37 protein-coding genes (2 of these 37 only partly in view) are annotated in these 57,671 nt (G+C 68.7%); 36 read left to right on the top strand and 1 reads right to left on the bottom strand.

Annotation, left to right across the window (positions count from 1 at the left end; translation table 11 throughout):
• The 36 genes from flhB to RAB71_RS10425 all read left to right on the top strand — a co-directional run.
• Nucleotides 1-793, top strand: the 3' portion of a protein-coding gene (flhB, locus tag RAB71_RS10600) for a flagellar biosynthesis protein FlhB (RefSeq protein ID WP_010343872.1). 338 nt of this gene lie to the left of the window's left edge; 793 of the gene's 1,131 nt are visible here — the last part of the coding sequence; its start codon lies off the left edge, out of view; it ends in the stop codon at nt 791-793.
• 17 nt (nt 794-810) lie between these two features.
• Nucleotides 811-2,871: a flagellar biosynthesis protein FlhA gene (gene flhA / locus RAB71_RS10595; RefSeq protein WP_029562220.1), complete on the top strand. Its 2,061-nt coding sequence runs from the start codon at nt 811-813 to the stop codon at nt 2,869-2,871.
• Nucleotides 2,872-3,041: 170 nt separating this feature from the next.
• On the top strand, nt 3,042-4,679 hold the full coding sequence (gene flhF / locus RAB71_RS10590; protein WP_104609520.1) for a flagellar biosynthesis protein FlhF: 1,638 nt from the start codon (nt 3,042-3,044) through the stop codon (nt 4,677-4,679).
• A complete protein-coding gene (locus RAB71_RS10585) occupies nt 4,666-5,550 on the top strand; it encodes a P-loop NTPase (RefSeq protein ID WP_010341540.1) in 885 nt (294 codons plus the stop codon). The genes flhF and RAB71_RS10585 overlap by 14 nt, the downstream gene beginning before the upstream one ends.
• Entirely contained in the window at nt 5,547-6,296 is a 750-nt protein-coding gene (locus tag RAB71_RS10580) for an RNA polymerase sigma factor FliA (protein WP_010341541.1), read from the top strand. Before RAB71_RS10585 ends, RAB71_RS10580 begins: the two co-directional genes overlap by 4 nt.
• Before the next feature lie 19 nt (nt 6,297-6,315).
• Nucleotides 6,316-6,708, top strand: a complete 393-nt coding sequence (gene cheY, locus RAB71_RS10575; RefSeq protein WP_010341542.1) for a chemotaxis response regulator CheY — start codon at nt 6,316-6,318, stop codon at nt 6,706-6,708.
• Nucleotides 6,709-7,320, top strand: coding sequence for a protein phosphatase CheZ (locus tag RAB71_RS10570; RefSeq protein ID WP_010341543.1), 612 nt, complete (start codon nt 6,709-6,711; stop codon nt 7,318-7,320).
• A 4-nt stretch (nt 7,321-7,324) separates the two neighbouring features.
• A complete protein-coding gene (locus RAB71_RS10565; RefSeq protein WP_104609521.1) occupies nt 7,325-9,079 on the top strand; it encodes a chemotaxis protein CheA in 1,755 nt (584 codons plus the stop codon).
• Between the two features lie 325 nt (nt 9,080-9,404).
• Entirely contained in the window at nt 9,405-10,145 is a 741-nt protein-coding gene (locus tag RAB71_RS10560; protein WP_010341770.1) for a flagellar motor protein, read from the top strand.
• A 7-nt stretch (nt 10,146-10,152) separates the two neighbouring features.
• Nucleotides 10,153-11,100 carry a flagellar motor protein MotD gene (motD, locus tag RAB71_RS10555; protein ID WP_104609522.1) on the top strand — a complete coding sequence of 316 codons (948 nt, stop codon included), beginning with the start codon at nt 10,153-10,155 and terminating at the stop codon, nt 11,098-11,100.
• Entirely contained in the window at nt 11,100-11,882 is a 783-nt protein-coding gene (locus tag RAB71_RS10550) for a ParA family protein (RefSeq protein WP_010341773.1), read from the top strand. Before motD ends, RAB71_RS10550 begins: the two co-directional genes overlap by 1 nt.
• On the top strand, nt 11,879-13,252 hold the full coding sequence (locus RAB71_RS10545) for a chemotaxis protein CheW (protein WP_010341776.1): 1,374 nt from the start codon (nt 11,879-11,881) through the stop codon (nt 13,250-13,252). Before RAB71_RS10550 ends, RAB71_RS10545 begins: the two co-directional genes overlap by 4 nt.
• A 109-nt stretch (nt 13,253-13,361) precedes the next feature.
• A complete protein-coding gene (locus RAB71_RS10540; RefSeq protein WP_010341777.1) occupies nt 13,362-13,670 on the top strand; it encodes a lipid asymmetry maintenance protein MlaB in 309 nt (102 codons plus the stop codon).
• On the top strand, nt 13,667-14,032 hold the full coding sequence (locus RAB71_RS10535) for a response regulator (protein ID WP_010341778.1): 366 nt from the start codon (nt 13,667-13,669) through the stop codon (nt 14,030-14,032). Before RAB71_RS10540 ends, RAB71_RS10535 begins: the two co-directional genes overlap by 4 nt.
• Before the next feature lie 31 nt (nt 14,033-14,063).
• Nucleotides 14,064-16,067, top strand: a complete 2,004-nt coding sequence (locus RAB71_RS10530) for a chemotaxis protein CheA (protein ID WP_104609523.1) — start codon at nt 14,064-14,066, stop codon at nt 16,065-16,067.
• Between the two features lie 489 nt (nt 16,068-16,556).
• Nucleotides 16,557-18,722, top strand: coding sequence for a methyl-accepting chemotaxis protein (locus RAB71_RS10525; RefSeq protein ID WP_010343287.1), 2,166 nt, complete (start codon nt 16,557-16,559; stop codon nt 18,720-18,722).
• Nucleotides 18,723-19,617: 895 nt separating this feature from the next.
• Entirely contained in the window at nt 19,618-21,891 is a 2,274-nt protein-coding gene (locus RAB71_RS10520) for a methyl-accepting chemotaxis protein (protein WP_082042390.1), read from the top strand.
• A gap of 457 nt (nt 21,892-22,348) precedes the next feature.
• Entirely contained in the window at nt 22,349-24,601 is a 2,253-nt protein-coding gene (locus RAB71_RS10515) for a methyl-accepting chemotaxis protein (protein WP_041499746.1), read from the top strand.
• Between the two features lie 319 nt (nt 24,602-24,920).
• The gene (locus RAB71_RS10510) at nt 24,921-27,569 is read left to right on the top strand and encodes a methyl-accepting chemotaxis protein (protein ID WP_104609524.1); all 2,649 of its coding nucleotides are present in this window, start codon (nt 24,921-24,923) and stop codon (nt 27,567-27,569) included.
• A 231-nt stretch (nt 27,570-27,800) separates the two neighbouring features.
• Nucleotides 27,801-28,562: a transporter gene (locus RAB71_RS10505; protein WP_010343294.1), complete on the top strand. Its 762-nt coding sequence runs from the start codon at nt 27,801-27,803 to the stop codon at nt 28,560-28,562.
• Between the two features lie 13 nt (nt 28,563-28,575).
• Nucleotides 28,576-30,945, top strand: coding sequence for a methyl-accepting chemotaxis protein (locus RAB71_RS10500; protein WP_029562130.1), 2,370 nt, complete (start codon nt 28,576-28,578; stop codon nt 30,943-30,945).
• Nucleotides 30,946-31,195: 250 nt separating this feature from the next.
• Nucleotides 31,196-33,445, top strand: a complete 2,250-nt coding sequence (locus RAB71_RS10495; RefSeq protein WP_010343296.1) for a methyl-accepting chemotaxis protein — start codon at nt 31,196-31,198, stop codon at nt 33,443-33,445.
• Between the two features lie 348 nt (nt 33,446-33,793).
• Complete coding sequence (locus RAB71_RS10490; protein ID WP_104609525.1) at nt 33,794-36,037, top strand: methyl-accepting chemotaxis protein; 2,244 nt, start codon at nt 33,794-33,796, stop codon at nt 36,035-36,037.
• Nucleotides 36,038-36,704: 667 nt separating this feature from the next.
• Nucleotides 36,705-39,203: a methyl-accepting chemotaxis protein gene (locus RAB71_RS10485; protein WP_010343300.1), complete on the top strand. Its 2,499-nt coding sequence runs from the start codon at nt 36,705-36,707 to the stop codon at nt 39,201-39,203.
• A gap of 276 nt (nt 39,204-39,479) precedes the next feature.
• Nucleotides 39,480-39,983 carry a hypothetical protein gene (locus tag RAB71_RS10480; protein WP_234006563.1) on the top strand — a complete coding sequence of 168 codons (504 nt, stop codon included), beginning with the start codon at nt 39,480-39,482 and terminating at the stop codon, nt 39,981-39,983.
• Nucleotides 39,980-42,187: a methyl-accepting chemotaxis protein gene (locus RAB71_RS10475; RefSeq protein ID WP_010343302.1), complete on the top strand. Its 2,208-nt coding sequence runs from the start codon at nt 39,980-39,982 to the stop codon at nt 42,185-42,187. Before RAB71_RS10480 ends, RAB71_RS10475 begins: the two co-directional genes overlap by 4 nt.
• Nucleotides 42,188-42,246: 59 nt before the next feature.
• Nucleotides 42,247-43,029, top strand: coding sequence for a flagellar brake protein (locus tag RAB71_RS10470; protein WP_029562131.1), 783 nt, complete (start codon nt 42,247-42,249; stop codon nt 43,027-43,029).
• A 121-nt stretch (nt 43,030-43,150) separates the two neighbouring features.
• Nucleotides 43,151-43,645: a chemotaxis protein CheW gene (locus RAB71_RS10465; protein ID WP_010343304.1), complete on the top strand. Its 495-nt coding sequence runs from the start codon at nt 43,151-43,153 to the stop codon at nt 43,643-43,645.
• Nucleotides 43,646-43,838: 193 nt separating this feature from the next.
• Nucleotides 43,839-44,201: a hypothetical protein gene (locus tag RAB71_RS10460; RefSeq protein WP_010343305.1), complete on the top strand. Its 363-nt coding sequence runs from the start codon at nt 43,839-43,841 to the stop codon at nt 44,199-44,201.
• 100 nt (nt 44,202-44,301) lie between these two features.
• Nucleotides 44,302-46,683: a methyl-accepting chemotaxis protein gene (locus RAB71_RS10455; protein ID WP_041500152.1), complete on the top strand. Its 2,382-nt coding sequence runs from the start codon at nt 44,302-44,304 to the stop codon at nt 46,681-46,683.
• 168 nt (nt 46,684-46,851) lie between these two features.
• Nucleotides 46,852-49,077 (top strand): methyl-accepting chemotaxis protein, encoded by a 2,226-nt coding sequence (locus RAB71_RS10450; RefSeq protein WP_010343310.1) that lies wholly within the window; start codon nt 46,852-46,854, stop codon nt 49,075-49,077.
• Between the two features lie 440 nt (nt 49,078-49,517).
• Nucleotides 49,518-51,734: a methyl-accepting chemotaxis protein gene (locus RAB71_RS10445; RefSeq protein ID WP_041500149.1), complete on the top strand. Its 2,217-nt coding sequence runs from the start codon at nt 49,518-49,520 to the stop codon at nt 51,732-51,734.
• 97 nt (nt 51,735-51,831) lie between these two features.
• On the top strand, nt 51,832-52,698 hold the full coding sequence (locus RAB71_RS10440) for a CheR family methyltransferase (RefSeq protein WP_010343315.1): 867 nt from the start codon (nt 51,832-51,834) through the stop codon (nt 52,696-52,698).
• Entirely contained in the window at nt 52,695-53,297 is a 603-nt protein-coding gene (gene cheD / locus RAB71_RS10435; protein WP_010343316.1) for a chemoreceptor glutamine deamidase CheD, read from the top strand. Before RAB71_RS10440 ends, cheD begins: the two co-directional genes overlap by 4 nt.
• A complete protein-coding gene (locus RAB71_RS10430) occupies nt 53,294-54,367 on the top strand; it encodes a chemotaxis response regulator protein-glutamate methylesterase (protein WP_041500147.1) in 1,074 nt (357 codons plus the stop codon). The genes cheD and RAB71_RS10430 overlap by 4 nt, the downstream gene beginning before the upstream one ends.
• Before the next feature lie 4 nt (nt 54,368-54,371).
• On the top strand, nt 54,372-56,969 hold the full coding sequence (locus RAB71_RS10425) for an EAL domain-containing protein (protein WP_010343319.1): 2,598 nt from the start codon (nt 54,372-54,374) through the stop codon (nt 56,967-56,969).
• Nucleotides 56,970-57,105: 136 nt separating this feature from the next.
• On the opposite strand, the gene acnB is transcribed toward RAB71_RS10425, so the two are convergent.
• Nucleotides 57,106-57,671, bottom strand: the end of a protein-coding gene (acnB, locus tag RAB71_RS10420; RefSeq protein ID WP_010343320.1) for a bifunctional aconitate hydratase 2/2-methylisocitrate dehydratase. 2,026 nt of this gene lie beyond the right edge of the window; 566 of the gene's 2,592 nt are visible here — the last part of the coding sequence; its start codon lies off the right edge, out of view; the stop codon is at nt 57,106-57,108.

Below are 57,671 nucleotides of genomic sequence, written 5' to 3'. Positions count from 1 at the left end.
CACCCTGCGCTTCTCCGGCCAGGCGCTGATCCCCAAGTTCGACCGGCTCAACCCGATGAACGGGCTCAGCCGCATGTACGGCGCCGAGACCATCGTCGAGCTGCTCAAGTCGATCCTGCGCATGGGCTTCGTCGGCGGCGCCGCGATGCTGTGCCTGTGGGGCAGCACCGACTTCCTGCGCAGCCTGCTGCTGCAGCCGCTGGAACAGGCCATCGGCCACGGCCTGGGCTTCACCCTGCGGCTGCTGCTGTACACCGCCGGCGCGCTGGCGCTGCTGGCCGCGATCGATGCGCCCTATCAGAAATGGAATTACATCCGCAAATTGAAGATGACCCGGGAGGAAGTGCGCCGGGAAATGAAGGAAAGCGACGGCAGCCCCGAGGTCAAGGGCCGCATCCGCCAGATGCAGATGCAGATGTCGCAGCGGCGGATGATGGAAGCCGTGCCCAAGGCCGACGTGGTGGTGGTCAACCCCACCCACTACGCGGTGGCGCTGAAGTACGAGAGCGGGCGCATGCGCGCCCCCACCGTGGTCGCCAAGGGCGTGGACGAGATCGCCTTCCGCATCCGCGAGGTCGGCGAGCAGCACCGCGTGGCGGTGATCTCGGCGCCGCCTTTGGCACGCGCCTTGTATAGGGAAGGCCAACTCGGCAAGGAAATTCCCGTGAGACTGTATTCCGCGGTGGCGCAGGTCCTCTCGTACGTCTACCAGCTGCGCGCCTGGCGCAGCGGGCCGATGCCGCCGTTGCCGCCGTTGGAAGTGGATGAATTCGCCCCGGGGAGCCAGCCATGAGCCAGCCTGCCGCGCAGATGAACACGCGCAAGTTGATGGACATGATCAAGCACGGGCTCGGCGCCCCGGTGATCGTGTTGCTGATGCTGGCGATGGTGGTGGTGCCGCTGGCCGCCCCGGTGCTGGACGCCCTGTTCACCTTCAACATCGCCATCTCGCTGATGGTGCTGCTGGCGGTGGTGTACGTGAAGCGGCCACTGGAATTCAGCATCTTCCCGATCGTGCTGCTGATGACCACGATGCTGCGCCTGGCGCTGAACGTGGCCTCCACCCGCGTGATCCTGATCAACGGCCAGGGCGGCCACGGCGCGGCCGGCAAGGTGATCGAGGCCTTCGGCGAATTCGTGATCGGCGGCAACTATGCGGTCGGCATCGTGGTGTTCGCGATCCTCACCATCATCAACTTCGTGGTCATCACCAAGGGCGCCGGGCGCGTGTCGGAAGTGACCGCGCGCTTCATCCTCGACGCCATGCCCGGCAAGCAGATGGCGATCGACGCCGACCTCAACGCCGGCCTGCTGACCCGCGAGGAAGCCAAGGCCCGCCGCGAGGAAGTGCGCGAGGAAGCGGACTTCTACGGCTCGATGGACGGCGCCAGCAAGTTCATCCGCGGCGACGCCATCGCCGGCATCCTGATCCTGTTCATCAACCTGATCGGCGGCATGGCGGTCGGCGTGCTGCAGCACGGCATGCCGGTGGCCCAGGCCGCCTCCACCTATACCCTGCTGTCGATCGGCGATGGCCTGGTCGCGCAGCTGCCGGCACTGCTGGTGTCCTCGGCGGTGGCGATGCTGGTCACCCGTGCCTCGCGTTCGCAGGACATGGGTGCCTCGATGATGGGCCAGGTGTTCGGCCAGCATAAGGCGCTGGCGGTGGCCGCGGCGATCCTGGGCCTGGTCGGCCTGATCCCGGGCATGCCCAACGTCGCTTTCTTGACGCTGGCGCTGATCCTGGGCGTGCTGGCGTGGAAGATGTGGAAGCGCAGCCTGCAGCCGACCCCGGCCGCCGCCGAGGCGGCGCCGCAGGCCGCAGCGGCCGCCCAGGCCAACGCCGAACTGGGCTGGGACGAACTGCGCCCGATCGACCCGCTGGGCCTGGAAGTGGGCTACCGGCTGATCCCGCTGGTGGACAAGGCCCAGGGCGGCGAGCTGATGGCGCGGATCAAGGGCGTGCGCCGCAAGCTGACCCAGGACATCGGCTTCCTGGTGCCGCCGGTGCACATCCGCGACAACCTGGAACTGCCGGCCAACGCCTACCGCCTGCTGGTGCATGGCGTGCCGGTGGCCACCGCCGACATCCACCCGGACCGCGAACTGGCGCTGGACCCGGGCGGTGCGCTCGGCAAGATCGACGGCATTGCCGGCAAGGACCCGGCGTTCGGCCTGGATGCGATCTGGATCCAGCCGCACCTGCGCGCCCAGGCCGAGACCATGGGCTACACCGTGGTCGACCCAGCCACGGTGATCGCCACCCACCTCTCGCACCTGATCCGCGAGCACGCCCCGGAACTGCTCGGCCACGAGGAAGTGCAGCAGCTGCTGGCGACCCTGGCCAAGAGCGCGCCCAAGCTGGTCGAGGACCTCACCCCCAAGGCGTTGCCGCTGTCGGTGGTGGTGCGGGTGCTGCAGAACCTGCTCATCGAGAAGATCCCGGTGCGGCAGCTGCGCAAGATCGTCGAGGCCCTGGTCGAGCACGCCCCGCAGAGTCAGGAACCCGGCGCGCTCACCGCCGCCGTGCGCAACGCCCTGGGCCGGTTCATCGTCCAGGAGATCGCCGGCATGGCCCCGGAACTGCCGGTGTTCACCCTGGCCCCGCAATTGGAACGTGTCTTGCAGGACTCTACCCAGGGCAACGGCGCGGCGCTGGAACCCGGACTGGCCGAGCGCTTGCACCAAAGTCTGGCGGACTGCGTGAGCAAGCAGGAGGCGCGCAACGAACCGGCAGTGGTGCTGGTCCCGGCGCAGGTCCGCGCCGCCCTCGCCCGCCTGGTCCGCCACAGCGTCCCCGCGCTGTCGGTCCTGTCCTACAGCGAAGTGCCGGAGGACAAGCGGCTGAAGCTGGTGGGCACGATCAGTTGAGATGACGGGAATCGGGAACAGGGAATGGGGAATCGCACCCTTGCCCCGGCAGCGGAGAGAGCAATGAACACGATCACGAAAAACCAGACACGACACCGCGGCCCGCCACGTATCGGCACCGATCACGCATCCATTCCCCATTCCCCATTCACCATTCCCGGCTCCCACCCATGAAGATCAAACGCTTTGTCGCCCCCGACATGCGCACCGCCTTCCGGATGGTGCGCGACGAGCACGGGCCGGATGCGGTGATCCTGTCCAATCGGCGTACCGACGAGGGCATCGAGATCGTCGCCGCCAGCAACTACGACGAGGCCCTGGTGCAGCGGGCGCTGGATGCGGTGCGCCCGGACGAGGCGCCGCGCGCCGCCGCCGCGCAGGCACCGGCCGCTCCCGCTCCGCGCGCTGCACGGAGCGACAACGCCGCCGCCAGCCCGGCGATGGCGATGATGGCCGCGATCAGCGAGCGCCGCGGCAGTGCCGCGCCGGCCGCTGCCGCCGCACGGCCGCTGACCCAGCCGGCGGCGCTGGCCGCCTCGGCGATGCCCGCCGCGGCCGCCCCGGCTGCCGCCGCACGCCAGCCCGCCCCGGCCAAGGCCGCGGCACCGGTCACCGGCCGCGCCGACTTCAGCATCCCCGAGGACGTGTTCCGCAACGCCCCGATCAGCGTGCCCCTGCCCAGCCCGTTCGCCGCCGCCACCCCGGCCCCGGCCGCCGAGGCCATGCCGGCCTGGCGCGACGACGTCGCCGCGGTGGCGCTGACCCCGCTGGCGAGCCCGAGCACGGCTCCGGCCCCGGCCCCGGCCGCGCCGAGCGTGGCCAAGGCCGACGCGCCGGCCGCTGCCGGAATCCCGGCGGCCGCCACGCTGGCGGCGGTGCCGACCTTCCCCGCCCCGCAGAACGACGAACAATTGACGCAGCTGCGCGACGAACTGGCGCTGATGCGGCAGATGATCGAGCGTGAGATGAACCGCCTCACCGACGAGCGCCTGCGCGGTTCGCCGGTCCGCGCCCAGGCGCTGGAGCTGATGGACGACTACGGCTTCGACAGCGGCATCACCCGCGACGTGGTCATGCAGATCCCCGCCGACCTGGAGCTGCACCGTGGCCGCGGGCTGATGCTGGGCCTGCTGTCCAAGCGCCTGCCGATCGCCCCGCTGGACCCGCTCGAGGAAGGCGGCGTGATCGCCCTGATCGGGCCCACCGGCGCCGGCAAGACCACGACCATCGCCAAGCTGGCCTCGCGCTTCCTGGAGCGCCATGCCGCCCGCGACGTGGCCCTGGTCACCACCGACACCATCCGCGTGGGCGGCCGCGAACAGCTGCACAGCTACGGCCGCCAGCTCGGCATCGCCGTGCACGAGGCCGACAGCGACGCCGCGCTGCAGCAGCTGCTGGAGCGCCTGGCCGACTACAAGCTGGTGCTGATCGACACCGCCGGCATGGGCCAGCGCGACCGCGCCCTGGCTGCCCAGCTGCACTGGCTGCGCGCCTCGCGGGTGGTCCGATCCTTGCTGGTACTCCCCGCCAACGCCCATTTCTCCGACCTGGACGAGGTGGTGCGCCGGTTCGCCGGCGCCGACCCACAGGGGGTCATCATGACCAAGTTGGACGAAACCGGGCGGTTCGGCAGTGCCTTGTCGGTGGTCGTGGACCACCGCCTCCCCATCACCTGGGTGACCGATGGACAGCGTGTGCCGGACGACCTGCACCGCGCCAACGCCGCCAGCCTGGTATTGCGCCTTGAAGATTTGCGGCGCGCTGCCGATAAGCCCTGTACTCCGGAGCAGACCCATGCCGTCGCGTGACTACGTCAATCTGACCAATGCCTTCCCCCTGTCGGCGACGCGCAGCGAACCGCTGGGTCCGGTGCGCACCATCGCCGTGACCGGCGGCAAGGGCGGCGTGGGCAAGACCAACATCTCGGTGAACCTGTCCATGGCGCTGGCCGACATGGGCAAGCGCACCCTGCTGCTGGACGCCGACCTGGGCCTGGCCAACGTCGACGTGCTGCTGGGCCTGACCCCCAAGTTCACCGTGGCCGACCTGGTGGCCGGGCGCTGCACCCTGGAAGAGGTGCTGATCGACATGCCCAACGGGCTGATGGTGGTGCCCGCCGCCTCCGGCCGCCGCTACATGGCCGAGCTTCCGCCGGCCCAGCACGTGGGGCTGGTCAACGTGTTCTCCGAGTTGCAGCGCGAGCTGGACGTGATGATCGTCGACACCGCCGCCGGCATCACCGACAGCGTGCTGACCTTCTGCCAGGCCGCGCAGGACGCGGTGGTGGTGGTCTGCGACGAGCCGGCCTCGATCACCGACGCCTACGCCTTGATCAAGGTCCTCTCGCGCGAGCGCGGCGTGGACCGGGTGCAGATCGTCGCCAACATGGTCCGCGACCTCAACGAAGGCCGCCTGCTGTACGACAAGCTCAGCCGGGTCTGCGAGAAGTTCCTGGGCGACGTGTCGCTGAACTACCTGGGCTGCGTGCCGCAGGACGACTGGCTGCGCCTGTCGGTGCAGCGCCAGCAGCCGGTGGTCAAGGCCTACCCGTCCAGCCCGTCGGCGCAGGCGATCTCCGAGATCGCCCGGCGCACCGCGCGCTGGCAGGCGCCGACCGCCCCGCGCGGCAACGTCGAGTTCTTCGTCGAACGCATCATCCAGCGCGGGGTGGCCGCATGAACGCCGCCGCCCACTACCGCGCCGTCCAGCGCAACAGCGCCAACGACTACATCACCCAGCACTCGGACCTGGTCCGGCGCATCGCCCACCACCTGGCGGCGCGGCTGCCGGCCAGCGTCGAGATCGACGATCTGATCCAGGCCGGCATGATCGGCCTGATCGAGGCCTCGCGCAGCTACGACGCCGAACAGGGCGCCTCGTTCGAGACCTACGCCTCGATCCGCATCCGCGGTGCGATGATCGACGAGATCCGCCGTGGCGACTGGGTGCCGCGCTCGGTGCACCGCCGCGCCCGCGACGCCGCCTCGGCGATCCGCAAGATCGAACAGAGCACCGGCCGCGCCGCCGCCGCCAACGAAGTGGCCGCGGCAATGGACATGCCGCTTCCCGAATACCTGCGTTTGATGGAAGATGCCGCCCGCGGACAGGTGCTGAGCCTGGAGTCGCGCATCGAGGACCATGGCGAACTGGATACCATCGCCAAGGGCGGACCCAATCCGCAGCAGATGCTCGAGCGCAGCGAATTCGGCCGCGAGCTGGGCAAGGCCATCGCGCAGTTGCCCGAACGCGAGCAGTTGGTGCTGTCGCTGTACTACGAGCAGGAATTGAACCTCAAGGAAATCGGCGCGGTGCTCGGGGTCAGCGAGTCGCGCGTGTGTCAGATCCATGGCCAGGCCACGGTACGGTTGCGCGGACGCCTGAAGGCGTTCGAGGTCGCCGATGCCGGTCTGGAAGACGAAGAATAGGAACCCTTAGGAGTCAGTGGTGAACAAGAACATGCGGATTTTGATCGTGGACGATTTCTCGACGATGCGACGCATCGTCAAGAATCTGCTCGGCGATCTGGGCTTCACCAATACCGCCGAGGCCGAAGACGGCAACAGCGCCCTGGCCGCGCTGCGCTCGGCGCCGTTCGAGTTCGTGGTCACCGACTGGAACATGCCGGGCATGACCGGCATCGATCTGCTGCGCAACATCCGCGCCGACGACAAGCTCAAGCACCTGCCGGTGCTGATGGTCACCGCCGAGGCGAAGCGCGAGCAGATCATCGAGGCCGCACAGTGCGGCGTGAACGGCTACATCATCAAGCCGTTCACCGCGCAGACGCTGCAGGAGAAGCTGGGCAAGATCTTCGAACGCCTGGGAGCGACCGCCTAAATGGAAGCCACCGCCGAACGTACCGCCCTGATCGAACGCCTGCAAGGCGCGCTGGACGCGCTGGAAAACGGCGACGAGGCCGGCTGGCGCAGGGAGATCGACACCCTCGCCGCCTGGCGCACGCGGCCGATGATGCAGGGCCTGAGCCGGCTCGCGCGCGATCTGGGGCAGGCGCTCGGCGAACTGCCGGTGGTGCCCAGCGAGGCCGGCGAGCTGGACGACGCCTGCTCGCGCCTGGACCACGTGGTGGAGATGACCGAACAGGCCAGCCACCGCACCCTGGACCTGGCCGAGGAATGCCGTGCGCTGGCCGACCAGCTCGCCGCCGGCGGCCTCAGCGGCGACCAGAGCGAGATCCTCGACAAGATCCGCCACAACCTCACCGAAATGGCCCTGGCGCAGAGCTTCCAGGACCTGACCGGGCAGATCATCCGCCGCGTCGCCGGCATCGTGCGCCGCGTGCACGAGGGCTTCGGCGCGCTGGGTCTGCCGCCGAAGGAAGAAAACAAGAAGGCCGACGGCAGCCTGGCCGGCCCGGCCCTGCCCGGCCTGGACCGCCACGGCGTGTCGCAGCACGACGCCGACGACCTGCTCTCGGGCCTGGGACTGTAACGCTATGAGCGCCGTACCCGACGACATCGCTGCCGACTTCATCATCGAGGCCCAGGAAATCCTGGACCGGCTCGGCGAGCAGTTGGTGTCGCTGGAGCAGGCGCCCGAGGACAGCGGCCAGCTCAACGCCGTGTTCCGCGGCTTCCACACGCTCAAGGGCGGCGCCGGCTTCCTGGCGATCAACGCCATGGTCGAGCTGTGCCACGCCGCGGAGGAAACCCTGGGCATGGCCCGCGCCGGCCAGGCCACCCTGCAGGCGCGGCACTTCGACGCCGCGCAGCAGTCGCTGGACTACCTGCAGTCGATGCTCGACGCCTTCGGCAGCGGCCAGGAGCCGCCGCGCGCGCCGCCCGAGCTGATCGCGCAGTTCGACGCGCACGGCGACGCCGCGCCGGCGCCGGCACCGGCCAAGAGCGCCGCGCCGGCACCCGCCGCCAAGGCGCCCGCGGCCGCCGCGGGCGATGCGGACCTGATCAGCGACGACGAATTCGAGGCGCTGCTGGACCAGTTGCACGGCGATGCGCCGCCGGCAGCCACGCCGCAGGCGCTGCAGCCGGCGCCGCGTGCGCCCAGCGCCGCGCCCAAGGCCGCGGCCGCCCCGGCCAAGGCCGCCGAGCCCGAGCACACCGTGCGCGTGGACACCAAGCGCCTGGACGCGATCGTCAACCTGATCGGCGAACTGGTGCTCTCGCGCAACCGTCTCAAGACCCTGCGCGTGCGCCTGCGCGACGAGGAACTGGACCGCGCGGTCAGCAGCCTGGACATCGCCACCGCGCGCCTGCAGTCGGCGGTGATGCGCACGCGCATGCAGCCGGTCGGCAAGGTGTTCTCGCGCTTCCCCAAGGTGGCGCGCGACGTTGCCCGCTCGCTCAACAAGGAAGTGGAGCTGGAGCTCATCGGCGCCGACACCGAACTGGACCGCAACCTGGTCGAGGCGCTGGCCGATCCGCTGGTGCACCTGGTGCGCAACGCGATCGACCACGGCATCGAAGCCCCGGCGCTGCGCGAAGCCACCGGCAAGCCGCGCGGCGGCCATGTGCGCCTGTCGGCGCAGCAGGAAGGCGACTACGTCAGCATCGAGGTGCAGGACGACGGCGCCGGCATCGACCCGGAACGGCTGCGCGCCAAGGCCCGCGAGAAGGGCCTGATCGACCCCGAGGCCGCGGCCCGCCTGACCACCGAGGAATGTCTGCACCTGGTGTTCCTGCCCGGCTTCTCGACCAAGTCCGAGGTCACCGACATCTCCGGCCGCGGTGTCGGCATGGACGTGGTGCAGTCGCGCATCCGCGAGCTCAGCGGGCAGATCCAGATCCAGTCGGAACTGGGCCGCGGCAGCCGCTTCCTGATCCGCGTGCCGCTGACCCTGGCGATCCTGCCGACCCTGCTGGTGCAGGCCGGCGACACCGTCTATGCGCTGCCGCTGGCGCGCGTGGTGGAAGTGCTGCACGCCCCGCGCCGCTCGCTGGGCTGGTTCGACGGCCGCGCCGTGCTCGACCGGCAGTCGCACACCCTGCCGCTGGTGGACCTGCGCCAGTGGCTCAACATCGACGCCCCGCAACTGCCGCTGCTCACCGTGGTGGTGCTGCAGGCCGGCGAATCGCGCATGGGCCTGGTGGTGGACCAGGTCCGCGGCCGCGAGGAAGTGGTGATCAAGCCGCTGCCGCGCTCCCTGCGCGGCCTGCCCGGCTACGCCGGCGCCACCCTCATCGGCGACGGCCGCCTGGCGCTGATCCTGGATGTGGATGGCTTGAAGGCTTGAGGAGCCGGGAATGGGGAATGGGGATTGGGGAATCGTCAAAGCGGCTTCCCTGGCGCCTCGTTTTCCCTGATTCCGCCGTAGGAGCGGCTTCAGCCGCGACGCGGTGAGGCTGGGATTGGCGATAGCGCGCGCAGCGCAGTGCCAATTGCCGAGACGATCCGAACGATTGTGCTTAGGCAACGCGCCAAGGTCCGCGCGTCGCGGCTGAAGCCGCTCCTACGACACACCGACCAACCCTCCGCCCTCGCGCTCTTGCCAATCCCAAATCCCGATTCCCGAATCCCGCCCCCATCAAGTCCCCTGGCCCCTGGCCGATACCTCCTGCATGGACAAGCTCAGTCTCATCGGCCTGCTGTTGGCGATTCTGTCGCTCATCGGCGGCAGCATCCTCAAGGGCGCCGGCATTTCGGCGCTGTGGTCGCCGGCTGCGTTCGTGATCGTGATCGTCGGCACCGTCGCCGCGATCCTGGTGCATACCCCGCCGTCGGTGTTCCGCCGTGCCTTCCAGATCGCCAAGTGGATCCTGTGGCCGCCGCCGAGCGATCGCCAGGCGCTGCTCAAGCAGATCGTGGAATGGAGCAACATCGCGCGCCGCCAGGGCCTGCTCGGCCTGGAGAACCAGGTGCCGCAGCAGCAGGACCCGTTCGTGCGCAAGGGCCTGCAGATGCTGGTGGACGGCGTGGAGCCGGAAGCCATCCGGCACATGCTGGAGATCGACCTGGAAGGCCAGGAACATTGCGACCTGGCCGCGGCCAAGGTGTTCGAGGGCATGGGCATCTACGCCCCGACCCTGGGCATCATCGGCGCGGTGCTGGGGCTGATCGCGGTGATGAAGAATCTGGCCGACCCGAGCAAGCTCGGCCATGGCATCGCCGCCGCGTTCACCGCCACCATCTACGGCATCGCCTCGGCCAACCTGCTGTTCCTGCCGATGGCCGCCAAGCTCAAGAGCGTGATCAAGCACAGCTGCGGCGAGCGCGAAATGATCATCGAAGGGTTGATCGCCATCGCCCAGGGCGAGAACCCGCGCAACATCGAATCGAAACTGGCCGGTTTCTTGCATTGAGTTGCCAATGGCCCGCAAGCACTCCCACGACGAGCACGCCAACCACGAGGCATGGGCCATCCCCTATGCCGACCTGATGACGTTGCTGCTCGCCTTCTTCGTGGTGATGTACGCGCTGTCCACGATCAACGAAGCCAAGTACCGGGTCATGGCCGATGCGATGAGCGCGGCGTTCGGCGGCACCCCGACGACCCTGCGTCCGGTGCAGGTCGGCGACCACGCACTGCAGGGCCAGGGCGGCGAGCGGCCGACCCCGATCAAGTCCAGCCCGGCGCTGACCCTGCCCGACCCCAATCGCCTGCCCTCCGGCACCGCGCAGCGCGGCGACGACCTGCGCGATGCGCAGCAGCTGCGCCGCGCGCAACGCCAGCTCGACAGCATCGCCGACCGCCTCGGCGCCGCGCTGGCGCCGCTGATCCAGAAGAAGCTGATCACCGTGCGCCGCGCCGGGCTGTGGATCGAAGTGGAGATCAACAGCGACATCCTGTTCGGCTCCGGCTCGGCCGCGCTCGACCAGAGCGCACGCGCCACCCTGGCGGAACTGGCGCAGGTGCTGTCCGGCGTGCCCAACGGGGTGCGCGTGGAGGGCTATACCGACAACACCCCGATCGCCACCGCGCAGTTCCCGTCGAACTGGGAACTGTCGGCGGCGCGCGCGGCCAGCGTGGTCCACCTGTTCGCCGACCAGGGCCTGCAACCCTCGCGGCTGTCGATGATCGGCTACGGCCAGTTCCGCCCGCGCGCCAGCAACGACACCCCGGCCGGCCGCAACGCCAACCGCCGCGTGGTGCTGGTGATCCTGGCCGATTCCGGCGACAGCAGCGATCCGACGCCGTCGGCCCCCGACCGTCTCAGCGCCGGCGCCGCGCCGGCCACCCCGACACCCCCCGCCGCGGCGGCCCCCGGCAGCGCCGGCGGGCCCCGCGCAGTACCTGCCATTGAAGGAGTCAACTGATGCGCATCTGGGCGATCGCCAACCAGAAAGGTGGCGTGGGCAAGACCACCACCACGCTGGCCCTGGGCCGTGGGCTGGCCATGCTCGGGCACCGCGTGCTGATGCTCGATCTCGATCCGCACGCCTCGCTGACCCGGGCCTTCGACGTGCCGCAGGAACCGCAGCCGCCGGGCGTGCTGGATCTGTTCGGGACGCCGCCGGGCGAACTCGCCGCGCTGGCCCGCGACACCGCGGTCGAGCGCCTGAGCTTCGTCTGCGGGCAGACCGCGCTGGCCACCCTGGAACGGCGCAGCGCCAACCAGCCCGGGCTGGGCCTGGCGCTGCAGCAGGCCATGGCCCGCCACGCCGGTCAGCACGACTACATCCTGCTCGACTGCCCGCCGACCCTGGGCCTGCTGATGATCAACGCGCTGGCCGCGGCCGACCGCGTGATCATCCCGACCCAGGCCGAGCCGCTGGCCCTGCACGGCCTGGCCAGCATGGTCCGCACCGTGGACATGGTCGAGCGCTCGCGCCGCCGCCCCCTGCCCGCCTCGATCCTGCCGACCCTGTTCGACAAGCGCACCCGCGCCGGCAACGAGACCCTGCGGCAGATGCAGGACAGCTACGGCGAGCGGGTCTGGGAAGACGCCATCCCGGTCGACACCAAGATCTGCAACGTCAAGGCGCTGACGGTGGCCGGCGTGCCCGGCGACTACCCCGGCCGCGGCCTGGCCGCCTACCGCCGCGCGCTGGAATGGCTGGTGGCCAGCGATGCGGCGCCGATGGAGCAAGCCGCATGAGCACTCCCGGCATCATCGACGATTATCTGGAAGGCCTGCTCCACGACGTGATCGCCGAGGAGCAGAAGGCCGTGCCGCCGAGCCCCGCGCCGGTCGCGGTCGCCGACGTGCAGGCGCAAACCGAGACGCCCGCGCCGGCCCCGGCCGCGGCCGGTCCGACGCCCGAGCAGATCGCGGCGGCGGTCCTGGCCGAAGCCGATTCGGACCCGGCCCTGGCCGGCATCATGTCGCAGCAAGCGCTGGCACCCGCGCCGGCCGGCCCGACGCCCGAACAGATCGCTGCCGCGGTCCTGGCCGAAGCCGATTCCGATCCGGCCCTGGCCGGCATCATGTCGCAGCAGGCGCTGGCACCCGCCCCGGCCGGCCCGACGCCCGAACAGATCGCTGCCGCGGTCCTGGCCGAAGCCGATTCCGACCCGGCCCTGGCCGGCATCATGTCGCAGCAGGCGCTCGCACCCGCCCCGACCGGCCCGACGCCCGAAGAAATCGCCGCCGCGGTCCTGGCCGAAGCCGATTCCGATCCCGCCCTGGCCGGCATCATGTCGCAGCAAGCGCTCGCACCCGCCCCGACCGGCCCGACGCCCGAACAGATCGCCGCCGCCGTCCTGGCCGAAGCCGATTCCGATCCGGCGCTGGCCGGCATCATGTCGCAGGACGCGCCCGCGCCTGTCGCGTTGACCCCGGCCCAGCAGGCCGAACGCCAGGCCGACCTGGACGCGGTCGCGGCGATGGAGCGGCAGCGTGCCGCCGTGCCGCGCGACCTGGCCGCCGAAGACGATGCCGCCGCCGCGCGCGCAGTCAAGCGCCCGCCGATGGCGGTGCCGCCGGAACGCCGCGCCGAGGCCAACCGCGCCCAGGCCGCCGGCGCCAAGCTGCCGCCGAACCTGCAGTCCTTCATGGCCCCGAGCGTGCCGCACGGCTCGGCCATCGCCCCCGACCGTCTGTCCGAGCGCCGCACCCGCTGGCTGCGCCTGCGCTGCGGCGAGCAGGCCTACGCGCTGGAGCTGCTGAAGGTGCAGGAAGTGGTGCTGCCGGTGCCGCTGCTGGCGCTGCGCGGCACCCCGCCGGCCATGCTCGGCATCATGAACCTGCGTGGCCAGGTGGTGCCGGTGCTCGACCTCGGCGTGCATCTGGGCGCGGCCCCGATCGAGATGGACATGCAGACCCGGGTGGTGGTGCTGGAAGAGAACGGCGAGACCCTCGGCCTGCGCGTGTCGGCCGTGGAAGACGTGGCCAGCCTCAGCGACCAGCAGATCGAGCCGCCGGACAACGCGCGCATCTGCCGCATTTCCAACCATCTGTTCCGCGGCGTGGCGCGGCTGGCGCAGCAGCCGATGATCCTGCTCGACGCCGAGCAACTGCTGCACTGACCCGGGCCGGCGGGCGGCAACTGCGAACGGTGCCGCACTTTCCAACCGCCGCTAAAGCTTTTCAGGCCACGGCCGTTATCTGCCATAGAACCATTGGTGCGGAGTAGTGATGAGCACAGTCCCCCTTGGCGAAGATCTCGGTATCGAGACCAGCGCCGACCTGAAACAACGCCTGACCGCGTTCCTTGCGTCGGACGACGTGCTGCGGCTGGACGCCGGCGAGGTCCGCCGCATCCATACCGCGTCGGTCCAGGTGCTGTGCGCATTCGTCGATGCCCGCCGCAAGGACGGCAAGCGCACCGAATTCGAGGCCTGCAACGCGACCTTCCGCGACGCGGCCCGCCTGCTAGGGGTCAGCGAATCGCTGGGCCTTCCTGCAACCCCTGACAATCTGAAATCTGTGGAGAACGCGGCATGAGCGCACGTATCTTGGTTGTGGACGATTCGGCGTCGATGCGCCAGATGGTCTCCTTCGCCCTCACCTCGGCCGGCTTTGCCGTCGAAGAAGCCGAAGACGGCGCGGTCGCACTGGGCCGTGCCAAGGGCCAGCGCTTCAACGCGGTGGTCACCGACGTCAACATGCCGAACATGGACGGCATCACCCTGATCCGCGAACTGCGGCAGCTGCCGGACTACAAGTTCACCCCGATGCTGATGCTGACCACCGAGTCGGCGGCGGAAAAGAAATCCGAGGGCAAGGCAGCCGGCGCCACCGGCTGGCTGGTCAAGCCGTTCAATCCCGAACAGCTGATCGCCACCGTCCAGAAAGTCCTGGGCTGATCCCTTCCCTCCTTTTCCGGATTCCCGCCCCATGAGCATGGACCTGCAACGTTTCCACGCCACCTTCTTCGAGGAAAGCCGCGAAGGGCTGGATGCGATGGAAGCCGGATTGCTGTCGTTGGAAGAAGGCAATCGCGACCCCGAGACCATCAACTCGGTGTTCCGCGCCGCGCACTCGATCAAGGGCGGCGCCGCCACCTTCGGCTTCGAGGCGATGGCCGGCCTCACCCACGTGCTGGAGACGCTGCTCGACGAGCTGCGCGCCGGCAAGCGCGAAGTCGAAGCGCATGCGATCGACGCCATCCTCGGCTCGGTCGACGTGCTGCGCGCCCTGCTGCGCGAAGCCGAGCACGGCGTCCCGGCCGACCCGGCCGCGGTGAAGGCCGTGCACGACCGCCTGCAGCACGCGTTGAACGGCGGCCCGGCCGCACAGGCCGCGGCCACCCCGGCGGCGAACCAGCCGGCCGAGCCGGAAGCCTGGCAGATCGGCTTCACCCCGGCGCCGTCGCTGTTCATGAGCGGCAACGACCCGCTGCGCATCATCCGCGAACTCGAACACCTCGGCCCGCTGCAGGTCGCCTGCCGCACCACGCGCATGCCCGGCTTCGCCGAACTCGACCCGCTCGAGGCCTACCTGGCCTGGGACCTGGGCCTGGTCGGCAAGATTCCCCGCAGCGCCATCGAAGACACCTTCGCCTGGGTCATCGACGATTGCGAACTGGAGATCCGTCCGGTGCCGCCGCCGAGCCTGGCCACCGCGCCGGCACCGGTGCTGACCGCGCCGCCGACCGCCGCCACCGCGGCGCCGGCCGCGGCCGTGGCCGCCAACGCCCCGGCCGGCAACGCCGCCGCCGCGCACGAAGCGGAAAGCTCGATCCGCGTCAGCGTCGACAAGGTCGATGCGCTGATCAACCTGGTCGGCGAATTGGTCATCACCCAGGCCATGCTCAAGCAGGTCTCCACAGGCCTGGACCAGGCCGTGGCCGAGCGTCTGTTCGCCGGCCTGGACCTGCTCGAACGCAACACCCGCGACCTGCAGGAAGCGGTGATCGGCGTGCGCATGCTGCCGGTGGACGCGGTGTTCCGCCGCTTCCCGCGCCTGGTCCGCGACCTCTCCACCCGCCTCGGCAAGCAGGTGCGCCTGCGCACGATCGGCGAGGGCACCGAGCTGGACAAGGGCCTGATCGAGAAGATCGCCGATCCGCTGGTGCACCTGGTGCGCAACTCCATCGACCACGGCCTGGAACTGCCGGAGGCGCGCCGCGCCGCCGGCAAGGACGAGACCGGCACCATCACCCTGGCGGCCTCGCACCAGGGCGGACACATCGTCATCGAAGTCAGCGACGACGGCGCCGGCCTCAACCGCAACCGCATCCTGGCCAAGGCCGCCGAACGCGGCATCGCGGTGCCGGACAACCCGAGCGATGCGCAGGTCTGGGACCTGATCTTCGCCCCGGGCTTCTCCACCGCCGACGCGGTCACCGACCTGTCCGGTCGTGGCGTCGGCATGGACGTGGTCCGCCGCAACATCCAGGGCCTGGGCGGCGAAGTGCAGTTGGAAAGCGAATCCGGCCGCGGCACCCGCGTGCTGATCCGCCTGCCGCTGACCCTGGCGATCCTGGACGGCATGACCGTAGCGGTGTCGGGCGAAACCCTGATCCTGCCGCTGGCCTACGTCATCGAGGCGCTGCAGCCCAAGGCCGACGACATCCGCACCATGGCCGGCGAAGGCCGCGTGCTGCGGGTTCGTGGCGAGTACCTGCCGATCCTCTCGCTCAGCGACTCCTACGGCTTCGGCCGCATCGAGCAGAGCGAAGAACCGCTGGTGGTGGTGGTCGAGGCCGACGGACAGAAGCTGGCGCTGGAAGTGGACGAACTGATCGGCCAGCAGCAGGTGGTTGTCAAGAACATCGAGAACAACTACCGGCGCATCAGCGGCATCTCCGGTGCCACCATCCTCGGCGACGGCCGCGTCGCCCTGATCGTGGACATCGGCGGCCTGGTCCGCTCGCTGCGGGTGCAGCAGGCGGCTTGATCTCCCCGCCCTCGCGTCACGTCACACACGAGCCCCGGCAGCGATGCCGGGGCTTTTTTTGTTTGCGGTGCGTACTGCCGATCAACGGGGTCGCGCACTACTGCGTGGCAGGGGCGACATGCACGACATGCGCACCCATCGGCCCCCGCCCTGCGAGCAATGTCGGCAGACCGCAGCCGGCGCTAAAGAATGCGCGCATGCGGCCGATGGCTCCTTAGCGCACACGTCGTTTACACGTGCGCACTGGCGACACCTGGGGAGGTGGAGCCGACGCTTCAGGGGGAACGATCGGAAGGCATCCGGTCGCTGAAGCCATGCTGCAGAAAAGGGGACAACGCATCGTGTGTCGGGTTGGCGCCGTTCGAGTGCGTGTTCTGCACACGCTCCACTCGGTCTCAGCATTTCATCACAGATGAAACCTGCATCACGACGGGGGTTTCCCTTCGTACCGAACGCGCAGTGACTTGTCCATTCTCAGGGGGTTTCACCATGACGTCGTTACTGCAACGCTACAACGTGGGTCGCCGCCTCGGCGGCGGTTTCGGCCTGCTGATCGTACTGTCCTGCCTGCTGGTCACCGCCGGTCTGATCTCCATCGCGCAGGCGCGCAGCGAGCTGCATCACATCGTCGAGGTCAATGTCGAGAAGATCCGCATCAGCAACGGCATGCTCGACGCCAACACCCGCATCCTGCTCGCCTTGAGTGCGTTGAGCATGGTGTCGGACGAGTCGCTCAACCGGAAGGAGATGGCCGAAATCCAGCAGGCGCGTCAGCGCTACACCGACTTGCGCAAGGAACTCGATGCGTTCCCGCCATCCAGCGACAGCGTCAGGCAGTTGCGTGCAGACATCGATGCGCAGCGCGTCGCTGCAGGCAAGCTCAACGACCAGGTGATCGCGCTCGGCAACGCCAACCGCAATGCCGAGGCGCAAACGCTGTTGAACGAAAGGGCCAGGCCGGTGACGGCCGCCCTGCAGGCCAAGATCCGCGAGAACGTGGCCTTGCAGGAGCGGGAAACGGCCACCGCCTACGCCAACGCCAATCACGCGATGGCGCAGGGCCGCAACATGCTGATCGCCGGTGGCGTGGCCGTCCTGCTGGTCAGCGGCCTGCTGGCCTGGATCATCACCCGCAGCCTGACTGGCCCGCTGGCCCGCGCCACCCGCGCCGCCGAGGCAATCGCCGATGGCCGCCTGGACAACGACGTGCGCACCGACGCGCGCGACGAACCCGGCCGCCTGCTGAGCGCAATGGATCGCATGCAGACCCAGTTGCAGCGCTTCTCCAGCGAAACCGCGCTGATGATCGAACTGCACGCGGACAAGGACATGAGCCACCGCATGCCGCAGGACTTCCCGGGCGTGTACGGCGAACTGAGCAAGGGCATCAACACCATGATGTTCGAACACCTGGACGCCATCGTCGACGCCATCGGCGTGCTCAACGAATACGCCAATGGCGACCTGCGCCGCGATGCGCGCCGCCTGCCCGGCAGTCGTGCGGTGCTGCACGAGTCGATGGATGCGGCCAAGGCCAGCCTGCTGGCGATCAATACCGAGATCAAGCGCCTGGCCGCCGCCGCCGCGGCCGGCGACTTCAGCGCCCGCGGCGATGCCGCGCATTTCCAGCACGACTTCCGGCTGATGGTGCAGGACCTCAACGCGATGATGGAGGTCAGCGATCGCAACCTGGGCAAGCTGTCGTCCCTGCTGCAGTCCATCGCCGCCGGCGACCTGACCGCACGCATGCACGGCGAGTTCCAGGGCGTGTTCGCGACCATGCGCGACGACGCCAACGCCACGGCCGACCAGTTGACCGGTATCGTCGGTCGCATCCAGACCGCCGCGGCCAGCATCAACGCTGCCGCCAGCGAGATCGCCACCGGCAACGACGACCTGTCGCGTCGCACCGAGCAGCAGGCCGCCAGCCTGGAGGAAACCGCCGCGTCGATGGAGGAGCTGACCTCCACCGTCAAGCAGAACGCCGAACACGCGCGCCAGGCCAATCAGTTGGCGGTGGGCGCCGCCTCGGTCGCCTCGCAGGGCGGCGCGGTGGTCGGCCAGGTGGTCGAGACCATGAGCGGCATCGAGGCCTCCTCCAAGAAGATCGCCGACATCATCTCGGTCATCGACGGCATCGCGTTCCAGACCAACATCCTGGCCTTGAATGCCGCGGTGGAAGCGGCGCGCGCCGGCGAACAGGGCCGTGGTTTCGCCGTGGTCGCCAGCGAAGTGCGCACCTTGGCGCAGCGTTCGGCCAATGCGGCCAAGGAGATCAAGACCTTGATCGACGACTCCGTCGACCGCGTCGCCACCGGTTCGGCTCTGGTCGACCAGGCCGGCAAGACCATGCAGGAGATCGTGAGTTCGGTGCAGCGCGTCACCGACATCATGGGCGAGATCTCGGCTGCTTCGCAGGAGCAGTCGGCCGGCATCGAGCAGGTCAACCAGACCGTCACCCAGATGGACGAGGCCACTCAGCAGAACGCCGCCCTGGTGGAGGAAGCCACTGCCGCCGCGCGGTCGATGGAGGAACAGGCCACGCAGTTGCAGGACGCGGTGGCGGTGTTCAAGTTGGACGCGCTGCCCGCGATCGCGTCGATCGCCATCGCCCCGGCAATGCGCCCTGCCCCACGCAACGTGCGCTCCGCGTAGTAGCGCAACTCAGGACCGGCGCCGGCACGGCCGGTCGCGCTTGTCCAGGCCGGCAGCGCACCTGGCAGGCGATTTGCGCGCTCACGCCAGCCTCGCCACCGAGCGGCCGTGCATCATCGCGCGGTCGCTCCCGGTACGCGCCGCCGCGGCGGCGACGCACCTGCGTCATCGTTCCCGGAGACGGCAAGCGGCGCCGAATGCTTCAAACGTACCGCCTCGGCGTCATGCCACTGCCGTAGCAGGACCAACCGCTGTCGTGCACCACCTCGAACCCAGCCCTCCATGCGACGCTGCAACCGGTGTGCGCCACGCGCCGCGCTAAAGAATCCTGTGCTTCCGTCGATACAAGGTTGAGCGCACGCTTTTTGTCTACATCGGTGCGTGCCGGCAAGGCCTGGGGGGCCACCGGCGCTTCAGAGGGAACGATCGGCAGACACGCCGGTCGCTGAAGTCGAATACCAAACGGGGGAAGGACGCCAGCTCTGACGACTGATCTTTTCGTGCATGCATGCCATGCGCGCAGGCTCGACTTGCAGTTTTTCGCCACATGGTTCGTCAGGTCGCACACACCCCGGATCCCCGGCGCAGCGCAACACGCGTCGTTTCTTCACTCGTACACGGGGCCCAGCATGCATGCGATCTTGCGACACCAGGACGCATCCACCGAGACGACCGGTCATCGCCACAGGCGATTCCAGGTGCGGACCGGGCATGCCAACGCCATGGTCACCGTCGCGAATGCGGCGCTTTCGCACGCCCTGCCCGAGGCGTCGCCGGTCATCACGCCATGTGACTGCCGACGTCTCCAACGCACGCCGTGTCTCTGTGCCCGCGTCAACCGCCGACGTCGCATCCCTGCGCGCCGAGCCGCCTTTTTGCCCCTTGGAGATGTGAAATGACCCGCTTTCTGCAACGCTACAACGTCGGTGTCCGTCTGTCGGCGGCTTTCGGCCTGCTGATTGTTCTTTCGGTGATCCTGGTGATCATCGGGCTGTCCGGCATGGCCGACGCGCGCAAGCAGTTGGACATGATCGTGCTGGACCGCATGGCGAAGATCGAATTCAGCAACCAGATGCTCGACGCCAATGCTTCCGTGCTGGTGGCGCTGAGCACCTATACCACCTCCACCAACGCGACGATGCGGCAAGAGGCGCTCGACACGTTCAACCGCCAGCGCGAGCGCTACGCCGAGGCCCGCACCAAGATGGACAAGCTGTCCAGCACGCCGGCCGGCCGTGCCATCCGTGCCGACATGGACGCCAAGCGTGCCGCCGCCAAGAAGATCAACGACGCCATCGTCGCGCTGGGCCAAAAGGGCGAGAATGCCCAGGCCTTGGAGATGCTGAATCGCGAGGCGCTGCCGGCGACCCTGGCGTGGCAGGGCAAGATTCGCGAGTTCGCCGAACGACAGAAGTCGCAGGCCGCCAGCGGCTACCAGGCGGCGCTGGAGGCGATGCACCGTGGCCGCATGCTGCTGATCGGTGGCACCGTCCTGGCCCTGGTGCTCAGTGCATTGCTGGCGCTGACCATCACCCAGAGCCTGACCGCGCCGCTGCGCCTGGCCACCCGCACCGCCGAGGCCATCGCCGATGGTCACATGGACAATGCCGTGCGCACCGAAGCCCGCGACGAAACCGGCCGCCTGTTGAATGCCATGGGACGCATGCAGCAGCAGTTGCAGGCCGTGCTCGCCGCGCAGGCCGAGATGGCGCAGCGCCACGACGCCGGCCAGATCAGCTACCGCATGGACGAAAGTACCTTCCCCGGCGACTACGGGCGCATGGTCCGCGACAGCAACGCGCTGGCCGCCGCGCACATCGCGGTGACCGAGCGCCTGGCGCAGATCATGGGCCGCTACGCCATCGGCGACCTGTCCGAGGACATGGACCGCCTGCCCGGCGAGAAGGCCCGACTCACCGAGACGATGGACACGGTCAAGCACAACCTGACCGCGATGAACACCGAGATCAAGCACCTGGCCGGCGCCGCGGCGGCCGGCGACTTCAGCGTGCGCGGCGACGCCGAGCGCTTCCAGTACGACTTCCGGCTGATGGTCGACAGCCTCAACCAGCTGATGGCCACCGCCGACGGCAACCTGCAGGCACTGTCGTCGCTGCTGCAGTCGATCGCCGCCGGCGACCTGACCGCGCGCATGCACGGCGACTTCCAGGGCGTGTTCGCGACCATGCGCGACGACGCCAACGCCACCACCGAACAACTGGCCGCCATCGTCGCGCGCATCCAGACCGCCGCGGTCAGCATCAATGCCGCCGCCAGCGAGATCGCCACCGGCAACGACGACCTGTCGCGCCGCACCGAGCAGCAGGCCGCCAGCCTGGAAGAAACCGCCGCCTCGATGGAAGAACTGACCTCCACGGTCAAACAGAACGCCGAGCACGCGCGCCAGGCCAACCAACTCGCCACCGGCGCGGCCTCGGTCGCCTCGCAAGGCGGCGACGTGGTCGGCCAGGTGGTGCAGACCATGAGCGGCATCGAAGCCTCCTCGCGCAAGATCGCCGACATCATCTCGGTCATCGACGGCATCGCGTTCCAGACCAACATCCTCGCGCTCAACGCTGCAGTGGAAGCCGCGCGTGCCGGGGAACAGGGCCGTGGTTTCGCGGTGGTCGCCAGCGAAGTGCGCACTCTCGCCCAGCGCTCGTCAAACGCGGCCAAGGAGATCAAGGACCTGATCGACGACTCGGTCGGCCGCGTCGCCCAGGGCTCGGCCCTGGTCGACCAGGCCGGCAGGACCATGCACGAGATCGTCGCCTCGGTGCAGCGCGTGACCGACATCATGCGCGAGATCTCCGCGGCCTCGCAGGAACAGTCGGCCGGCATCGAACAGGTCAACCAGACCGTGATGCAGATGGACGAAGCCACCCAGCAGAACGCCGCCCTGGTCGAAGAAGCCACCGCGGCCGCACGCTCGATGGAGGATCAGGCCGGCCAGCTGAGCCAGGCGGTGGCCCTGTTCAAGATCGACCAGCAGGCGCCGACCGCGCCCCACCGCGCGCCGGCATCGGCATCGGCATCGGCATCGGCATCGGCACGCGCCAGCGTCGGCGCACCCCGGCCGATCCGCAAGCCTGCGCCACCGGCGACCACGCACCGCGCTGCCACTGTCGTCCCGGCTGCCGTCGCGGGCGGTGACTGGCAGGAGTTCTGACGCCCTTCACCCAAGGCATCCGGAGCACCTGAATCAAGCCCGGGAGCGCGCGCTCCCGGGCTTTTTTGCGCGTCCAACGCTGCCCAAAGGTCGCGCGCGGACATGCGGCGCTTGGCAGAGCGTGAGCCCCATCCCCGTTCGCGTGAATACAAAGTGAAAACAGGCTAAATGCGCACCACTGCCTCCTAAAGAAGACCGAGGACACGCCGATACGAGACTTGCGTACACAAATTGTCTACAAATTTGAACAGCATTGGCTGAGAACGGGCTAAAGCAAGACAAGTGCAACTGAAAAATCCGTTTCGATCTTCAAAACCTATTAATTCAACGAAAACTATCGATTGAATTTTTTTGATTCACGGACGAAATAGATAAGGCAGCGCCCGACGCCTCCGCGGACATCGACTCAGGCAAGGGGTACGCCATCCCCAACGCTTCACCCATCAGGACTACAACGATGACGCTCAAGAATCTCAGTCTCTCCGCCAGGCTCGCGCTCAGCTTCGCCGTCATCGTGCTGATCACGGTGATCATCGGCTCGATCAGCCTGAGCAGCCTGTCTTCGCTCAACACGGCTGCCGACATGAACGACCACACCTACAAGGTGATGGCCACCGGCGACATGATGGAAATCGATGCCCTCAACGTCGAGACCGGTGCGCGTGGCTATCTGCTGTCGGGTAACCAGGACCACCTGCAGCCGTTCACCAACGGCCTGGCCGCGTTCGACAAGAATTACGCCGAGGCCAAGCGCCTGACGGCGGACAATCCGCGCCAGCAGGCGCGGCTGGAAAAGCTGCATGCCGCGTTCGACAGCCTCGCCGGCGTGGAAAAGCAGATCACCGCATTGCGCGCGCAATCCAATGATCCCGCACAGATCGCCGCAGAGTTCAGCCAGGCCCGCGACCGCAAGGCCATGCAGGAGATCCGTGGCCTGCTCAGCGACTTCATCGGCGAAGAGCGCGGCCTGCTGGCCAAGCGCACCGACACCCTGACCGCCGTGCGCGCGCAGAACAAGTGGGCGGTGCTGCTGGGCAACCTGCTGGTGATCGTGGCCGCGATCGGCATGGCGATCCTGATCCGCCGCCAGTTGCTCAAGCGCCTCGGCACCGCCATCGGCGTGGCCGATGCCATCGCCCGCGGCAAGCTCGACAATGCGATCGACCTGCGCAGCAAGGACGAGGCCGGCGTGCTGCTGCTGAGCATGGACAAGATGCAGAGCCAGTTGCAGTCGGTGCTCGCCGCACAGGCCGAGATGGCCCAGCGCCACGACGCCGGCCAGATCAGCTTCCGCATGGACGAAACCGTGTTCCCCGGCGACTACGGCCGCATGGTCCGCGACAGCAACGCCCTGGCGGCCTCGCACATCGCGGTGAAGCTGCGCCTGGCGCAGATCATGGGCCGCTATGCCATCGGCGACCTGTCCGACGACATGGACCGCCTGCCCGGCGAAAAGGCCGTGCTGACCGAGACCATGGACAAGGTGAAGCAGAACCTCACCGCGATGAACCACGAGATCAAGCACCTGGCCGGCGCGGCGGCGGCCGGCGACTTCAGCGTGCGCGGCGATGCCGAGCGCTTCCAGTACGACTTCCGGCTGATGGTCGACAGCCTCAACCAGCTGATGGCCACCGCCGACGGCAACCTGCAGGCGCTGTCGTCGCTGCTGCAGTCGATCGCCGCCGGCGACCTGACCGCGCGCATGCACGGCCAGTTCCAGGGCGTGTTCGCGACCATGCGCGACGATGCCAATGCCACCGCCGAACAGCTCGCGGCGATCGTCGCGCGGATCCAGACCGCGGCGGTCAGCATCAACGGCGCCGCCAGCGAGATCGCCGCCGGCAACGACGATCTGTCGCGCCGCACCGAGCAGCAGGCCGCCAGCCTGGAAGAAACCGCTGCGTCGATGGAGGAACTGACATCCACCGTCAAGCAGAACGCCGAACACGCGCGTCAGGCCAACCAGCTCGCCACCGGTGCGGCCACGGTCGCCTCGCAGGGCGGCGCCGTGGTCGGCCAGGTCGTGGAGACCATGAGCGGGATCGAGGCCTCGTCGAAGAAGATCGCCGACATCATCAGCGTCATCGACGGCATTGCGTTCCAGACCAACATCCTGGCGCTCAACGCGGCGGTGGAAGCCGCGCGTGCCGGCGAACAGGGCCGCGGCTTCGCGGTGGTCGCCAGCGAGGTGCGTACCCTCGCCCAGCGCTCGGCCAACGCCGCCAAGGAGATCAAGGGTCTGATCGACGACTCCGTCGGCCGTGTCGCCCAGGGCTCGGCACTGGTCGACCAGGCAGGCAAGACCATGCAGGAGATCGTGAGCTCGGTGCAGCGCGTCACCGACATCATGGGCGAGATCGCCGCCGCCTCGCAGGAACAGTCGGCCGGCATCGAGCAGGTCAACCAGACCGTCACGCAGATGGACGAGACCACCCAGCAGAACGCCGCCCTGGTCGAAGAAGCCACCGCCGCCGCCCGCTCGATGGAAGAACAGGCCGGGCAACTGAGCCAGGCCGTGGCCGTGTTCAAGATCGAGGCGAACAGCGCCCCGCTCGGCCAGCCAACCATTGCCAGCGTTCCCAGCGCACCGGCTCGCCCGGTCGCCCGTTCGGCGGCCAAGCCGGCGGCCAAGTCCGCTCCTCGCCCGGTCCGGCCATCGGCCCGTCCGGTCGCGGTCGCGGCGGGCGACGACAGCTGGCAGGAGTTCTGAGCCCGCGTAGCGGCCGTCCATCCAGCGTCAAAGAGCCCCGGGAGCACGCGCTCCCGGGGCTTTTTCATTTCTCGCCTTACGCTTGGCAAGTGCCGAGCGCTCTGGTCCCGCGCCAAGGCCGTCTCTGTCGCGTGCGGGCGCAGCCGGCCCCAACGCCGAAACGCCTGGCGCACCGCCCCTAAACGCCCGCTAAATTTTTGGGATGCCGTGCCGATAACGGAAGGGTCGCGCATGTCTCCGCTTCGTTTGCGGTGCCCGCAGGCTAGAAGCTCCAGTTCACGACGCGCGCGCTCTCCATCCTCCCATCGAGACGACCGCGATGCCCACGACGTCCTCCACACGCCCGAGCAGTGTCGCCACCCGCCTGATGCTGGGCGTGGCCGCGATCGCCCTGCTGTGCTTCGGCATTACCGCCGCCATCATCTACGCCCGCAGCAGTTCCGCCCTGCTCGCCTCGGCCAAGGTCGGCATGACCGACGCCGCGCGCCTGGAATCGGAGCGCATCGGCAACACCATCGGCGCCTCCGCTGTCTCCAACCAGGCGCTGGCCAATGCGCTGCTCGCCCAGCGCGGCCAGGACAAGGCGCGCGAGCTGTTCAGCGACAGCCTGCGCCGCGAACTGCAGCAGCACCCGGACTGGACCGGCATCGGCACGCTGTGGGAGCCGCAGGCGCTGGACGGCAAGGACGCGGACTACGCCAACAGTGCAGGCCACGACGCCAGCGGCCGCTACATGGTGTACTGGTCCTGGCAGAACGGAAAACTCGTGCGCGATCCGCTGCGCGACTACGACGTGGCCGGCGCCGGCGACTGGTATCTGAATCCGCGCAAGCTTCTGCGCCCGACCGTCGCCGAACCCTACGATTACGAGATCGCCGGACAGAAGGTGCTGATGACCACGGTCAGCACGCCGATCCTGGAAGACGGCAAGTTCCTGGGCGTGGTCACCACCGATTTCGGCCTGGCCGCGCTGCAGCAGCGCGTGGCCAAGCTGCGCCCGCTCGGCGCCGGCCACGTGCGCCTGCTCTCGCCCGGCGGCGCCATCATCGCCGACCGCGATCCTGCGCTGGTCGGCAAGACCTTGCGCGATCCGGCGACGCGCGCCCTGCTGGCGGACATCGCCCAGGGCAGGACCGTCAGCCGCGACACCGTGGATCCGCAGACCGGCGCCACCGACGTGGAAGTGTACGTGCCGCTGCAGATCGGCCAGGCCCAGGAGCGCTTTGCGCTGGGCGTGGCGGTGCCGAAGGCGGTGCTGATGGCGCCCGCGCACCACCTGCTGTGGACCATCGCCGCCGTCGGCCTGTGCGCCGCGCTGCTGCTCAGTGGCGGCCTGTACCTGCTGCTGCGGCGGCTGGTGGTCAAGCCGTTGGCGAGTGCGGTGGAAGTGTCCAGCGCGGTCGCCGCCGGCCGCCTGGACAGCCGTATCCAGTACCCGCGCAACGACGAACTGGGACAGTTGCTGGGGTCGTTGCAGCGCATGCAGCAGCAGCTGCGCGCGGTGCTCGACGCGCAGAAGGAAATGGCCCAGCGCCACGATGCCGGCGAGATCAGCTACCGCATGGACGAGCGCGCCTTCCCCGGCGACTACGGACGCATGGTCCACGACAGCAATGCCCTGGCCGCCTCGCACATCGCAGTCAAGATGCGCCTGGCGCAGATCATGGGCCGCTATGCCATCGGCGACCTGTCCGAGGACATGGATCGGCTGCCCGGCGAAAAAGCGGTGCTGACCGAAACGATGGACACGGTCAAGCGCAACCTGACCGCGATGAACACCGAGATCAAGCACCTGGCCGGCGCCGCCGCGGCGGGCGATTTCAGCGTGCGTGGCGATGCCGAGCGCTTCCAGTACGACTTCCGCCTCATGGTCGAGAGTCTCAATCAGTTGATGGCCACCGCCGATGGCAACCTGCAGGCACTGTCGACGTTGCTGCAGGCGATCGCCGCCGGCGACCTGACCGCGCGCATGCACGGCGACTTCCAGGGCGTGTTCGCCACCATGCGCGACGACGCCAACACCACCGCCGAGCAGTTGGCGGCGATCGTCACGCGGATCCAGACCGCGGCGATGAGCATCAACGGGGCCGCGGCCGAGATCGCCGCCGGCAACGACGACCTGGCGCGCCGCACCGAGCAGCAGGCGGCCAGCCTGGAAGAGACCGCCGCATCGATGGAGGAACTGACCTCCACGGTCAAGCAGAACGCCGAGCACGCGCGACAGGCCAACCAGTTGGCCGCCGGCGCCGCCGCGGTGGCCTCGCAGGGCGGCACACTGGCCAGCCAGGTCTCGGACAAGATGAGCGGCATCGAGACCTCGTCCCGCAAGATCGCCGACATCATCTCGGTCATCGACGGCATCGCCTTCCAGACCAACATCCTGGCCTTGAATGCCGCGGTGGAAGCGGCCCGTGCCGGCGAACAGGGCCGCGGCTTCGCCGTGGTCGCCAGCGAAGTGCGCACCCTCGCCCAGCGTTCGTCGAATGCGGCCAAGGAGATCAAGACCTTGATCGACGATTCGGTCGAGCGTGTCGCCGAGGGCTCGGCCCTGGTCGAACAGGCCGGCACCACCATGCAGGAGATCGTGGCCTCGGTGCAGCGCGTCACCGACATCATGGGCGAGATCGCCGCCGCCTCGCAGGAGCAATCCGCCGGCATCGAGCAGGTCAACCAGACCATCACCCAGATGGACGAGGCCACCCAGCAGAACGCGGCACTGGTCGAGGAAGCCACCGCGGCGGCACGCTCGATGGAAGACCAGGCCGGCCACCTCAGCCAGGCCGTGGCGCTGTTCAAGCTGGAGACCGGCGCCAAGGCGGGGACCGTCGCAGCGGCACCCGCACGCCGTGCTGCCGCAGCCGTCCCGGTGGCGACCGCGGCGACGCCACGGCGGCCGGCGGCGGCCCCGTTACGCGCGGTCCCCCACGCGACCGCGCCGCCGGACGACGCGCAGTGGCAGGAATTCTGAGCCGCCCGGTCGTCCCTGATCCGCGCAAGGCGCCCGAGCGCCTCGCGCCCCCTCCAGCCCTCTGGTGCGTCGGCCGCCGCAGAGCGCTTAGCACGTCACGTTCGTAAAGAAACGGTCTTCAGGGTCGATATAGAAAGCGGAACTGCCACGCCATGGGCACCGCACGCGCCTCGGCGCCGGACGCACTGCGCCCGGATCCCCGGTTCCGACCGAACCGCCACGGGAGGCGCCATGAAGCCAGTCGTTCTAGCCACTTGTCTGACCCTGTTCGGCCTTGCGGGAGGGGCGCACGCCGAAGCCGAGCCGATCGCCACCGATCGCCCCGACTTCGTGGAATCCAGCCTCACCGTCGGCGACCGCCGCCTGCAGGTGGAAACCAGCGTGGCCTGGGAACGCGACGGCGATGTCGATGGCTACGCCACGCCGACCCTGTTCCGCTACGGCATCGGCCCGAGCTGGGAACTGCGCGTGGAAACCGACGGCTGGCAGACCATCGACGTCCCGGTCGGCGACGACGTCTCCGGCTTCTCCGACATCTCGCTCGGCCTCAAGCACCACCTGGCCAGCGAGCTCGGCGGCGCCTCGCTGGCCTGGCTGCTGCATGTGGACCTGCCCAGCGGCGCACGCGACGTGCGCGGCAGCGGTGCCCGCCCGTCGTTCCGTCTGGTAGCCGAATGGGAACTCAGCGACAGCGTCTCGTTGGGCATGATGCCGGGCGTGATCCGCGACGAAGGCGACAACGGCCATCGCTACACCGCCGGCATCTTCGGCGTGGTGCTGGGCAAGGCCTGGAACGACCGCACCCGCTCCTTCGTGGAACTGGCCCTGCCGCAGATCGCGCATGCCGACGACGGCGGCACCATCGCCCTGCTAGACGTGGGCTCGGCCTGGCTGCTCAGTCAGGACGTGCAACTGGACGTGGTGTACAGCCGCGGCCTCAACGACCGTTCGCCGGACCACGCGCTCGGCGCGGGCCTGTCCTTCCGTTTCTGATCGGGCCACACCGATGAAAATCATGCATATGCTCGGGATCCTGGTGCTGGTGGCGGTGCTCGCCCTGCTCGCACTGGGCGGGGTCGGTTACGGCGCCCAGCAAGGCCTGTTGCGCTCGGTCGCCGCGCAGGTCACCTCTTCGGACGCGCTGCGCAACCACATGCAGGCCGACATGATGCACGACGCCCTGCGCGGCGATGTCACCGCTGCGCTCCTGGCGTCGGCGCGGCAGGATGCGGACGGGGTCAAGGCGGCCCGTGCGGCGCTGGGCGAACACGCCGGCGAATTCCGCAAGGCGCTGGACGACAACCAGAAGCTGCCGCTGGACGGCACCCTGCGCGCGCAATTGGATGCCGCCGGGCCGGCGCTGCAGCGCTACATCGCCGCCGCCGACAAGGTGGTGACGCTGGCCGAGACCCACGGCGACAGCAACGCCGCCTATGCGGACTTCACCGCGCAGTTCACTCGGCTGGAAAGCGAGATGGACACGATCAGCGACAGCATCCTGGCGCTGAACGAGCAGAGCCGCAAAGCCGCCGAACAGCAGAGCCAGCGCGCCACCTGGCAGCAGGCCGGCGCGGTGCTGGTGGCCGTGCTGTGCCTGGCCGCGGCCGCGGCCTGGATCCTGCGCTCGGTCGCGCAGTTGCTCGGCGGCGAGCCGCGGGTGGCGATGGACGCCGCCCAGCACATCGCCGAAGGCCGCCTGGATCAGCCGATTCCGGTCGCCGCCAGGCATGGGCGCAGCCTAATGGCGGCGCTGGCGCGGATGCAGCGCGAACTGCGCGAGCGCATCGAACGCGAACGCAGCGTCGCCGCGGAGAACTTGCGCATCCGCACCGCCTTGGACAACGCCTCCACCGGCATGTACATCGCCGATCCCGACCTGACCATCATCTACGCCAACACCGCGCTGCAGACCCTGCTGCAGACCCACGCCGAGGACATCCGCGCCTGCGCGCCGGCGTTCGACCGTTCCGCGCCGCTGCTGGGCCAGTCGGTGGCGCTGCTGGAAGTCGGCAACTCGCAAGACGCGGAAATCTACCAGCGGCTGGACCGGCAAGGCGCGGCGCAGCGCGAGGTCCGCTATCGCGAGGTCTGCATCGCCCAGGAGATTTCCGCCATCCGCAATGCCGAGGGCGCGCACCTGGGCTTCGTCTGCGAATGGCGCGACCGCACCGCCGAGACCCGGGTGGAAGCGGAAGTGGCCGCGGTGGTGCGCAGCGCCGCCGCCGGCGACCTGTCGCAGCGCATCGATCGCACCGGCAAGCAAGGCTTCTTCCTGATGCTGGCGCAGCAACTCAACGGCCTGCTCGACGCTAACGCGATCAGCATCGCCGAGGTCTCGCGGCTGCTCAGCGCGCTGGCCGACGGCGATCTCGGCGCGCGCATGCACGGCGACTTCCACGGCATCTTCGCCACCATGCGCGACGACGCCAACGGCACCGCCGAGCGCCTGGCCGACATCGTCGGCCGTATCCAGCGTGCCGCCGGCGACATCCACAGCGCCGCCACCGAAATCGCCCAGGGCAACAGCGACCTGTCGCAGCGCACCGAGCAGCAGGCGGCCAGCCTGGAAGAGACCGCCGCCTCGATGGAAGAACTGACCGCCACGGTCAAGCAGAACGCCGAGCACGCACGCCAGGCCAACCAGCTCGCCGCCGGTGCCGCCGCAGTCGCCTCGCAAGGCGGTGCAGTGGTCGGCCAGGTGGTCGACACCATGAGCGGCATCGAGAGCGCATCGATGAAGATCGCCGACATCATCTCGGTGATCGACGGCATCGCGTTCCAGACCAACATCCTGGCGCTCAACGCCGCGGTGGAAGCCGCCCGTGCCGGCGAGCAGGGCCGCGGCTTCGCCGTGGTCGCCAGCGAAGTGCGTACGCTGGCGCAACGCTCGGCCAATGCCGCCAAGGAGATCAAGGGCCTGATCGACGACTCGGTCGGCCGCGTCGCCACCGGCGCCCAGCTGGTGCAGCGCGCCGGCCAGACCATGCAGGAGATCGTGGCCTCGGTGGGCCGCGTGACCGACATCATGGGCGAGATCTCCGCGGCCTCGCAGGAGCAGTCAGCCGGCATCGAGCAGGTCAACCGCATGGTGACGCAGATGGACGAGAGCACCCAGCAGAACGCTGCGCTGGTCGAGGAAGCCACCGCCGCGGCACGCTCGATGGAGGACCAGGCCGCGCAGTTGAGCGACGCGGTGGCTGTGTTTCGATTGGAACAGCACGCCACGCGTGCCACCCCTGCCCCAGCCTTCGTCGCCACGGTGGTGGCCGGCCATTCGGCCACCGCTGCGACGTCGCATGCCACGCAGGCATCTCAGCCGAACGCGCAGGCCATCGCCGACGCGATCGGCACCGAATGGCAGCCGCTGACCGCGTGAGGAGCCACGTAGGGAAATGAATCAGACAGCGTCGGGAACCGTCTTACGACCAACGACGTATCGAGGAATGTGCCGTCACGCCGATATCACATTCGGGTGACGGCGAAACATGTTGTACAGCAACGCAGTGGTTTTCCTTTCTTCGCTTTTCTGACCGCCACGCCCGCCCCTCCGGTCGCGCACCTGCCGCCGGAGCCAACAGGGACAAGGACCTGGACGTCCCAGGGACACCGTCAACGAAGAGGTCGACATGAATGCCTTTCTGCAACGCTACAACGTCGGACGCCGCCTCGCCGGCGCCTTTGGCCTCCTGATCCTGCTGTCCTGCTTATTGGTAGCCGCAGGCATGCTTTCCATGTCGCGCGCCCAGACCGAGCTGGACCAGATCGTCAAGAAGAACGTCGAGAAGACCCGCATCAGCAACGACATGCTCGACGCCAACAACAAGATCCTTGGCGCGCTGGGCACGCTGGCGATGGTGACCAGCGACGAACTCAACCAGCAGGCTGTGGCAGAGATCAAGAAGCAGCGTCAGCGCTACATCGAATTGCGTGCCGAGCTGGACAAGTTCCCGCCCTCCGCAAAAGGCAAGGTGGTGCGTGCCAAGATCGACGCGGCACGGGCGACCGCGCGCGCCCTGAACGACCAGGTCATCGCGCTGTCCCTCGCCAGTCGCAACGACGAAGCGCAAGCCCTGCTGATCAATCGCTCGCGGCCTGCGACCCTTGCCTGGAACGGCTACATCCGCGAGAACGTGGACCTGCAGAACGAGCAGTTGCAGACCGCCTACGCCAACGCGACGCAGGCCATCGCCAATGGCCGCAACCTGTTGCTCGCCGGCGGTGTCATGGTGCTGCTGGTCAGCGGTCTGCTGGGCTGGACCATCACCCGCAGCCTGACCCAGCCGCTGCACCGTGCCACGCGTGCAGCGGAAGCCATCGCGAGCGGGCGCCTGGACAACGACGTCGCCACCGACGCGCGCGACGAACCGGCGCGGCTGCTGAATGCGATGCACATCATGCAGACGCAATTGCGCAACCTGATGCGCGCGCAGGATGAAATGGCGCGCCGCCACGAACTCGGCGAGATCAGCTACCGCATGGACGAGAGCGCGTTCACGGGCGACTACGCGCGCATGGTCCACGACGCGAACAAGATGGTCGGCGATCACATCGCAGTGAAAATGCAGACCGTGCATCTCATCGAACGCTACGCGATCGGCGACCTTTCCCAGGACATGCCGCAGCTGCCCGGCGAGAAGGCCACGATCACCACGGCGATGGCTGCGGTGAAGGGCAATCTGATGCGCATGAGCGGCGAGATCAACCAGCTCGCCGCCGCCGCCCTGGCCGGCAATTTCGCCGCGCGCGGCGACGCCGTCTACTTCCAGTACGATTTCCGCGCCATCGTCGAGAGTCTCAACCAACTGATGGCCACCGCCGACGGCAATCTGCAGGCGCTGTCGCAGATGCTGCAGTCGATCGCCGCCGGCGACCTCACCGCGCGCATGCACGGCGACTTCAATGGCGTGTTCGCCAGGATGCGCGACGACGCCAATACCACAGCGGAGCAGTTGGCGGCGATCGTCGGCCGCATCCAGACCGCCGCAGTCAGCATCAATGCCGCGGCCACCGAGATCGCTGCCGGCAACGACGACCTGTCGCGCCGCACCGAGCAACAGGCCGCCAGCCTGGAAGAGACCGCGGCCTCGATGGAAGAACTGACCTCCACCGTGAAGCAGAATGCCGAACACGCCCGCCAGGCCAATCAGTTGGCGGTGGGTGCGGCGGCCGTCGCCTCGCAAGGCGGCAGCGTGGTCGCCCAGGTGGTCGAGACCATGAGCGGCATTGAGGCCTCGTCGAAGAAGATCGCCGACATCATCTCGGTCATCGACGGCATCGCCTTCCAGACCAACATCCTGGCGCTCAATGCGGCGGTGGAAGCGGCGCGTGCCGGCGACCAGGGTCGCGGTTTCGCCGTCGTTGCCAGCGAAGTACGCACCCTGGCGCAACGCTCGTCGAGCGCGGCCAAGGAGATCAAGGGCCTGATCGACGACTCGGTCACGCGCGTGACCGAAGGTTCGGTCCTGGTCGACCAGGCCGGCCGCACCATGAGCGAGATCGTGGCCTCGGTGCAGCGCGTGACCGACATCATGGGCGAGATCTCGGCCGCCTCGCAGGAGCAGGCGACCGGCATCGAACAGGTCAACCAGACGGTAGTACAGATGGACGAGACCACCCAGCAGAACGCGGCCTTGGTGGAAGAGGCCACTGCGGCAGCGCGTTCCATGGAAGAACAGGCCGGTCAGCTCACCAGCACCGTAGCGCTGTTCAAGATCGACAGCATCGGCGACGCGGCCGGCGGCATGCGCCCGGCCCCAGTACTCAGGCCATCCGTTGCGGCCAACGCACCGCGTGTCGCCAAGGCAGCCGCCCGTTCGCACAGGCAGCCCGCCAAGCGCGCAGCGGTCGCGGTCGGCGGCGACTGGCAGGAGTTCTGAGTCGCACGGTCGCCATGCCACCGGCATGGCGACCGGCTGCGGCGGCAACGCCACGCGTGCGCGGTGCACGCCAAGCCCGCCGACACAGGCGAACGAAAGACAGGGCGAAGGCAGGTCTATTGGGCGCCAATGCATGTCGGAGCCGCGTCGGATTTTGCCCTTGCCCACCAACACCGGTAGGACCGCAGACAGCTTCCTAACCGTCTGCCAACACTTCCGTGAGAAATGCTCAACTTCTCACCGACATGTCGATATTGAGGGTGCGACACGGCATTGCCAGGTCGTGTCGCAATCGCTGGTCGCCAGCAATTGCGCCCCGGTTCCCCTCTGTCCCCCGAAAGGTCGGCTATGAACGCACTTCTGCAACGCTACAACGTCGGTCGGCGCCTGGGCATGGCGTTCGGCATCCTCATCCTGCTGTCCGGCGTGCTGGTCGCCATGGGCTTGCTGACCATGGCCAGGGCGCATCGCGAACTGGACAGCATCGTCAACGGCAACATGGAAAAGGTCCGGCTCTCCAACGAGATGCTGGATGCCAACACCAACGTGCAGATCGGGCTGTTGTCCATCACCATCGTCGATGGCGATGCGGCCAACCAGAAGATGATCGACATCGTGCAGCGCAACCGGGCGCGCTACAAGGCCGCGCACGATGCACTGTCGGCGATGCCGGCGACACCGGCCGAACGCCAGGCCATGGCCGCCATCGAGAGTGCGCGGGCGCAGTCGGTGCAACTCAACAATCAGGTGATGGCGCTGGGCGAGAAGGATCTCAACACCCAGGCGCAGGCGTTGCTGCTGGGCGATGCCGCGGTGGCGATGGAGAGGCAGCAGGCGGCGATCCGCGCCAATGCCGATCTGCAGCGGCGCTTGAGCCGGGAAGCCTATGCGATCTCCTCGGCGGCGATGGCGCGCGGCCGCATCATCCTCATCTCCGGCGGCCTTGCGGTCCTGCTGGTCAGCGGCCTGCTGGGCTGGACGATCACCCGTAGCCTGACCGGGCCGCTGGGCCGCGCCACCCGCGCCGCCGAGGCCATCGCCGACGGCCGCCTGGACAACGACGTGAGCACCGACGCGCGCGACGAACCCGGCCGCCTGCTGGTCGCGATGGGCCGCATGCAGACCCAGTTGCAGCGCTTCTCCAGCGAAACCGCGTTGATGATCGAACTGCATGCCGACAAGGACATCAGCCACCGCATGCCGCAGGACTTCCCGGGCGTGTACGGCGAGCTGAGCAAGGGCATCAACACCATGATGTTCGAGCACCTGGACGCCATCGTCGACGCCATCGGCGTGCTCAACGAATACGCCAACGGCGACCTGCGCCGCGACGCGCGCCGCCTGCCCGGCAGTCGTGCGGTGCTGCACGAGTCGATGGATGCGGCCAAGGCCAGCCTGCTGGCGATCAATACCGAGATCAAGCGCCTGGCCGCGGCCGCCGCCGCGGGCGATTTCAGTGCCCGCGGCGATGCCGCGCACTTCCAGCACGACTTCCGGCTGATGGTGCAGGACCTCAACGCGATGATGGAGGTCAGCGACCGCAACCTGGGCAAGCTGTCGGCGCTGCTGCAGTCCATCGCCGCCGGCGACCTGACCGCGCGCATGGACGGCGAGTTCCATGGCGTGTTCGCCACCATGCGCGACGACGCCAATGCCACCGCCGACCAATTGACCGGCATCGTCGGCCGCATCCAGACCGCCGCGGTCAGCATCAATGCCGCCGCCACCGAGATCGCCGCCGGCAACGACGACCTGTCGCGCCGCACCGAGCAGCAGGCCGCCAGCCTGGAAGAAACCGCCGCTTCGATGGAAGAGCTGACCTCCACGGTGAAGCAGAACGCCGAGCACGCCCGCCAGGCCAATCAGTTGGCGGTGGGCGCCGCCTCGGTCGCCTCGCAGGGCGGCGCGGTGGTCGGCCAGGTGGTCGAGACCATGAGCGGGATCGAGGCGTCCTCCAAGAAGATCGCTGACATCATTTCGGTGATCGATGGCATCGCCTTCCAGACCAACATCCTGGCGCTCAACGCCGCGGTGGAAGCCGCCCGTGCCGGTGAACAGGGCCGGGGCTTCGCCGTGGTCGCCAGTGAAGTGCGCACCCTCGCGCAGCGTTCGGCCAATGCCGCCAAGGAGATCAAGACGCTGATCGACGACTCGGTCGGCCGTGTCGCCACCGGCTCGGCCCTGGTCGACCAGGCCGGCCGCACCATGAGCGAGATCGTCGCCTCGGTACAGCGCGTCACCGACATCATGGGCGAGATCTCCGCGGCCTCGCAGGAGCAGTCGGCCGGCATCGAGCAGGTCAACCAGACCGTCACCCAGATGGACGAGACCACCCAGCAGAACGCCGCCCTGGTCGAGGAAGCCACCGCCGCCGCGCGCTCCATGGAGGAGCAGGCCGGGCAGCTCAGCGATGCGGTCGCACTGTTCAAGATCGACAGTGTCGCCAGCATCGCGCGGCCAGCCGCGGTGCGCGCGGCGCCGGCCAAGCCGGCGGTGCGGGTCGCGAGCAAGGCCGGCACGGCACCGCAACCGGCGGTACGCAGGCCCGTGGTGGCCGCCGCCAGCAATGGCGACGCCTGGCAGGAGTTCTGAGGCCATGGTGGCGAGGGCGCACACGGCCTCGCCACCTCGCGTCTGTCAGCGGCACCCCCAGTCATCCCTGGCCTGATCGAACGCCGGCTGCGTGGACACGCGCAGCCGGCGTTCGGCTGTCCACGCGTCTACGCGCATCGCGCGTCTCCTTCGGCACGTCAGCGCCGACCTGCCTCGTGCGCCCCCGCGTCACAGCGGCGCAGCCCGCTCTGTCGGCCGCGTGCGAGACCAGCGGCGCGGGCACGCAACGCGCCCATCGGGCGAACGGATCGGGCGAGGACGTTCCTCCCACCCGCAGACCGCCGCCGTTCACGGCATCTCGGCAGGTCGACGCATTCCGGAACCGTGCCGTCATCCGCGGATCGCACAATACCCTGCATCGCAGCTGCATCCGTGCGGCGTGGCGCCACGTATGTCTGGTCCAGTGTGTCCTCATGCAGGCGCTACAACCCTGATGGACGTTTAACTTGCTCGGATCACAGATTCAATTTTTGTCTAACGCCGCCGCTAAAGATTTGCCCGATTCGGTCGAGCCCCGGCGATCACGCCGAAGGCACGCGTCCCAGCCGGGCGAAGCTCGACGACGGTCCGTTCCATCCTGCATTCCCATGGCCTGCGCTCCACCCGAGCGCAGGCCTTCTTTCGCTCTTCCTCCGAGACCCGCGCAATGACGTCGCACTCCGCGAACCACGCCGCTCCGCCCGCCTCCGAACGCCGCTCCCGCCTGCGGATCTGGCACGACCTCCCCATCGCGCGCAAACTCAGCCTGATCGGGGTCCTGGCCCTGATCGGCCTGGTCATTCCGCTGCTGCTGTACACCCGCACGCTCAACGACGGCGTGGAGGTCAGCCGCGCCGAGTTGCGCAGCTATGCGCCACTGCGGCAGATGCTGACGCTGCTGGCGGCCCTGCAGGAAGAACAGGTCGGCACCGGCACCGATGCGGCGCAGGCGCGCGAGACCGCGGACCGGGCGCTGGGCGAACTGCAACGGACCGTGCCGGCCCTGCCCGGCTTCGACCGCAGCACGGCGGCGCTGGCGCAGCTCCAGCAGACCTTGCAGACCAGGCGCAACGACTTCGCGGCGGTCGCCGACAAGGCCGACGACGCGCTGGACGCCCTGCGCGACGACAGCCAACTGGTCTACACCCCCTACGTGGAGAGCTACCACCTGGTGGTCAGCAGCCTGATCTACGCCCCAGTCACCAGCCAGACCCTGACCCGACTGGATGCGATGCACGATCCGTCCCAGGCGGGTACGGAGACCCCGATCCTGCGCGCCCAGATCGGTGAGTTGGCGCGCGACCAGGCGCGCCTGCGGCATGAACTGAAGAAGGCCCTTGGCCTGCTCGAGCAGCAGGATCCGGCGCTGACGCAGGCGGTGAGCAACGAAGCCGCCGTCGCCGACCGCGCCCTGCCGCAACTGGCGCAGGCCCTGGACAGCGGCGGCGCCGACGCCGACCAGCGCTGGAACGTGGCCCTGCACGGCTGGGACGAGGCCCTGCATGGCCTGAGCGCCACCGCCTTGCAGGCGCTGCAGCGCCAGTCGCAACGGCACCTGGACGCGTCGCTGCAGGCGATGTGGTCCGCGGCGGCCGGGCTCGGCGTGTTGACCCTGCTGATCGCGGCGATCTGTGCGCACACGCTGATCACGCTGACCCGCAATGTGCGTCGCGCTGCCGGTGTCGCCGCCGACATCGCCGAAGGCCGCCTCGACGCCCGCATCGTGGTGCCCAGCCGCGACGAAAGCGGACGGCTGCTGGCCGACATGCAGCGCATGCAGCAACAGCTGCGCGAAGTGCTGGCCGCACAGACCGAAATGGCGCGGCGCCACGACGTGGGCCAGACCAGCTACCGCATGGACGAAAGCAGCTTCCCCGGCGACTACGGGCGCATGGTCCGCGACAGCAATGCGCTGGCCGCCGCGCACATCGCGGTGACCGAGCGCCTGGCGCAGATCATGGGCCGCTACGCCATCGGCGACCTGTCTGAGGACATGGACCGCCTGCCCGGCGAAAAGGCCCGTCTCACCGAGACGATGGACACGGTCAAGCACAACCTGACCGCGATGAATACCGAGATCAAGCACCTGGCCGGCGCCGCGGCGGCCGGCGATTTCAGCGTGCGCGGCGACGCCGAGCGCTTCCAGTACGACTTCCGCCTGATGGTCGACAGCCTCAACCAGTTGATGGCCACCGCCGACGGCAACCTGCAGGCGCTGTCGTCGCTGCTGCAGTCGATCGCCGCCGGCGACCTGACCGCGCGCATGCACGGCGACTTCCAGGGCGTGTTCGCCACCATGCGCGACGACGCCAACGCCACCACCGAACAACTGGCCGCCATCGTCGCGCGCATCCAGACCGCCGCGGTCAGCATCAACGGCGCCGCCAGCGAGATCGCCACCGGCAACGACAATCTGTCGCGTCGCACCGAGCAACAGGCCGCCAATCTGGAGGAGACCGCTGCGTCGATGGAGGAACTGACCTCCACCGTCAAGCAGAACGCGGAGCGCGCGCGCGACGCCAACCGCCTCGCCGCCGGCGCGGCCTCGGTGGCATCGCAGGGCGGCGTGGTGGTGGGCCAGGTGGTGCAGACCATGAGCGGCATCGAGACCTCCTCGAAGAAGATCGCCGACATCATCTCGGTCATCGACGGCATCGCCTTCCAGACCAATATCCTGGCGCTCAACGCGGCGGTCGAAGCCGCCCGTGCCGGCGAACAGGGCCGCGGTTTCGCGGTGGTGGCCAGCGAAGTGCGCACCCTGGCCCAGCGCTCGGCCAATGCCGCCAAGGAGATCAAGGGCCTGATCGACGAGTCGGTCGGCCGCGTCGCCGAAGGCTCGGCGCTGGTCGAGCGCGCCGGCACCACCATGCAGGAGATCGTGACTTCGGTGCAGCACGTCACCGACATCATCGGCGAGATCGCCGCGGCCTCGCAGGAGCAATCGTCCGGCATCGAGCAGGTCAACCGCACCGTCACCCAGATGGACGAGAGCACCCAGCAGAACGCCGCACTGGTCGAGGAAGCCACTGCGGCCGCCCGCTCGATGGAGGAGCAGGCCGGGCAACTGCGCCAGGCGGTGGCGGTGTTCAAGGTGGAAGCGCAGACATCATCGCTGCGCCCGTCGGCGGTGTCGGCCGCACGCAGGCCGGCGCACGCCTTCGCCTGAGTCCACGCGCGCGGTAGCGCAACCAGACGGGCCATCTGTCGCGCCCAGACCTCGGCATCCGCAACATGCCGAGGCTTTACCCTACATACCACTCGGCCGCGGACCATTTCCGCGGCCGAGCGCGTTTCTGGCACCGCGCATCAAGTTTTTCGCGAAATGCGTACATCAGCGTCGTTACCACCACGTGAATTGTGATGACTGCCACCTTAAGGAACGATAGGTGCTGTCGATAACGTGAGCAGCCGGTGAGTACCGGCGTCGCGCTGGCTGTTTCCCATGCAGGCACTCTCCGCCACGACGCACCGCTCGCGACGTTTCGCCCGCGTGCCATGGGGGCTGTTGCTGCTGGTGCTCTGGACCATCTGGGCGGCCACCCGGTTGGTGGCACTCGCCACCCCGCCACCGGCCGACAGTGCCGACGCCATCCGCACACGCCTGCTGGCGTTCGCCCCCGCATCCCTGCCCTCCGGCCAGGCCGTCGCGTTTCGCCTGCGCGTGGCCGGCTGCGCCTGCGCTGCACCTGCGGCCCTCGCGCTGCCGGGCATCCACAGCGTGGACCTGCGCAACCGCCCTGCGCCGCTGGCGCTGCCGTATGCGCTGATCGTGTTCGATGCGCATGCGCGCCTGATCTATGCCGGTCCGGCGCAACTGGCCGGATGCGGCACGTCGATCGCCGCCGCCGCGCTGATCCCACGCTTGCTGGCAAGCGGCGATCCCTCGCCGCTGATCTCTCCTGCCCAGTGCAGCTGTCCCACCGACTCCAAGGAGCCCCTTGCATGAGCGCCTCGCCTACCCAAGGCCATTTTCTCGTCGGCAACGAGCGCTACGTCTACCTGCAGAAACTGGCGGCGCAGGCCGACCGGCTGTTCGTGGCGGTGTCCGTCGTGGCCACGCTCGCCAGCCTGGCCGCCGCCTGGCACGAGGCCGCGTGGACACCATGGCTGGCGGTCAGCCTGCCGACCCTGGCGGTCGTTGCCCTGCAGGTGAAGCTGCACCCCGGCAGTCTGTTGAGCCGCTGCACGGTGGCGCTGGGCCTGATGGTGCAGGCCGCCGTGCTGATCCAGCAGTCCGGCGGCATGGTCGAGGTGCATTTCGGCGTGATCCTGCTGATCGCGCTGCTGCTGTACTACCGCGACTGGCGGCCGATCGTGGTCGCCGCCGCGGCGATCGCCGTGCATCACGTGCTGTTCTTCTGGCTGCAGCACCGCGGCCTGCCGGTACTGGCGTTCACCGCCGACGCGGGCATCGGCATCCTGGTCATCCATGCGCTGTACGTGGTCGTGGAAACCGCGATCCTGGTGCCGATGGCGGTGCAGATGCGCCGGCAACTGCTGGACGTGGGCCACGATCCGCACGACCTGGCGCAGGCCGCGCGTGCGATGGCCCAACAGCAGCCGCTGTCGGCGGCGATCCGCGCGCTGGACCTGCCGGAAGGCTCCATCGCCCATACCCTGGTGGCGGCCAACGCGCAGTTGCTGCGCAGCCGTGAGCAGGACAGCGAGGCGCAGCGCGAGACCCTGCGCATCCGCACCGCGCTGGACGACGTCACCACCAACGTGATGATCGCCGACGCCGAGCGCCGCATCGTCTACGTCAACCGGCCGCTGCTGCAGATGCTGAGCGACGTGCAGGACGACCTGCGCCGCGACCTGCCGCAGTTCGATGCCAGCGACCTGCTGGGCAAGACCATCGACGTGTTCCATCGCCATCCCGAGCACCAGGCGCGCATGCTCGCCGAGCTGAAGGGCACCCACCGCGCGCAGATCCGCGTCGGCGGCCACACCATGCGCCTGATCGTCAATCCGGTCACCGACGCGACCGGCAACCGCCTGGGCTTCGTGGTGGAATGGGCCGACCGCACCGAGGAAGTGGCGGTGGAAGAGGAGATCGCCGGCATCGTGCGCGGCGCGGTCGCCGGCGACCTCGGCGGGCGCATCCGCCTGGACGACAAGCACGGCTTCCTGCTGCAGCTGGGCGAACAGATCAACTCCATGCTCGCCGCCGGCGCGGCCGGCCTGGGTCACATCCAGCAGATGCTGCGCGCGCTGGCCCAGGGCGACCTGTCGCGGCGCATCGATGCCGACCTGCAGGGCGTGTACGCGAACATGAAGGACGACGCCAACGCCACCGCCGCGCAACTGTCGGCGATCGTGCGGCAGATCCAGGGCGCCTCGGATGCGATCAACACCGCCGCCGGCGAGATCGCCGCCGGCAACGAGGACCTGTCGCGCCGCACCGAGCAGCAGGCGGCCAGCCTGGAAGAGACCGCGGCGTCGATGGAAGAGCTGACCTCCACCGTCAAGCAGAACGCCGAGCATGCGCACCAGGCCAACCAGTTGGCGGTGGGTGCGGCGGCCGTCGCCTCGCAAGGCGGCAGCGTGGTCGGTCAGGTGGTCGCCACCATGAGCGGCATCGAGACCTCCTCGAAGAAGATCGCCGACATCATCTCGGTCATCGACGGCATCGCGTTCCAGACCAATATCCTCGCGCTCAACGCCGCGGTGGAAGCCGCCCGTGCCGGCGAACAGGGCCGCGGCTTCGCCGTCGTGGCCAGCGAGGTGCGGGTGCTGGCGCAGCGCTCGGCCGGTGCCGCCAAGGAGATCAAGGACCTGATCGACGACTCGGTGACCCGCGTGGCCGAAGGCTCGGCGCTGGTCGACCAGGCCGGCAAGACCATGCAGGAGATCGTGAGCTCGGTGCAGCGCGTCACCGACATCATGCGCGAGATCGCCTCGGCCTCGCAGGAGCAGTCGGCCGGCATCGAGCAGGTCAACCAGACCGTCGCGCAGATGGACGAGGCCACCCAGCAGAATGCCGCACTGGTCGAGGAAGCCAGCGCCAGCGCCCGCTCGATGGAACAGGAAGCCGGCGCACTGGCGCGCGCCGTGGCATCCTTCACCCTGGAGCAGCGCCCGCCGCTGGGCGCCAGTGCCACAGTCGGCAACGTGCGTCCGGTCTACAAAAACGCCGTGCTCAGCCGATAGCATGCGTGGGGCGGGCCGACGCGCGCCGCCTCACCCACCACCAGTACGCATTGTCCACCATGGCCGAAGGCATCCCCAGCGACTCCCCTGTCCCGTCTTCGCCGGAAGAAGAAGTGGAGGACGATCGTTTCCTGCTGACCAAGCCCCGGCAGATCCGCCAGTTGCTGCAGTCGCTGATCCAGCAGCGTTCGCAGGTCAGCGCCCACGTGGGCGGCCGCGACCAGGCCTTCTCGACCGCGCTGCTGGACCTGGACGAGGACAGCCTGTTGCTGGACCTGAGCGTCAACGAAGCCTCCAACCGCGCCGCCGAGCAGGCCGAGTACCTGCTGTGCTTCGCCCAGTTGGACAAGGTGCGGGTGCGTTTCCGCATCGAATCCCCGCAGCGCACCGACGACGACGGCCAGCCGGGCTTCCGCGCCGCGCTGCCGGAATCGCTGTACTACCTGCAGCGGCGCGAGCATTTCCGCCTGGAGACCCCGATCACCGACTCGCCGCTGTGCGTGCTGCGTTTCGAGGACGATGAGGGCAAGGTGGAACTGAAGCTGCGCGTGGTGGACATCAGCGGCGGCGGTCTGGCCGTGGCCCTGGTGCAGGGCCAGCCCATGCCGCAACTGCAGCAGAGCTACCCCAACTGCGTGCTGCAGTTGCCCGATGCCGATGCCATCCGCCTGACCCTGCAGGTCTGCAACATGTATGTCTGCAAGCTGGCCAACGGCCAGGACACGCTGCGCGTGGGCATGCGTTTCCAGGACCTGCCGCGCGGCGCCGACGCGGCGATCCAGCGCTACGTGTTCCGCATCGAACGCCAGCGCAGCGCCCGCAAGAGCGGCGTACTTTCCTGAACGCCGGCAGTGGCACGCCGTTCCGGGCCTAAAGTTCGCCGCCACCGCGCCGATCTAGCATCAGAGTCGCGCTTTCCCCTTACGCCACCACCCGCAATCCCGTGCGCACCAGGAGCACACGATGAACGACAAGACCAGCTCCACCTCCGACGCCACTGGCGGCGAATTCCTCAGCTTCACCCTCGGCGAAGAACACTACGGCGTGGATATCCTCAAGGTGCAGGAAATCCGCGGCTACGATTCGGTCACCCGGGTCCCGGACGCCCCCGAGTACATCAAGGGCGTGATCAACCTGCGCGGTACCATCGTGCCGGTCATCGACCTGCGCCTGAAGCTGCGCCTGAAGGAAGCCCGTTACGACGCCTTCACCGTGATGATCGTGCTCAACGTGGAGAACCGCGTGGTCGGCATCGTGGTCGACAGCGTCTCCGACGTGATCCCGCTGAACCAGGAACAGATCCGTCCGACCCCCGAGTTCGGCGCCGCGGTCGACACCCGCTTCATCTCGGGCATCGGCACCCAGGACGACAAGATGTTGATTCTGCTGGATATCGAGACCCTGCTCGACAGCGCCGAGTTCGGCCAGCAGCACGCCCACGTCGACGAAGCCGCCTGACGCGGCCTGCGCCGCCGGGCTGTAGACGAAACCCGCCGCCCGGCGGGTTTTTTATTGAAATGCGAACTGTTTATCACTTGTGAGAATCAAGTTAACCGGTTTCAGGCCGATAGCTGAAGAGTGGCCGGTATCACACAGCCCTCACTTCATCCCCCCGCCCTCTAGGAGTCGTTCCATGAAACCGAGCTTTCCCATGCTGCTGGTCCTGCTGTTCGCCGCCAGCCCCAGCACCTTCGCCCAGTCCCAGCAGATGATCCCGCCGGAGATGGCCACCCGGTTCGTCGGCAAGGACGGCATGGTCTGCGGCAAGGTCGAGAAAGCCAAGTACGCGCAGAATTCCGAGGGCGAGCCGACCTTCCTGTACATGGGCGGCATGTTCCCGCGCCACACCTTCTCCGCCCGCATCGCCGGCGCCGACCGCAGCAAGTTCGGCTTCCCGCCGGAAACCCTGGAAGGCAAGGACGTGTGCGTGATCGGCAAGATCGAGCGGGACAGCTCGCGCGCCGAAATCCAGGTCAGCGCGCCGTCCAGCCTGAAGCTGGCCACCATCAAGTAAGCCCCGGCGCCGCCGTGCTGGACCCGTGCATGCGGTCCGGCGCGGCGGCGTTTGCCGTTCTTGCCCTTGTCGCCCCCTCCGAATTACGGGAAACGCGCTCATGCAGTGGATTAAAGATCTCAAGGTGATGCCCAAACTGATGCTGGCGTTCGGCGTCGTGCTGGCGTTGATGCTCATCCAGGGCGTGGCCGCCTATCGCGGTCTGCACTCGCTCAATGGCGTGGCCAGCAACGTGTCGGCGCAGGTCGTGCCGAGCGTGCGCACCGGCGGCGAAATGCGCGGCATCCTCGGCGAGTACCGCAACGCGGCCTACCAGAGCCTGATCCGCAGCAGCGATGCGCTGAAGAAGGAATCGGCCGCGCGCAAGGTCGCGCTGAAGAAGCAGATGGACCAGATCCTGGCCCAGTATCCGCCCAAGATCGGCAGCCCGCAGGAAAAGACCATCTACGAGCGTCTGGTCGCCGACTGGAAGAAGGCCAGCGCCTCCTACCAGTCCGTCGACGAGATGCTGCAGCTCGACCTGCACGACGACGCCATCGACACCTTCACCGGCGAGACCCGCACCCTGCACAACAAGGTGGTGGACGATGTCGTCGCCCTGATCGCCGAGAACGACCGCCAGGCCAAGGCCGCGGCCGATGCCGCCAGCGGCACCTACAGCAAGGCCTCCGCGACCCTGTTGATCTGCCTGCTGATCGGCCTCGGCGCGGCGGTGGGCCTGGCCGTCCTGTTCGGGCGGATGCTGGCCAACAGCGTGCGCGATGCGGTCAAGGTGGCCAGCGATGTGGCCGGCGGCAAGCTCGACGGCCATATCGACGCCAACGGCAAGGACGAATTCGGCGAACTGATGCAGGCGCTCAAGCGCATGCAGCAGGACCTGCGCGGGCGCATCGAGCGCGACGCCGCGGTGGCTGCCGAGAACCTGCGCATCCGCACCGCGCTGGACAATTCCTCGACCGGCATGTTCATCGTCGACCTGGACTACAACATCGTCTACGCCAATCCCTCGATGCAGGGCCTGACCGACAAGTACGCCGAGCAGATCCACTCGGTGGCGCCAGCCTTCGATTCGAGCCTGCCGCTGGTCGGCTCGCCGGTCACCGTGCTGGAGTACGGCAACCAGCACGATCCCAAGACCCTGTCGGAGCTGGAAAAGAAGGGCGTGATGGAGCGCGAGATGGCCTACGTCGACGCGCGCATCGCCCAGACCATCACCGCCATCCGCGACCAGCACGGCACCCACATCGGGTTCGTCTGCGAATCGCGCGACCGCACCCTGGAAGCGCAGGTCGAACAGGAAGTGGCCAAGATCGTGCGCGAGGCCGCCGCCGGCGACCTCAGCGGGCGCGTCGGCCTCGACGGCAAGCACGGCTTCTTCCTGCAACTGGCGCAGCAGCTCAACGGCCTGCTGCAGGCCAATGGCGACAGCATCGGCGAAGTGTCCAAGCTGCTGACCTCGCTGTCGCAGGGCGACCTCACCGCGCGCATGCACGGCGACTTCAAGGGCGTGTTCGCGACCATGCGCGACGACGCCAATGCCACCGCCGAGCAGCTGGCGGCCATCGTCGGTCGCATCCAGCAGGCGGCCAACGCGATCAATGCCGCGGCCGGCGAGATCGCTGCCGGCAACGACGACCTGTCGCGCCGCACCGAGCAGCAGGCCGCCAACCTCGAAGAGACCGCGGCCTCGATGGAGGAACTGACCTCCACCGTCAAGCAGAACGCCGAACACGCGCGCCAGGCCAACCAGCTGGCCGCGGGTGCGGCCTCGGTGGCCTCGCAGGGCGGCGACGTGGTCGGCCGGGTGGTCGAGACCATGAGCGGCATCGAGGCGTCCTCGAAGAAGATCGGCGACATCATCTCGGTCATCGACGGCATCGCGTTCCAGACCAACATCCTGGCGCTCAACGCCGCAGTGGAAGCCGCGCGCGCCGGCGAACAGGGCCGTGGCTTCGCCGTGGTCGCCAGCGAAGTGCGTACCCTCGCCCAACGCTCGGCCAACGCCGCCAAGGAGATCAAGGGCCTGATCGATGCGTCGGTCGGCCAGGTGGCCAATGGCTCGACCCTGGTGCGCCAGGCCGGCCAGACCATGACCGAGATCGTCGCCTCGGTGCAGCGCGTCACCGACATCATGGGCGAGATCGCCGCCGCCTCGCAGGAGCAGTCGGCCGGCATCGAACAGGTCAACCAGACTGTCACCCAGATGGACGAGACCACCCAGCAGAACGCCGCCCTGGTCGAAGAAGCCACCGCCGCCGCCCGCTCGATGGAAGAGCAGGCCGGCCAGCTGACCGAAGCCGTGTCGATCTTCCGTGTCGAGCAGTCGGCACAGGCCGTGGCGACGCATGCCCCGCACGCGGTGACCACGCCGAAGCCGGCACCGGTGGCGAAGAAGCCGGCGGCCGTCGCTCCCGCCAAACCCGCCGTGCGCGCCCGCAAGGCCGAACCGGCGCTGGCCGATTCGGACTGGCAGGAATTCTGAGGCCGGCCCAGCCTGTCGCAGCGTTTCCCATCCCCGGCCTTCGCGCCGGGGATTTTTTTTTGTGGCCGCGCCAAGGCGTGAATTGTCTACAAGGCGGCGCGCCGCGCGCTCAACTTCATCGCGATCGCGGCCGTTAAAGCCTAGTGAACACCTCCAAGGACCACGTCCATGTCGTCTCGCTCACTGCTCACCCGTCTCTCGGATCTGCCGCTGCGCCGCAAGTTCCTGTGGCAGACCGTGTTGCTGGGTGCCGGCATCGTCCTGCTGGCGGTGATCGCCGCGCGGATGCAGTACCTGGACATCCGCAATACCCGCGAGCAGGCGCTGAAGGGACAGATCGAACTTGCGCTGGGCGTGGTACGCGCCTATGCCGCGGAAGTGGACAAGGGCAGCATGCCGCTGGAGGAAGCGCAACGCACCGCCCTGCGCACGCTGGAGTCGATGCGGGCCCGCGACGGCGTGGATTACTTCTACGTGCACGACATGCACCCGACCATGCTGATGCACCCCACCCGCAAGGACCTGGTCGGCAAGGACATCGGCCAGGTGCTCAGCGCCGACGGCAAGCCGGTGTTCCGTGAGTTCGTGAAGGTGGCCGAGGCCGGCGGCGGCTACGTCGACTACCTGTGGCCCAAGCCCGGCAACGACAAGCCGGTGGAGAAGGTCTCCTATAACGCGCCGTTCGCGCCCTGGCACTGGGTGATCGGCACCGGCGTCTACATGGACGACGTGCAGGGGCAGGCCTTGATCTTCACCGGCGTCATGACCCTGGCCGGCGGCATCCTGGTGCTGCTCACCTTCGGCATCAACTGGCTGATCGGCAGCTCGGTGCTGCGCCCGGTGGCGCGCAGCCTGGACGCGATCCGCGCGGTGTCGCGTGGCGATCTCAGCGTGCGCATCGACAATCCCGGCCGCGACGAGACCGGCCAGATGCTGGGCGCCACCGGCGAGATGATCCGGATGCTGGAGCGCTTCTCCAACGAGACCGCACGGATGGCGGTGCTGCACGCCGACAAGGACATGTCCCACCGCATGCCGGAGGATTTTCCCGGCGTGTACGGCGACCTGGCCGCGAGCATCAACCGCATGATGTTCGAGCACCTCGACGCCATCGTCGACGCCATCGCCGTCCTCAACGAATACGCCAATGGCGACCTGCGCCGCGACGCCCGCCGCTTGCCCGGCAGCCGCGCGGTGCTGCACGAGTCGATGGATGCGGCCAAGGCCAGCCTGCTGGCGATCAATACCGAGATCAAGCGCCTGGCCGCCGCGGCCGCAGCCGGCGACTTCAGCGTGCGCGGCGACGCGGCGCGCTTCCAGCACGACTTCCGGCTGATGGTGCAGGACCTCAACGCGATGATGGAGGTCAGCGACCGCAACCTGGGCAAGCTGTCCACGCTGCTGCAGGCCATCGCCGCCGGCGACCTGAGCGCGCGCATGCACGGCGAATTCCACGGGGTGTTCGCGCGGATGCGCGAAGATGCCAACACCACCGCCGACCAGCTTGCCGACATCGTCGGCCGCATCCAGGCCGCGGCGCGCAGCATCCACGGCGCCACCACCGAACTGGCCACCGGCAACGAGGACCTGTCGCGCCGCACCGAACAGCAGGCCGCCAACCTCGAGGAGACCGCCGCGTCGATGGAGGAGCTGACCTCCACGGTCAAGCAGAACGCCGAGCACGCACGGCAGGCCAACCAACTGGCGGTGGGCGCCGCCTCGGTGGCCTCGCAGGGCGGCGACGTGGTCGGCCGGGTGGTCGAGACCATGAGCGGCATCGAGGCCTCGTCGAAGAAGATCGCCGACATCATCAGCGTCATCGACGGCATCGCCTTCCAGACCAACATCCTGGCGCTCAACGCCGCGGTGGAAGCGGCGCGTGCGGGCGAACAGGGCCGCGGCTTTGCCGTGGTCGCCACCGAAGTGCGGACGCTGGCGCAGCGTTCGGCCAACGCCGCCAAGGAAATCAAGACGCTGATCGACGACTCGGTCGGTCGCGTCAGCGAGGGCTCGGCCCTGGTCGACCAGGCCGGCCGCACCATGAGCGAGATCGTGACCTCGGTGCAGCGCGTGACCGACATCATCGGCGAGATCGCCGCGGCCTCGCGGGAGCAGTCGATGGGCATCGAGCAGGTCAGCAGCACCGTGGCGCAGATGGACCAGGCGATCCAGCAGAACGTCGCCGTGGTCGAGGAAGCCGGCGCCTCGGCACGGGCGCTGGAAGAGCAAGGCCGCCGGCTCGGCGAGGCGGCGGCGGTGTTCCGGCTGGACGCGGCGCCGGCCGGTACGGACGGCGGCGCAGGCACCGCGCCACCGGCAACGGCACGCACCGCCGCACGGCAGGCGCCGCTGCGGCTGGTCCGCACGGCCGGCCCGACCGTCGGGGCCGATTGAGCGCCAATACCGCTGCGATAGGAACAATCACGCGACGCGCGAGGATTCGCCCCCTGGCGCGGTTCAAGCAATCGCCGCACGAGTCGATAACAGGATCACGCTCCGTGATCCGCGCATGACATCGCCGGGTCACGACCGCGACCGTTCAGGGAGCACGTGATGCCTAGCCTTCGCCGTCCACCATCGTCCAGCCTCCCGTGGCGATGCCGCGCCGTCGCACGCACGCGCAGGCCCGGCACCGGCCGGCGTTTGCCCGCCAGTGCCACCCACCCGCTCTCCGCTGCGCGGTCCCACCGGAGATCCTGGAGCCGCCTGCGCACGGTCCGGGATGACCTCCGCCGCGTCGGCCCCCTGTCGCCGCCCTCGCCTCGCCACGTCCTCGCCGGCTGACCCGCCGGTCGCCCCGTCCTTTTCAATCCGCTGCTGCACATGGAATGCCCATGAACGTCCTCGCGCACCTGAAAATCCGCGACAAGCTGATCGTCGCCTTCGCCGTGACCACGCTGCTGACCTTGGTGCTGGGGGCCCTCACCTACTCGCGCACCAATCTCTCGATCGCCGAGTTCAGGCGCATCCAGCACGACTGGGTACCGGCGACCCAGGCCATGGCCGAGGTACGCGCGCAGCTCGGCGAATTCCGCACCTACGAACTGGCGCAGTTGGCGCGCGCGGACGATCCCAAGGCCCAGGCCGACTACTTCAAGCGCATGCAGAAGGTGCGCACCGAGGTGGCGAAGAACCAGCAGGTCATCGCGACGATGATGCGCGATGCCAAGCAGGTGCAGATGTACGCCGGCGTGCAGGAAACCCTGAAGGCCTACCTGCAGGCCAACAACGAGATGGGCGCCGCGCTGCGCGCCGGCGACGTGGCCGGCGCGCAAACGATCTCCGACACCCGGTCGCGGGCGCTGCGCCGCACCCTGTTCGATCGCATCGTGGCGCTCACCGAGTACAACGTCGCCGAACTGAATCGGGAAATGGACCGTGCCGACAGCCAGTTGTCCAACACCAAGACGCTGATCCTGGCGCTGCTGGGGCTGGCCGTGCTGTTCGCCGGCGTCACCGCCTGGCTGATCGCGCGCGGCATGGCGCGCCAACTGCACGCGGCCAAGCGTCTGTCGCAGGCGGTGGCGCGCGGTGAACTGGAGGGCGCCACCTATCCGCACGGCAAGGACGAGATCGGCGAGCTGATGGACGACATGCTGATCATGCGCTCGCGCATCCACACGGTGATCCGCGCGCAGGAAGAGATGGCACGCCAGCACGCGTACGGCACCATCAGCTACCGCATGGACGAGAACGCCTTCCCGGGCGAATACGGGCAGATGGTCAAGGGCACCAACGACCTGGTGGCCTCGCACATCGCGGTGAAGATGCGCCTGCTGGACATCATCAAGCGCTACGCGATCGGCGACCTGTCCGAGGACATGGACCGCCTGCCCGGCGAAAAGGCCGTGCTCACCGAAACCATGGACATGGCCAAGCAGAACCTGACCGCGATGAGCGAGCAGATCAAGCAGCTGGCGGAGGCGGCGGCGGCCGGTGCGTTCGGCACGCGCGGCGACCCCGAACGGTTCCAGTACGGCTTCCGCACGATGGTGCAGGACCTCAACGCGATGATGGACGTCAGCGACCGCAACCTGGGCGAGCTGTCGACGCTGCTGCAGGCCATCGCCGCCGGCGACCTCACCGCGCGGATGCACGGCGAGTACCACGGCGTGTTCGGGCGCATGCGCGACGACGCCAACGCCACCGCCGCGCAGTTGGCGGCCATCGTCGGCCGTATCCAGGCCGCCGCCGCCAACATCAATGTCGCCTCCACCGAGATCGCCAGCGGCAACGGCGACCTGTCGCGCCGCACCGAGCAGCAGGCCGCCAGCCTGGAGCGCACCGCCGCCTCGATGGAGGAACTGACCTCCACCGTGAAGCAGAACGCCGAGTACGCGCGCCAGGCCAACCAACTCGCCGCCGGCGCGGCCGCCGTCGCCTCGCAGGGCGGCGACGTGGTCGGCCAGGTGGTCACCACCATGAACGGCATCGAGGCCTCGTCGAAGAAGATCGCCGACATCATCGGCGTCATCGACGGCATCGCCTTCCAGACCAACATCCTGGCGCTCAACGCGGCGGTCGAAGCCGCCCGCGCCGGCGAACAGGGCCGCGGCTTCGCCGTGGTCGCCACCGAAGTGCGGACGCTGGCGCAGCGTTCGGCCAACGCCGCCAAGGAGATCAAGGGCCTGATCGACGAGTCGGTCGGCCGCGTCGCCGAAGGCTCGGCCCTGGTCGACCAGGCCGGCCGCACCATGCAGGAGATCGTGACCTCGGTGCAGCGCGTCACCGACATCATGAGCGAGATCGCCGCCGCCTCGCAGGAGCAGTCGGCCGGCATCGAGCAGGTCAACCAGACCGTGGTGCAGATGGACGAGAGCACCCAGCAGAACGCCGCGCTGGTGGAGGAAGCCACCGCCGCGGCGCGCTCGATGGAGGACCAGGCCGGCCAGTTGGGCGCGGCCATCGCCGCCTTCAAGCTGGACACCTACCACGGCGTCGCCGCCAACGCGCCGACCGCTCCCGCCCGCACCGGAACCCGGCCGGTGGCGCGGCCGCGGCCGGCCATCGCGGCGGTCGCGACCAGCGAGGCGCAGTGGCAGGAGTTCTGAGCAGGCAAGCCACCGCCGGCGGCCGTCCCTGACCGCCGGCTGTCAATTTCGGCCGCGCCCGGCCGATAACCCGATTGACCGACCATCGCTGCGCACCATGGCCATCCAGACTCCCGCTTCGCCCTCCTCCGGTTCCGACAATCGCGACTTCGACTTCAGCGACCGCGATTTCAAGCGGGTCTGCGACCTCATCTACCAGAAGGCCGGCATCGCCCTGGCCCCGGCCAAGCGCGACATGGTCTACGGCCGGCTGTCGCGGCGCCTGCGCGTGCTCGGCCTGCGCTCGTTCCGCGACTACCTGGACTGGCTGGAGCGCGACGGCGGCGACGAATGGGAGGCGTTCACCAACGCGCTGACCACCAACCTGACCTCGTTCTTCCGCGAGCCGCACCATTTCGAGCGGCTGCGCGAGGAGCTGCAGAAGCATTCCGGCGCCGCCCCGCTGAAGATCTGGTCCTGCGCCTCGTCCACCGGCGAGGAGCCCTACTCGCTGGCGATCACCGCCTGCGAGGCGTTCGGCACGCTGACCCCGCCGGTGCGGATCCTGGCCACCGACGTCGACACCCAGGTGCTGGCCACCGCCTCGCGTGGCGTGTACGCGCTGGAGCGCGTCGCCAGCCTCGATCCCGCCCTCAAGCGCAAGTACTTCCAGCGCGGCAGCGGCGCCAACGAAGGCCAGTGCCGGGTGCTGCCGGCGCTGCGCGACCTGCTCGAATTCCGCCAGCTCAACCTGCTGGAGCCGCGCTACGACGTGGCCGGCCCGTACCTGGCGCTGTTCTGCCGCAACGTGATGATCTACTTCGACAAGCCGACCCAGCGCGGCATCCTGTCGCGGCTGATTCCGCACCTGGACGAGGATGGCATGCTCTACACCGGCCATTCGGAAAACTATCTGCATGCGGCCGACCTGATCCAGCCCTGCGGCCGCACGCTGTACCGCCGGGCGCAAAAGGATCGCGCATGAGCCCCGCCGCCATGGCCGTAGACCAGGTGATGCGCTATCACGATACGCGCTTCCAGACGACGGCGGCCAAGCTGCTGCCGACCCAGTACCTGGTGGTGGACGACGACACCGCGCTGACCACGATCCTGGGGTCGTGCGTGGCCGCCTGCATCCGCGACCCGCTGCTGAAGATCGGCGGCATGAACCACTTCATGCTGCCCGACGGCCAGAGCGGCGATGGCGCACCGGCACGCTACGGCAGCTACGCGATGGAAGTGCTGATCAACGACCTGCTCAAGCGCGGCGCCGCCCGCAACCGCCTGGAAGCCAAGGTGTTCGGCGGCGGCAACGTGCTCAAGGGGTTCACCAACAACCCGGTCGGCACGCGCAATGCCGACTTCGTGCTGAACTACCTGAAGGCCGAGCAGATCCCGGTGGTGGCCGAGGACCTGCGCGGCATCCATCCGCGCAAGATCTGGTTCTTCCCCGGCACCGGCCGCGTGGTCGTGCAGCGCCTGCCGCACGCGCACGAGGAGGCCGAAATCGCCGCGGCCGAGTCGGCGGTGCGTGCCCGTCTCACCAAAGCCCCCGTCACCGGCGCCGTGGAGTTGTTCGAATGAGCCTGGAAGCCCCTTGCCGCGTGCTGATCGTCGACGACTCCGCGGTCGTGCGGCAGATCCTCACCGAGATCCTGTCCGGCGCCCCCGGCATCGAAGTGGTCGGCTCGGCCGCCGATCCGCTGCTGGCGCGCGAGAAGATCAAGCGCCTGAACCCGGACGTGATCACCCTGGACGTGGAAATGCCGCGCATGGACGGCCTGGCGTTCCTGGAAAACCTGATGCGGCTGCGGCCCACGCCGGTGGTGATGATCTCCTCACTCACCGAGCGCGGCGCCGACACCACGCTGCAGGCGCTGTCGCTGGGCGCGGTCGATTTCGTCTCCAAGCCCAAGCTCGACGTGGCCCGCGGGCTGGAGGGCTACGCCGAAGAGATCGTCACCAAGGTCAAGAACGCGGCCAAGGCCAAGGTCCGCGCGCTGGACCGGCCGGCCGCGCCGAAACCGGCCGGCGCCACCGCCACGCCCGCCGCGGTGTCCTCGCTGAAGTTCCGCACCACCGACCGGCTGATCGCCATCGGCGCGTCCGCCGGCGGCACCGAGGCGCTGCGCGTGGTCCTGGAAGGCATGCCGGCCGACGCCCCGGCGGTGGTGATGACCCAGCACCTGCCGGCCGGCTTCAGCACCGCCTTCGCCGACCGCCTCAACCGGCACTCGGCGATGGCCGTGCGCGAGGCCACCGAGGGCGAAGCGATCCTGCCCGGCCACGCCTACCTGCCGCCGGGCGGCAAGCACCTGCAGGTGATCCGCGACGGCGCGCGCTGGCGCTGCAAGATCGACGACGGCCCGCCGGTCAACCGGCACAAGCCGGCGGTGGACGTGCTGTTCCAGTCGGTGGCGCGCAATGCCGGCGCCAACGCCATCGGCGCGATCCTGACCGGCATGGGCGACGACGGCGCGCGCGGCCTGCTGGAAATGCTGCAGGCCGGCGCCAGCACCCTGGTCCAGGACGAGGCCACCAGCGTGGTCTGGGGCATGCCCGGCACCGCCTTCCGCATGGGCGCGGCGCAGGAAGTGTTGCCGCTGGACAAGATCGCCGAGCGGCTGATCGCGCTGTCCGTGCAGGCCCGCTGAGACCATGCCGGGCCGCCGCCTCGTCACGTCGAGCGCGCCCAACGACGCCAGCGTGGAAGCGGCGCGGGTCGCATCGGCCCGATCTGAGCTGGATCTGCTGCTGTGCCTGCAATACGCGCCCGAAGGCGTGCTGATCGTCGATCCGCAGGGGCGCGTGGTCGCCTTCAACCACACCGCCGAAGCGCTGTGGAACCGTCCACGCGCGCAGGTGCTGGGGCGTCCGCTGGGCGAGCTGGCCGATGCCGAGGTGCGCGACGACTTCCTCGCGCATTGCCTGCACGACAGCGGCAGCGGCAGCTACGAGCTGCTGACACACGACTATGAGGGCGCGGCGCGCTGGCTGGCGGTGAGCGCAGCGCGGGCCCCGCAGCACTACAGCCAGCTGCAGGTGCTGTTCGTCCGCGACATCAGCGCCCAGCGCGCCCGCGATGCCAGGATGCGGCTGCTGTCGCTGGCACTGGACTCCAGCGACGCGGCCATCGTCGTCTGCGATCCGGAGTTGAACATCCTCTACGTCAATGCCGGCTTCAGCCAGGTGTTCGGCTATGCCGAGAGCGAAGTGCTGGGGCATCTGCCGAGCAGTGTGCTGACCGGCCCCGGTACCGACATGCAGACCGTGCAGCACACCCGCGAGCGCGTGCGCGCCGGTTTCGGCCACCAGACCGACATCCTCGCCTACCGCAAGGACGGCACCCCGCTGTGGGCCACCCTGGTCGCCACGCCCATCGCCGGCGAGGACGGCAGCCAGCAGCACTACATCCTCTCGTTCACCGACATCACCCAGAGCAAGATGCACGAGGTGCTGCACAAGAACGTGCTGGATGCGCTGGTCCGCGAACAGCCGCTGGTCGAGGTCGCCACGCTGATCTGCAAGGAGGTCGAGCGCATCGCGCCACAGCTGATGGCCGCGATCGTCAGCGTCGACGGCAGCGGCCGCCTGCAGCCGCTGGCGGCGCCGAGCATGCCGGTGCGGTTCGGCGAGACCATGAGCAACATGCGCGCGGGACCGCGTGCCGGCGCGCTCGGCACCTCGATCTGGCGCGGCAAGCAGGTGCTGGTGCTCGACCCGCGCACCGACCCGCTGTTCGCCGACTACATGGGGCTGGTGGACCATGTGCAATTGGGCACCTGCGTGGCCACCCCGATCAAGTCCAGCAGCGGCCGCGTCCTCGGCGGCTTCGCGCTGTGCTACCGGCAGGTGCGCGAGCCGCTGGCCTGGCACCTGCGCCTGATCGAACTGTGCGTGCACCTGTGCGCGCTGGCGCTGGAACGCGAGCAGACCAGGGCGCGCGTTCACCAACTCGCCTTCTACGATTCGCTCACCGGCCTGCCCAACCGGGTGATGTTCAGCGCCCGTGCCGAGCAGGCGCTGGCCGCCGCCGAGCACCAGGGCATGCCGGTGGCGATCCTGTTCGTGGACATCGATCGCTTCAAGCGCGTCAACGAAACCCAGGGCCATGCCGCCGGCGACGGCCTGCTGCGCGACATCGCCCGGCGCATCTGCGACACCCTGGGCGTGACCGACTTGGTCGGCCGCCAGGCCGGCGACGAATTCGTGCTGATGCTGCCGCACTGCAGCGCCGAGCACGCCGCCGGCGTCGCCGAACGCCTGCTGCTGGCGCTGGCCGAACCGGTGGTGGTGGGCCAGATGACCCTGCACCCCAGCGCCAGCATCGGCGTGGCGATGTTCCCCGAGGACGGCACCGACATCGAGACCCTGCTGCGCCATGCCGACCTGGCCATGTTCCGGGCCAAGCACGAGGGCGGTCAGAGCGTGCGCTACTTCAGTTCCGACATGAACCGCATGGCGCAGGAACGCGTGGCGATGGAGACCGCGCTGCGCGAGGCCCTGCATCGCGACAGGCTGCAATTGCACTACCAGCCGCAACTGGACAGCCAGGCGCCGCATGCGCTGTACGGCGTGGAAGCGCTGCTGCGCTGGGAGCATCCCAACCTCGGTGCGATCTCGCCGGCGCGATTCGTGCCGATGGCCGAGGAATGCGGCCTGATCGACGAACTCGGCCACTGGGTGTTGCGCGAGGCCTGCCGGCAGATGGCCGACTGGCGCCTGCGCGGCATCCCGGTGCCACGCGTGGCGGTGAACCTGTCGGCCAACAATTTCGCCGATCCGCAGCTGCCGGTGCGGGTGGAGGGCCTGCTCGCCGCCTCCGGCCTGCAACCGGCCGACCTGGCCCTGGAGATGACCGAGAGCGTCATGCTCTCCAACCCCAACGCGGTGCTGGCCAACCTGCGCCAGCTGCAGGCCAGCGGCGTGCTGCTGTCGTTGGACGACTTCGGTACCGGCTACTCCAGCCTCAGCCATCTGCACCAGTTGCCGGTCAACGAACTGAAGCTGGACATGAGCTTCGTCAGCGACCTGGAGCACTGCCAGACCTCGCGGACCCTGACCACCTCGGTCCTGCGCATCGGCGAGACCCTGGGCCTGCATACCGTTGCCGAGGGCGTGGAAACCGAAGCGCAACGCGCGTTCCTGGCGCGGCTGGGCTGCCGCGTGCTGCAGGGCTTCCTGTTCGCGCCGGCGCTGCCGGCCGCGGCGCTGGAACACTGGCTGCAGGGGCGTGCGCCCGCGCTGCCGGCGTGAGCGTAGCCTCAGCGCGGCCAATCTGTCGCGCATCGCAACGCTGGCAACACCCACAAAAAAGCCCGGCACTGCCGGGCTTCTTCGTTGCGACGGTGCCGCATGCGCGGCACCTCGCGTCAGCGCATCGCCGGGGCGATCAGGCTGCGACCGTGGCGGCCACGTCCTGGTAGTCCTGGATCTGATCGAAGTTCATGTAGCGATAGATCTGCTCGCCGCTGGTCTTGATCACGCCCACGTCGGCCATGTACTCCTCCTTGGTCGGGATCCGGCCCAGGCGCGAGCAGATCGCCGCCAGTTCCGCCGAGCCCAGGTACACGTTGGTGTTGCGGCCCAGGCGGTTGGGGAAGTTGCGGGTGGAGGTCGAGAACACCGTGGCGCCCTCGCGCGCCTGCGCCTGGTTGCCCATGCACAGCGAGCAGCCCGGCATTTCCATGCGCGCGCCGGCGGCGCCGAAGGTGCCGTAGTGGCCTTCCTTGGTCAGCTCCGAGGCGTCCATCTTGGTCGGCGGCGCGACCCACAGGCGGGTCGGGATGTCGCGCTTGCCTTCCAGCAGCTTGGCCGCGGCGCGGAAGTGGCCGATGTTGGTCATGCACGAGCCGATGAACACTTCGTCGATCGCCGCGCCGGCGACGTCGGACAGGGTCTTCACGTCGTCCGGATCGTTCGGGCAGGCCACGATCGGCTCGTGGATGTCGGCCAGGT

The sequence above is a fragment of the Xanthomonas sacchari genome, assembly GCF_040529065.1.
Lineage (GTDB): Bacteria > Pseudomonadota > Gammaproteobacteria > Xanthomonadales > Xanthomonadaceae > Xanthomonas_A > Xanthomonas_A sacchari.
Note: the sequence above shows the minus strand (reverse complement) of the source record. Positions and strands in the feature narration are given on the sequence as shown.

What these genes read in the sequence shown, in the direction of transcription:
- flhA (WP_029562220.1), top strand. Translation starts at nt 811, where the DNA reads ATGAACACGCGCAAGTTGATGGACATGATCAAGCACGGGCTCGGCGCC.
- flhF (WP_104609520.1), top strand. Translation starts at nt 3,042, where the DNA reads ATGAAGATCAAACGCTTTGTCGCCCCCGACATGCGCACCGCCTTCCGG.
- RAB71_RS10585 (WP_010341540.1), top strand. Translation starts at nt 4,666, where the DNA reads ATGCCGTCGCGTGACTACGTCAATCTGACCAATGCCTTCCCCCTGTCG.
- RAB71_RS10580 (WP_010341541.1), top strand. Translation starts at nt 5,547, where the DNA reads ATGAACGCCGCCGCCCACTACCGCGCCGTCCAGCGCAACAGCGCCAAC.
- RAB71_RS10570 (WP_010341543.1), top strand. Translation starts at nt 6,709, where the DNA reads ATGGAAGCCACCGCCGAACGTACCGCCCTGATCGAACGCCTGCAAGGC.
- RAB71_RS10565 (WP_104609521.1), top strand. Translation starts at nt 7,325, where the DNA reads ATGAGCGCCGTACCCGACGACATCGCTGCCGACTTCATCATCGAGGCC.
- RAB71_RS10560 (WP_010341770.1), top strand. Translation starts at nt 9,405, where the DNA reads ATGGACAAGCTCAGTCTCATCGGCCTGCTGTTGGCGATTCTGTCGCTC.
- motD (WP_104609522.1), top strand. Translation starts at nt 10,153, where the DNA reads ATGGCCCGCAAGCACTCCCACGACGAGCACGCCAACCACGAGGCATGG.
- RAB71_RS10550 (WP_010341773.1), top strand. Translation starts at nt 11,100, where the DNA reads ATGCGCATCTGGGCGATCGCCAACCAGAAAGGTGGCGTGGGCAAGACC.
- RAB71_RS10545 (WP_010341776.1), top strand. Translation starts at nt 11,879, where the DNA reads ATGAGCACTCCCGGCATCATCGACGATTATCTGGAAGGCCTGCTCCAC.
- RAB71_RS10540 (WP_010341777.1), top strand. Translation starts at nt 13,362, where the DNA reads ATGAGCACAGTCCCCCTTGGCGAAGATCTCGGTATCGAGACCAGCGCC.
- RAB71_RS10535 (WP_010341778.1), top strand. Translation starts at nt 13,667, where the DNA reads ATGAGCGCACGTATCTTGGTTGTGGACGATTCGGCGTCGATGCGCCAG.
- RAB71_RS10530 (WP_104609523.1), top strand. Translation starts at nt 14,064, where the DNA reads ATGAGCATGGACCTGCAACGTTTCCACGCCACCTTCTTCGAGGAAAGC.
- RAB71_RS10525 (WP_010343287.1), top strand. Translation starts at nt 16,557, where the DNA reads ATGACGTCGTTACTGCAACGCTACAACGTGGGTCGCCGCCTCGGCGGC.
- RAB71_RS10520 (WP_082042390.1), top strand. Translation starts at nt 19,618, where the DNA reads ATGACCCGCTTTCTGCAACGCTACAACGTCGGTGTCCGTCTGTCGGCG.
- RAB71_RS10515 (WP_041499746.1), top strand. Translation starts at nt 22,349, where the DNA reads ATGACGCTCAAGAATCTCAGTCTCTCCGCCAGGCTCGCGCTCAGCTTC.
- RAB71_RS10510 (WP_104609524.1), top strand. Translation starts at nt 24,921, where the DNA reads ATGCCCACGACGTCCTCCACACGCCCGAGCAGTGTCGCCACCCGCCTG.
- RAB71_RS10505 (WP_010343294.1), top strand. Translation starts at nt 27,801, where the DNA reads ATGAAGCCAGTCGTTCTAGCCACTTGTCTGACCCTGTTCGGCCTTGCG.
- RAB71_RS10500 (WP_029562130.1), top strand. Translation starts at nt 28,576, where the DNA reads ATGAAAATCATGCATATGCTCGGGATCCTGGTGCTGGTGGCGGTGCTC.
- RAB71_RS10495 (WP_010343296.1), top strand. Translation starts at nt 31,196, where the DNA reads ATGAATGCCTTTCTGCAACGCTACAACGTCGGACGCCGCCTCGCCGGC.
- RAB71_RS10490 (WP_104609525.1), top strand. Translation starts at nt 33,794, where the DNA reads ATGAACGCACTTCTGCAACGCTACAACGTCGGTCGGCGCCTGGGCATG.
- RAB71_RS10485 (WP_010343300.1), top strand. Translation starts at nt 36,705, where the DNA reads ATGACGTCGCACTCCGCGAACCACGCCGCTCCGCCCGCCTCCGAACGC.
- RAB71_RS10480 (WP_234006563.1), top strand. Translation starts at nt 39,480, where the DNA reads ATGCAGGCACTCTCCGCCACGACGCACCGCTCGCGACGTTTCGCCCGC.
- RAB71_RS10475 (WP_010343302.1), top strand. Translation starts at nt 39,980, where the DNA reads ATGAGCGCCTCGCCTACCCAAGGCCATTTTCTCGTCGGCAACGAGCGC.
- RAB71_RS10470 (WP_029562131.1), top strand. Translation starts at nt 42,247, where the DNA reads ATGGCCGAAGGCATCCCCAGCGACTCCCCTGTCCCGTCTTCGCCGGAA.
- RAB71_RS10465 (WP_010343304.1), top strand. Translation starts at nt 43,151, where the DNA reads ATGAACGACAAGACCAGCTCCACCTCCGACGCCACTGGCGGCGAATTC.
- RAB71_RS10460 (WP_010343305.1), top strand. Translation starts at nt 43,839, where the DNA reads ATGCTGCTGGTCCTGCTGTTCGCCGCCAGCCCCAGCACCTTCGCCCAG.
- RAB71_RS10455 (WP_041500152.1), top strand. Translation starts at nt 44,302, where the DNA reads ATGCAGTGGATTAAAGATCTCAAGGTGATGCCCAAACTGATGCTGGCG.
- RAB71_RS10450 (WP_010343310.1), top strand. Translation starts at nt 46,852, where the DNA reads ATGTCGTCTCGCTCACTGCTCACCCGTCTCTCGGATCTGCCGCTGCGC.
- RAB71_RS10445 (WP_041500149.1), top strand. Translation starts at nt 49,518, where the DNA reads ATGAACGTCCTCGCGCACCTGAAAATCCGCGACAAGCTGATCGTCGCC.
- RAB71_RS10440 (WP_010343315.1), top strand. Translation starts at nt 51,832, where the DNA reads ATGGCCATCCAGACTCCCGCTTCGCCCTCCTCCGGTTCCGACAATCGC.
- cheD (WP_010343316.1), top strand. Translation starts at nt 52,695, where the DNA reads ATGAGCCCCGCCGCCATGGCCGTAGACCAGGTGATGCGCTATCACGAT.
- RAB71_RS10430 (WP_041500147.1), top strand. Translation starts at nt 53,294, where the DNA reads ATGAGCCTGGAAGCCCCTTGCCGCGTGCTGATCGTCGACGACTCCGCG.
- RAB71_RS10425 (WP_010343319.1), top strand. Translation starts at nt 54,372, where the DNA reads ATGCCGGGCCGCCGCCTCGTCACGTCGAGCGCGCCCAACGACGCCAGC.